This window comes from Bradyrhizobium sp. AUGA SZCCT0431, assembly GCF_018131065.1.
In the GTDB taxonomy this organism is placed as follows: Bacteria; Pseudomonadota; Alphaproteobacteria; order Rhizobiales; family Xanthobacteraceae; genus Bradyrhizobium.
Genome location: NZ_JAFCLR010000053.1, coordinates 1 through 51993 on the forward strand (window position 1 = coordinate 1; position 51993 = coordinate 51993).

46 protein-coding genes are annotated in these 51993 nt (G+C 63.7%); 28 read left to right on the forward strand and 18 right to left on the reverse strand.

Annotated elements, in window-relative coordinates; genetic code table 11:
- Positions 1 to 576: 576 nt before the first annotated feature.
- The 3 genes from JQ567_RS33755 to JQ567_RS33765 all read right to left on the reverse strand — a co-directional run bounded on the left by JQ567_RS33755 (position 577) and on the right by JQ567_RS33765 (position 2653).
- On the reverse strand, positions 577 to 1017 hold the full coding sequence (locus JQ567_RS33755) for a hypothetical protein (RefSeq protein ID WP_212442824.1): 441 nt from the start codon (positions 1015 to 1017) through the stop codon (positions 577 to 579).
- Positions 1018 to 1150: 133 nt separating this feature from the next.
- Positions 1151 to 1519: a YqjD family protein gene (locus JQ567_RS33760; protein WP_212442825.1), complete on the reverse strand. Its 369-nt coding sequence runs from the start codon at positions 1517 to 1519 to the stop codon at positions 1151 to 1153.
- Between the two features lie 81 nt (positions 1520 to 1600).
- Entirely contained in the window at positions 1601 to 2653 is a 1053-nt protein-coding gene (locus tag JQ567_RS33765; protein WP_212442859.1) for an AI-2E family transporter, read from the reverse strand.
- 526 nt (positions 2654 to 3179) lie between these two features.
- Here JQ567_RS33765 and JQ567_RS33770 point away from each other — a divergent pair.
- Positions 3180 to 3941, forward strand: a complete 762-nt coding sequence (locus tag JQ567_RS33770) for a L,D-transpeptidase (protein WP_212442826.1) — start codon at positions 3180 to 3182, stop codon at positions 3939 to 3941.
- Positions 3942 to 3967: 26 nt separating this feature from the next.
- Positions 3968 to 4603 carry a DUF2865 domain-containing protein gene (locus JQ567_RS33775; protein WP_212442827.1) on the forward strand — a complete coding sequence of 212 codons (636 nt, stop codon included), beginning with the start codon at positions 3968 to 3970 and terminating at the stop codon, positions 4601 to 4603.
- 155 nt (positions 4604 to 4758) lie between these two features.
- Here JQ567_RS33775 and JQ567_RS33780 read toward each other — a convergent pair whose 3' ends face one another.
- Positions 4759 to 6852 (reverse strand): methyl-accepting chemotaxis protein, encoded by a 2094-nt coding sequence (locus JQ567_RS33780; RefSeq protein WP_212442828.1) that lies wholly within the window; start codon positions 6850 to 6852, stop codon positions 4759 to 4761.
- Between the two features lie 195 nt (positions 6853 to 7047).
- Here JQ567_RS33780 and JQ567_RS33785 point away from each other — a divergent pair, with 195 nt between their 5' ends.
- The gene (locus JQ567_RS33785) at positions 7048 to 7203 is read left to right on the forward strand and encodes a Thivi_2564 family membrane protein (RefSeq protein ID WP_211999735.1); all 156 of its coding nucleotides are present in this window, start codon (positions 7048 to 7050) and stop codon (positions 7201 to 7203) included.
- 54 nt (positions 7204 to 7257) lie between these two features.
- Here JQ567_RS33785 and JQ567_RS33790 read toward each other — a convergent pair whose 3' ends face one another.
- Complete coding sequence (locus JQ567_RS33790) at positions 7258 to 7458, reverse strand: CsbD family protein (protein ID WP_212442829.1); 201 nt, start codon at positions 7456 to 7458, stop codon at positions 7258 to 7260.
- 266 nt (positions 7459 to 7724) lie between these two features.
- Here JQ567_RS33790 and JQ567_RS33795 point away from each other — a divergent pair, with 266 nt between their 5' ends.
- Positions 7725 to 9413, forward strand: a complete 1689-nt coding sequence (locus JQ567_RS33795) for a methyl-accepting chemotaxis protein (protein ID WP_212442830.1) — start codon at positions 7725 to 7727, stop codon at positions 9411 to 9413.
- A gap of 27 nt (positions 9414 to 9440) precedes the next feature.
- Here the strand turns inward: JQ567_RS33795 and JQ567_RS33800 are convergent, their stop codons facing one another.
- The 3 genes from JQ567_RS33800 to cysD all read right to left on the reverse strand — a co-directional run bounded on the left by JQ567_RS33800 (position 9441) and on the right by cysD (position 14469).
- Complete coding sequence (locus JQ567_RS33800; RefSeq protein WP_212442831.1) at positions 9441 to 11603, reverse strand: malate synthase G; 2163 nt, start codon at positions 11601 to 11603, stop codon at positions 9441 to 9443.
- Between the two features lie 133 nt (positions 11604 to 11736).
- A complete protein-coding gene (cysC, locus tag JQ567_RS33805) occupies positions 11737 to 13653 on the reverse strand; it encodes an adenylyl-sulfate kinase (RefSeq protein WP_212442832.1) in 1917 nt (638 codons plus the stop codon).
- A gap of 21 nt (positions 13654 to 13674) precedes the next feature.
- On the reverse strand, positions 13675 to 14469 hold the full coding sequence (cysD, locus tag JQ567_RS33810; protein ID WP_212270115.1) for a sulfate adenylyltransferase subunit CysD: 795 nt from the start codon (positions 14467 to 14469) through the stop codon (positions 13675 to 13677).
- Positions 14470 to 14723: 254 nt separating this feature from the next.
- Between cysD and cysG the strand changes: the two genes are divergently transcribed.
- The 12 genes from cysG (at position 14724) to JQ567_RS33870 (ending at position 26145) form a co-directional block, all read left to right on the forward strand.
- A complete protein-coding gene (gene cysG, locus JQ567_RS33815) occupies positions 14724 to 16175 on the forward strand; it encodes a siroheme synthase CysG (RefSeq protein ID WP_212442833.1) in 1452 nt (483 codons plus the stop codon).
- Positions 16172 to 16489, forward strand: a complete 318-nt coding sequence (locus JQ567_RS33820; protein ID WP_192737192.1) for a DUF2849 domain-containing protein — start codon at positions 16172 to 16174, stop codon at positions 16487 to 16489. The genes cysG and JQ567_RS33820 overlap by 4 nt, the downstream gene beginning before the upstream one ends.
- Before the next feature lie 12 nt (positions 16490 to 16501).
- Positions 16502 to 18157, forward strand: a complete 1656-nt coding sequence (locus JQ567_RS33825; RefSeq protein ID WP_211999726.1) for a nitrite/sulfite reductase — start codon at positions 16502 to 16504, stop codon at positions 18155 to 18157.
- Positions 18144 to 18659, forward strand: coding sequence for a DUF934 domain-containing protein (locus JQ567_RS33830; RefSeq protein ID WP_212442834.1), 516 nt, complete (start codon positions 18144 to 18146; stop codon positions 18657 to 18659). Before JQ567_RS33825 ends, JQ567_RS33830 begins: the two co-directional genes overlap by 14 nt.
- A 35-nt stretch (positions 18660 to 18694) precedes the next feature.
- Positions 18695 to 19387 carry a phosphoadenylyl-sulfate reductase gene (locus JQ567_RS33835; RefSeq protein WP_249165903.1) on the forward strand — a complete coding sequence of 231 codons (693 nt, stop codon included), beginning with the start codon at positions 18695 to 18697 and terminating at the stop codon, positions 19385 to 19387.
- 110 nt (positions 19388 to 19497) lie between these two features.
- Complete coding sequence (locus JQ567_RS33840) at positions 19498 to 20499, forward strand: sulfate ABC transporter substrate-binding protein (RefSeq protein ID WP_212442836.1); 1002 nt, start codon at positions 19498 to 19500, stop codon at positions 20497 to 20499.
- 64 nt (positions 20500 to 20563) lie between these two features.
- Positions 20564 to 21370, forward strand: coding sequence for a sulfate ABC transporter permease subunit CysT (gene cysT / locus JQ567_RS33845; RefSeq protein WP_283813791.1), 807 nt, complete (start codon positions 20564 to 20566; stop codon positions 21368 to 21370).
- 7 nt (positions 21371 to 21377) lie between these two features.
- Positions 21378 to 22340 carry a sulfate ABC transporter permease subunit CysW gene (cysW, locus tag JQ567_RS33850; protein WP_212442837.1) on the forward strand — a complete coding sequence of 321 codons (963 nt, stop codon included), beginning with the start codon at positions 21378 to 21380 and terminating at the stop codon, positions 22338 to 22340.
- Complete coding sequence (locus JQ567_RS33855) at positions 22330 to 23379, forward strand: sulfate/molybdate ABC transporter ATP-binding protein (protein ID WP_212442838.1); 1050 nt, start codon at positions 22330 to 22332, stop codon at positions 23377 to 23379. Before cysW ends, JQ567_RS33855 begins: the two co-directional genes overlap by 11 nt.
- A gap of 191 nt (positions 23380 to 23570) precedes the next feature.
- Entirely contained in the window at positions 23571 to 24068 is a 498-nt protein-coding gene (locus JQ567_RS33860; protein WP_212442839.1) for a CAP domain-containing protein, read from the forward strand.
- A gap of 104 nt (positions 24069 to 24172) precedes the next feature.
- The gene (locus JQ567_RS33865) at positions 24173 to 25351 is read left to right on the forward strand and encodes a DUF3734 domain-containing protein (protein ID WP_212442840.1); all 1179 of its coding nucleotides are present in this window, start codon (positions 24173 to 24175) and stop codon (positions 25349 to 25351) included.
- Between the two features lie 5 nt (positions 25352 to 25356).
- Positions 25357 to 26145, forward strand: a complete 789-nt coding sequence (locus JQ567_RS33870; protein ID WP_212442841.1) for a 3-hydroxybutyrate dehydrogenase — start codon at positions 25357 to 25359, stop codon at positions 26143 to 26145.
- A gap of 123 nt (positions 26146 to 26268) precedes the next feature.
- Here the strand turns inward: JQ567_RS33870 and JQ567_RS33875 are convergent, their stop codons facing one another.
- Positions 26269 to 27642 carry a polysaccharide biosynthesis C-terminal domain-containing protein gene (locus tag JQ567_RS33875; RefSeq protein WP_212442860.1) on the reverse strand — a complete coding sequence of 458 codons (1374 nt, stop codon included), beginning with the start codon at positions 27640 to 27642 and terminating at the stop codon, positions 26269 to 26271.
- Between the two features lie 246 nt (positions 27643 to 27888).
- Positions 27889 to 28728: a protein-disulfide reductase DsbD domain-containing protein gene (locus JQ567_RS33880; RefSeq protein ID WP_212442842.1), complete on the reverse strand. Its 840-nt coding sequence runs from the start codon at positions 28726 to 28728 to the stop codon at positions 27889 to 27891.
- Positions 28729 to 28890: 162 nt separating this feature from the next.
- Here JQ567_RS33880 and JQ567_RS33885 point away from each other — a divergent pair, with 162 nt between their 5' ends.
- From JQ567_RS33885 to JQ567_RS33895, 3 genes are all read left to right on the forward strand, one after another.
- Positions 28891 to 29526, forward strand: a complete 636-nt coding sequence (locus JQ567_RS33885) for a YqgE/AlgH family protein (RefSeq protein ID WP_409363650.1) — start codon at positions 28891 to 28893, stop codon at positions 29524 to 29526.
- A 257-nt stretch (positions 29527 to 29783) separates the two neighbouring features.
- Positions 29784 to 31274: an amidohydrolase family protein gene (locus JQ567_RS33890; protein WP_212442844.1), complete on the forward strand. Its 1491-nt coding sequence runs from the start codon at positions 29784 to 29786 to the stop codon at positions 31272 to 31274.
- A 1-nt stretch (position 31275) separates the two neighbouring features.
- Complete coding sequence (locus tag JQ567_RS33895; protein ID WP_212442845.1) at positions 31276 to 32211, forward strand: GTP-binding protein; 936 nt, start codon at positions 31276 to 31278, stop codon at positions 32209 to 32211.
- 143 nt (positions 32212 to 32354) lie between these two features.
- Here the strand turns inward: JQ567_RS33895 and JQ567_RS33900 are convergent, their stop codons facing one another.
- Positions 32355 to 33242, reverse strand: coding sequence for a TauD/TfdA family dioxygenase (locus JQ567_RS33900; RefSeq protein ID WP_212442846.1), 888 nt, complete (start codon positions 33240 to 33242; stop codon positions 32355 to 32357).
- A 96-nt stretch (positions 33243 to 33338) separates the two neighbouring features.
- A complete protein-coding gene (locus JQ567_RS33905) occupies positions 33339 to 34118 on the reverse strand; it encodes an SDR family NAD(P)-dependent oxidoreductase (RefSeq protein ID WP_212442847.1) in 780 nt (259 codons plus the stop codon).
- Positions 34119 to 34227: 109 nt separating this feature from the next.
- Between JQ567_RS33905 and JQ567_RS33910 the strand changes: the two genes are divergently transcribed.
- The 3 genes from JQ567_RS33910 to JQ567_RS33920 all read left to right on the forward strand — a co-directional run bounded on the left by JQ567_RS33910 (position 34228) and on the right by JQ567_RS33920 (position 35969).
- Positions 34228 to 34761, forward strand: coding sequence for a GNAT family N-acetyltransferase (locus tag JQ567_RS33910; protein WP_312017510.1), 534 nt, complete (start codon positions 34228 to 34230; stop codon positions 34759 to 34761).
- The gene (locus tag JQ567_RS33915) at positions 34758 to 35492 is read left to right on the forward strand and encodes an SDR family NAD(P)-dependent oxidoreductase (RefSeq protein ID WP_212265517.1); all 735 of its coding nucleotides are present in this window, start codon (positions 34758 to 34760) and stop codon (positions 35490 to 35492) included. Before JQ567_RS33910 ends, JQ567_RS33915 begins: the two co-directional genes overlap by 4 nt.
- A gap of 78 nt (positions 35493 to 35570) precedes the next feature.
- On the forward strand, positions 35571 to 35969 hold the full coding sequence (locus tag JQ567_RS33920) for a CsbD family protein (protein WP_212442848.1): 399 nt from the start codon (positions 35571 to 35573) through the stop codon (positions 35967 to 35969).
- A gap of 222 nt (positions 35970 to 36191) precedes the next feature.
- Here the strand turns inward: JQ567_RS33920 and JQ567_RS33925 are convergent, their stop codons facing one another.
- Both JQ567_RS33925 and JQ567_RS33930 read right to left on the reverse strand, forming a co-directional pair.
- Positions 36192 to 37889: an SGNH family hydrolase gene (locus JQ567_RS33925; RefSeq protein WP_212442849.1), complete on the reverse strand. Its 1698-nt coding sequence runs from the start codon at positions 37887 to 37889 to the stop codon at positions 36192 to 36194.
- Positions 37890 to 38047: 158 nt separating this feature from the next.
- Positions 38048 to 39472 carry a lytic murein transglycosylase gene (locus JQ567_RS33930; protein ID WP_212442850.1) on the reverse strand — a complete coding sequence of 475 codons (1425 nt, stop codon included), beginning with the start codon at positions 39470 to 39472 and terminating at the stop codon, positions 38048 to 38050.
- 223 nt (positions 39473 to 39695) lie between these two features.
- Here JQ567_RS33930 and JQ567_RS33935 point away from each other — a divergent pair, with 223 nt between their 5' ends.
- A complete protein-coding gene (locus JQ567_RS33935; protein WP_212442851.1) occupies positions 39696 to 40574 on the forward strand; it encodes a UTP--glucose-1-phosphate uridylyltransferase in 879 nt (292 codons plus the stop codon).
- Positions 40575 to 40848: 274 nt separating this feature from the next.
- Here the strand turns inward: JQ567_RS33935 and JQ567_RS33940 are convergent, their stop codons facing one another.
- Positions 40849 to 42357 (reverse strand): diguanylate cyclase, encoded by a 1509-nt coding sequence (locus tag JQ567_RS33940; RefSeq protein WP_212442852.1) that lies wholly within the window; start codon positions 42355 to 42357, stop codon positions 40849 to 40851.
- Between the two features lie 129 nt (positions 42358 to 42486).
- Here JQ567_RS33940 and JQ567_RS33945 point away from each other — a divergent pair, with 129 nt between their 5' ends.
- The 5 genes from JQ567_RS33945 (at position 42487) to JQ567_RS33965 (ending at position 46813) form a co-directional block, all read left to right on the forward strand.
- Entirely contained in the window at positions 42487 to 42744 is a 258-nt protein-coding gene (locus JQ567_RS33945) for a hypothetical protein (protein ID WP_212442853.1), read from the forward strand.
- A 371-nt stretch (positions 42745 to 43115) separates the two neighbouring features.
- A complete protein-coding gene (locus JQ567_RS33950) occupies positions 43116 to 43610 on the forward strand; it encodes a copper chaperone PCu(A)C (RefSeq protein ID WP_212442854.1) in 495 nt (164 codons plus the stop codon).
- Positions 43611 to 43794: 184 nt separating this feature from the next.
- On the forward strand, positions 43795 to 45555 hold the full coding sequence (locus JQ567_RS33955; RefSeq protein WP_212442855.1) for a PQQ-dependent dehydrogenase, methanol/ethanol family: 1761 nt from the start codon (positions 43795 to 43797) through the stop codon (positions 45553 to 45555).
- A 92-nt stretch (positions 45556 to 45647) separates the two neighbouring features.
- Positions 45648 to 46166 (forward strand): c-type cytochrome, encoded by a 519-nt coding sequence (locus JQ567_RS33960; protein WP_212442862.1) that lies wholly within the window; start codon positions 45648 to 45650, stop codon positions 46164 to 46166.
- Positions 46166 to 46813 (forward strand): hypothetical protein, encoded by a 648-nt coding sequence (locus JQ567_RS33965; protein WP_249165908.1) that lies wholly within the window; start codon positions 46166 to 46168, stop codon positions 46811 to 46813. Before JQ567_RS33960 ends, JQ567_RS33965 begins: the two co-directional genes overlap by 1 nt.
- Before the next feature lie 155 nt (positions 46814 to 46968).
- Here the strand turns inward: JQ567_RS33965 and JQ567_RS33970 are convergent, their stop codons facing one another.
- From JQ567_RS33970 to JQ567_RS33980, 3 genes are all read right to left on the reverse strand, one after another.
- On the reverse strand, positions 46969 to 48474 hold the full coding sequence (locus JQ567_RS33970) for a L,D-transpeptidase family protein (RefSeq protein WP_212442856.1): 1506 nt from the start codon (positions 48472 to 48474) through the stop codon (positions 46969 to 46971).
- Positions 48471 to 49127, reverse strand: a complete 657-nt coding sequence (locus JQ567_RS33975; RefSeq protein ID WP_212442857.1) for a L,D-transpeptidase — start codon at positions 49125 to 49127, stop codon at positions 48471 to 48473. The genes JQ567_RS33970 and JQ567_RS33975 overlap by 4 nt, the downstream gene beginning before the upstream one ends.
- 264 nt (positions 49128 to 49391) lie before the next feature.
- Positions 49392 to 51233 (reverse strand): tetratricopeptide repeat protein, encoded by a 1842-nt coding sequence (locus JQ567_RS33980; RefSeq protein ID WP_212442858.1) that lies wholly within the window; start codon positions 51231 to 51233, stop codon positions 49392 to 49394.
- Between the last annotated feature and the right edge of the window lie 760 nt (positions 51234 to 51993).

The following is a 51993-nucleotide window of genomic DNA, read 5'->3' on the forward strand; positions in this document are numbered from 1 at the left end:
TTTGGCCATCCCGTCCCACTCAGAGGGCGTCGGCCGTCGTCACGGACGTTGGGCGGGTTGCGGTGGACGCTGATGTCGCGACGACGAACGTGGCGGAAGCGTACGGCGAAGTCGTGTGGTCCTGGCGCCCCGTTGCTGGCGTCACGTTCGTGAGGAGCCAAACGCTTCTTGCGGGCAATGGTGGCAAGAAAGCCCGTTCACCAGGGAGAGCACGATATAAGCCGTAAAGCCATTGCGCAGGGAAGGCCGGGTGTTCTCCGCTGCCCTGTATGCTCGTGTGCACCTTGTTTTGTGCAAATCGCACACGGGACCGCGGGTGCAGCGCGCACCCGGTCTTCCCTGTGCCCTCATTTTCGAGGGCAAGGAGATTTCTGGCAAAGCTCGGGCGCAATGCGTCGCGAGAACGCGAAGGCGCGTTTGCGATGACCCATCCACGTCGTCCCGGCCTTGAGCCGGGACCCATACGCCGCGACCCATCGATTAGAGCGCTGGCGTTAGAGATCTTCTGCAAACAACAGCCGCCGCGGCGTATGGGTCCCGGCGTTCGCCGGGACGACATGCGGAGAGAGTGCGAACCTACTCCGCCGGCGCCTCGCCACCGGCCTGGCTCTGGCCGCGGCTGGCCAAAAATCCGAGCGCGAGGCCGCCGATCGCGAGAATCGGAATCAGTTTCTTGATGCCGATCGCGCGCACCACCTGGATGCCGGCGGCGACCAGCATCGGGTCGGCCAGCATGGTTTGAGCGGCGGATTTTGTCGTCTCCTTGACGCGCGTCTCGATCTGTTTCTTGCGCACCATGTAGGAGATCGCCGCGATCATCGTCACCACGAAGAAGATGCCGGCGCCGGTCAGGCAAGCATAAACGGGGCCGTACTTCTCCAGCACGAAGATGAAGGCGGCCGCGCACAGGAACGATGTGGTGACGAGCAAGGCAACCGCGGCTGCTGCCGCCAGCGAGGTCAGCCGGAGCGCAGTGCCGGTCGAATCCTTGAAGTCATCGATCAGTCGCTGAAACATGGGCCGGCCTCGATCTGAAAAGAACATCAATAAACGAAACGACCTCGCGCCAGCGCCGCCATCGGGAGATGAAGGCTGGCTTTCCGGCGCGGGTCATCATTGCCATCATCGCCGGATTACCGGCATCGCCGGATTACCGGCGCCACATTGCGCCGAGCAGGAAGCCCACGCCGAGTGCGAGGCCGACGGTTGCCAGCGGCCGCTGCGTGATGACGTCTTCCAGCGATTCCTCGATCGAGGAGGCCGCATCCTGAGCCGCGTCCATCATGGCGCTGCCGCGCTCGGACATGTCGTCCACCGCCTGTTCCGCATTGGCGCGCGCCTGCCTGTAGCCGCGGCGCGCCTGCTTGCCCGCGGTGCCGGCAAAACTGTTGAGCGCATCGGTGATCTGGTCGGTGAGGGCTGCGATATCGTTTTTCACGGCGGTTACATCCTTTTCCAGGCGTTCGTAGGTCGCTTTATCCGTCAGGTTCTTTGCGGCGTCGCCATTCGTCATCGACATCAAAAGCTCCCGGGTACTAAATTTGCGTATCGGGGAAACGTCCGCCCGAAGCGGAAGTTCCTGCTGCGAAACCCTTTGATTCTAGGGCAACTGCGGCGAATTGACCGGCATCAGATGCTCCTTGAGGATCAGCGCGACGATCAGGATAGGCGACGCCAGGAACGCGCCCATCGGTCCCCACAGCCAGGTCCAGAACGCCAGCGCGATGAATACCGCCAGCGCGTTGAGCTCGAGCCTGCGGCCGACAATCGTCGGCGTGACGAAATGGCCCTCGAGGAAGGTCATCGCGGCGAACAGCAGCGGCGCGAGCAGCCCCGCACTGATCGTCGGGAAGGCAACAAGGCCGACCACGACCAGCACGACGAACATCGCGACCGGTCCGATGATCGGAATGTAGTTCAATGTCGCGGCCAGCGCGCCAAGCCCCGCCGGATTGGGCATGCCCGTGACTGCGCAGATGATGCCGGTTGCGATGCCGACGCCGACATTGATCATCGTCACCATGATCAGATAGCTGCCCAGGTGCTCCTCGATCGCGTTGAGGATCCGCAGCGTTCGCAACCGTACCGGCCGGTCACCGAAATTCATCACCATGGCCCGGCGCAGATCCTTCCAGCTCGCGATGAACAGGATCAGGGTGGCGACGAACAGCAGGAACTCGGCGAAGGTCGGTGACAGGAATTCGAGCGTCGGCTGCACCCATTCGAATTTCGGCATGTGGAAGGTTGCCAGCGTGTCGGAGCTGCCGAGCATGCCTTGCAGCTGCTGCCACAGCGCCAGCGGCCGGTCGAAGACGTGCATTTTTTCCTTCAGCTCCGCCCCCAATTCCGGAAGCTTGCTGCTCCATTCCATCACCGGCGATGCAATCAGGCCGACCATGAAGGCTGCGCCGGTGACGACGGCGGCCACGATCAGGACGGCGCCCAGCGCACGGGGGATGCGATAGCGCTCGAGGAAGCTCGCCGCCGGCGACAGCATCGTACCGACGATGAACGCCATCGTGATCGGCAGGAAGAACGCTTTCGCGACGTAGAGCACGGCGACGATGCAGATGATCAGCAGCGATACCAGCGAAAAGGCGACGATTTCGGCGCGGCTGATCAGCGGGGGCAGTTCGACATTGCTGTCGGGCAGCGGCTTGCCTTCTGACGCATTGGCTTTCTGGCGGTCGCCCGGCGAAGCCCTTTGGTCGGAGGTCTTGCGATCGGAGGACTTGTTGTCAGAGGACTTGTTGTCAGAGGACGTGTTGTCAGAGGACGTGTTGTCAGAGGACTTGTTGTCAGAAGGCTTGCGGTCGGATGGCTTGCGTTCCGTCGGCTTGCTTTCATTGGACGGTGCCTTGCGATCTTCAGGCGCCCTGCGTTCTTCAGGCAAAGGCTTGAGAGGCGAAGGCTTGAGAGGTGAAGGCTTGGGGGGCAATACGCGCACAACGATTCTCCCCCGCGCGAGGCGGTGTTCACATGGCAGCCGCGACGTCGCCCCGCGAACCGAATTCTCAACCGCCCCAACAAGCGCCGGGAGCAGAAGTTCCATCGCGGAAGCGTGAACACCGGCGCGCTTGACAGCAGGCCTGTCAATTTGAGCCGCAGGGAACTGTGCCGCCCCGGTCGCGTTGCCAATTCAGAGCATCACACGATGCGTATCCAACCGGGGCAGTCCCATGACACAGTCCTCTCATCGCCGGCGTCAGTCGCGCGTAACGCACGCGCTTGTCTTCATCAGCACCATGGTGCTGGCCCCCTCGGTATTCTCCACCGCGGCAAGCGCGCAGATGCTGGGTTATGCGTCCACCCAGCCAAACTCGTTTCCCGCCGATGAGGTGATGGTTGAGCCGGCAACGCCCGACGCGGGCGTTGTGCCGGAGCGGTTGCGCCGCGCCGTCGTCGCTTTCAACACGTCGGAGGCGCCCGGCACCATCGTGATCGATACCGGCAACACCGCGCTGTATTACGTGCTCGGCCAGGGCCGCGCCGTTCGCTACGGCGTCGGTGTCGGCCGCGAAGGCTTTACCTGGTCCGGCGTACAGACCATCAGCCGCAAGGCGGAGTGGCCGGATTGGCATCCGCCGGCGGAGATGATCGCGCGCCAGCCCTATCTGCCGCGTTTCATGGCCGGAGGCCCCGGCAATCCGCTCGGCGCCCGGGCGATGTATCTCGGCTCCAGCCAGTACCGCATCCACGGCACCAACGATCCCTCGACGATCGGCAAGTTCGTTTCCTCAGGCTGCATCCGCCTGACCAACGAGGACGTCAGCGATCTGTTCAGCCGGGTCGATGTCGGCACCAGGGTCGTGGTGCTGCCGAAGAACGCGCCGCGCATGGAAACGCGCACCACCATCAGCGTGCGGCCGGTGCGTCCGGCGCTGACGACGCCGCCCTCGGGGCGGCAGGCAATGAATTTGACGGCGTCGCAGCTCAACTGAGCGGCCGAACGTAATGGGAGACGTGAATGGCCGTGAGTAGAATGGCAATCCTGGGCGCGGCGGCTTTGGCAGGCGCTTCCACGCTGGCGCCTGCGGCGGATGCCCAGGACTTCTTCTCGGCCCTGTTCGGCGGCATGGGCCGGGCGAGGGGACCTAATATTTCGTTGCCGTTTGTGAACGACGGCGGACCGATGCCGGTTCAGCGCGGCGAGACGCGGCGTTATGGCGGCGGTGGTCAGGCGTTTTGCGTGCGTACCTGCGACGGGCGCTATTTCCCCGTGACGGCCTCCGACAATGCCAGCCGTGCGGCGTCCTGCGACAGCTTCTGCCCGGCCAGCGAGACCAAAGTGTTCTATGGCAGCAACATCGACAATGCCGCCGCCGAGAACGGAAAGCCCTATTCGGAACTGCCGAACGCGTTCCGCTATCGCAATGAGCTCGTGGCCGGGTGCACCTGCAACGGCAAGGATCAGATCGGGCTCGCGCCGGTCAGGATCGAGGCCGATCCAACCTTGCGCAAGGGCGACATCGTCGCCGGCGAAAACGGTTTGCTGGTGGCCGGCCGCAGCGCCGACAAGCGCGGCGCCGAACTGAACTTCTCACCCGCCTCGGACAAGCTGCGCGCGAAGTACGAACGCGTGCCGGTGGTGGCGCGGGAGTGATGGAAGCTCTATCCGTCATTGCCGGGCATAGCCGTCCGAAGGACGGCGTCGCTTCCGCTCGCCTATGCCCGGCAATCCATCCCCCTCGCAGGGCTCTTGTGAAGATGAATGGATGCCCGGGTCAAGCCCGGGCATGACGGCTTCCATTGAAATAATCAGGCCGCGCGGATATTGCCGAGGAACTGAGTGACCTGAGTACCCAATTGCTTGCTCTGCGTTTCCAGCGTCTCGGAGGCGTGCTTGACGTCGTCGGCGGCGGCAGCTGCCGCATCGGCGTCGGTCTTCACGCCCGAGATGTTGTCGGAGACGTTCTTGGTGCCCTGGGCGGCGAATTGCGTGCTGCGCGTGATCTCCTGCGTCGCGGCGCCCTGTTCCTGCACGGCGGCCGCAATCGCGGTCGCGACCTCGTTGACCTCGCCGATGATGCCGCCGATGCCCTTGATGGCCTCGATCGCCTCATTCGCGACCTTCTGAATGTCGGAGATCTGCTCCGAGATTTCCTCGGTCGCCTTCGCGGTCTGGCTCGCCAGCGATTTGACTTCGGAAGCCACCACCGCAAAGCCGCGGCCGGCTTCACCGGCGCGGGCGGCCTCGATGGTCGCATTCAGCGCCAAGAGGTTGGTCTGGGCGGCGATCGAATTGATCAGCCCGACGACTTCGCCGATCCGGCCGGCGGATGCGGCAAGGCCCTGCACGGTGCCGTCGGTCTCACGCGCCTGGCTCACCGCGCGGCTGGCAATGCCGGCGGCGTGCGCGGCCTGCTGGCTGATGTCGTTGATCGAGGCGCTCAGTTCTTCCGACGCGGCCGCGACCGTCTCGACGCTCATCGAGGCTTCGCTGGAGGCCTTTTCGGCAACCTCAACCCGCGCGTTGGTCTGGCGGGAAACCGCGGACAGGCCGTCCGAGGTGGTCCGCATCTGGCCGGACGCGTCGCCCAGCTGGTCGAGCGTCCGGCGCACCAGGCTCTCGAATTCGCCGACATAGCTTTCGATCGCCTGCTGCCGCGCTGTGGCGCCGGCATTGCGTTCACGCTCCTGCGCCTCGATCCGGACCTTGTCTTCGGCCTGCTGCTTGAACGTCTCCAGCGCGCCGGCGAGCGCACCGATTTCATCCTTGCGCACCGCATAGCCGGTGTCGACCGTGAGGTCGCCAGCAGCGACTTTCAGCATGGCGTCGCGCATATTGTGCAGCGGCTTGATGACGCGGCGGGTGACGAGAATCAACGCGGCGAACGTCAACATCAACGCACCGATGAGCAGCACCAGTTGCACCACCAGCGCGCGGCGGGCCGAGGAATATTGCATCACGGTGTGGTCCCGGGCGGCGTCGAGCGCCGTTTCGGCGACCTTGACCGCGCTGCCGAGGCGCCCGACCGTAATCGGCGTCCACTGGTTTGCGGTCAGTTCGGGCTTCCCGCCGGCGACCATCGTCGTCATCAGGCGATCGCGCAAAGCGATATAGTCCGGTTCGAAATAGGCGGTCTTGGTCGCGGCTATCGCGGCGGCAAGCGCCGGCGGCAACTGCATTCCCGAGGACGTCAATTCCAGCGCGTTCCATGCGGTCTCGGTGCCGCCGGAGTATTTCAGGTATTTGAGCTGTGCTTCCGGCGCCGCCTTTCCCGTGGAGAGCCCGTTGGAAACCAGCAGCGATGCTTCGCCTGCGGTATTGCGGAGCAGCCAGGCGATCTGCTTGATCGCCAGCAATTGGTCAATCATCGGGTCCTGATGGTTGACCACGGTGGAAAGCGCTGCGGACAATTTGTCCAGCGTCTCCAGCAGCGCGGTCGCCGTCTCCATGTATTCCTTGCCTAGCGTCGGACGACGGGAGGCCTTCGGCTTGCTCACCTCGTCCCAGAACTCCTTCTGCTGCGTGCTCAGCTTCTTGAACAGACGATCGAGCTCAGGGACCAGAGCGGGGGCTTGTGCGAATTCAATCGACGGGAGCAACGTCAGCGCGTTGCTCAAGGCGGGCATTTGCGTATCGCGAATGTTGCGCAGATATTTTTCGATATCGCTGTCCATCGGCGCATCGGTATTCAACAGCCGGTTGGTCGTGGAGCGGTCGGTGCGCAGATTATGCATCGCCTTGAACATATTGGCGGATGCGTCGGTGACCACCGAGATGCGGTTTGCCACCTGCAGGCGGCCCCAGGCATCCCAGGCGTTGAGCGAGAACCCCACCACGATGCAGAAGGCGGTGGCCAGGATGACGGTCTTCAGCAGCGTGGATACGGTCAGACGGTTCAACATGATGCTTCCCCCAAAGCCGCGGTCATTTGGGGGGAAAAGGGTAAATACTTAGACAGCGCCGGCGTAGTAGAACTACGGAACCATTGAAATGGTTGAAGTTTTTATGTTTGCACGCAGGTTCCCCGTCCGGAACCCAATGTGACCTGACACGTTAACAAAATACCAACAGCGCTATTCCAGCCCGAGGGGGGCCGCATGCTCGTCAGCGTACTCGTCACGTTTCTCGTCGTTATCCTCGTTCTCTATCTCATCAACCTGCTGCCGCTTGATGGCCGCGCCAAACAGATCGCGCGAGTCGTCGTGATCATCCTCGGCGTGATCTCGCTGTTGAAATACATCGCGGTGATCTAACGGCCACCGCAACAAAAAGCCCCGGCACTGCCGGGGCTTTTCATCTTGGAGTGATTATCTCAGGGTCTTGAACCAATCGTCCACGTCCTTGTGGATCTGGTCCTTGGCGAAGCCATAGCGTTGCTGCAGCTTGCCTTCGAGTTGCTCACGGCGGCCTTCGATCACATTGAGATCGTCGTCGGTGAGCTTGCCCCATTTCTCCTTGGCGGCGCCCTTGAACTGTTTCCAGTTTCCTTCAACCCGGTTCCAATCCATCGTCATCTCTCCCTGTGAGTTGAGATGAATTCTCAACGGGCGCACGATCCAATCGTTCCTGCAGTCCGGCAAAGCGGCACCAGCCCTGCGACAGATCGCGCGCCGCCTCCCGTATTTAAACGGGGCGTTCGACCGGCTGCGGAACCGCGGTTGCATGCGAAGACAAACTGAACGTTAACGCGAGTAGTGAATAGTTCTCGCGTTTCAAGGGAATTTAAGTTCGGCCCGTAGAGCGGAACCACATCAATTTTGAGGATACGCCGGCAATGAAGCTTCGTTTGACGATCACGCGCGCCATAGTCCTGTTCGGCCTTGTCACGGCAATCGGTCTGGGGGCCGTGGTCTTCACCGGCCTCTTCGCGCTCAGCGAGGTCAAGGTCGGCGGCCCCCTCTACAACAAGCTCAAGCTCGGCAACGATCTGATCGCCGACATCCTGCCGCCGCCGGAATACGTCATCGAGTCGTATCTCGAAGCCACCCTTGCCTTGAACAATCCGTCCGAACTCGCCAACCGTCGCGAGCGGCTGAAGCAATTGAAAAAGGAATATGACGAGCGCCACGAGTTCTGGGTGAGGTCGGACCTCGAGCCTGTGGTCAAGGCAAAGTTCGTTGTGGATTCGCATCGCGAGGTGCAGCGCTTCTGGACCGCCATCGAGCAGGCGTTCCTGCCGGCCCTGGCCAAGGCAGACGCCGCCGCCGCGGCAAAGGCGTATTCGGAAATCTCCGCCGCCTATCTCGCGCACCGCGCCCTGATCGACGAAATCGTCAAGAAGACCACTGACGACAACGCGGCCATTGAGAGTGCCGCGACCCAGCGTGTCGGCACGTTCAACGTTATTCTGTGGGGCATCTCGGGCCTGGTGTTCCTGATCATCGGCGGCGGCCTCGTCGGCGTCGGCCTCGGTGTGATCCGGCCGATGACCCGCATGACCGGCGTGATGGCACGGCTCGCCGGCGGCGGATTGGATATTGAAATACCGTCCCTCAAACGAACGGATGAAGTCGGCGCCATTGCCCGCGCCGTCCAGGTGTTCAGGGAGAACGCGCTGCGCGTTCAGGCCATGGAATCCGAGCAGGCCGGCCTCAAGCTCAGGGCGGAGGAAGAACGCAAGCTGGCGATGAGCCAGGTCGCTGACGGCTTCGAGCAGGCGATCGGCAAGATCATCGAGGCCGTCTCATCGGCCTCTTCCGAAATCGAACTCGCCGCCGGCAGCTTGACCAGGACGGCCGAAACCAGCCACAAGCATACGGCAGAGGCGGCATCCGCATCCGACCGTTCCTCGGCCAATGCGCAATCGGCGGCTGCCGCTTCGGAGCAGATGGCTTCCTCGGTGACCGAAATCGGCCGCCAGGTGAAGCAATCGGAAGACATCACCCATGCAGCCGTGCGTCAGGCCGAGCAGACCAATGAGCGGATCGCGGAACTGTCGCGGGCGGCCGGCCGCATCGGCGAAGTCGTCAAGCTGATCGCGGCGGTGGCCGAGCAGACCAATCTTCTGGCGCTCAATGCGACGATCGAAGCGGCGCGCGCCGGCGAGGCGGGCCGCGGCTTTGCGGTGGTGGCTTCCGAGGTCAAAGCGCTTGCCGCCCAAACCGCCAAGGCGACCGAGGAAATCGGCGCCCAGATCACCCAGATGCAGTCGGCAACGGAGCAGTCGGTGTCCGCGATCAAGGCGATCGGCGGCACGATCGGGCAGATCTCCGAAATTTCAACGGCGATCGCCGCGGCTGTCGAACAGCAGGGCACCGCGACGCAGGAGATCGCGCGCAACGTCCAGCAGGCGGCCGAGGGCGCCATCGAGGTCGGCGGCTGCCTCGCCGATGTCAGCCGTGGTTCGGTCGACACCCAGGCGGCGGCCGAACAGGTCCATGGTTCTGCCCGTTCGCTCGTGCAGGAAGGCAATTCCCTCAAACTCGAAGTCGGCAAATTCCTGCAGACGATACGCGCGGCCTGATATCCGAACGGAACTCAGGCCGGCCGGTCAGCCGGCCGCCTTGGCTTCGCGGCGGCGGGCGGTGAGGATGTATTCGGTGTAGCCGTTCGGCTGCTCGCGGCCCTTGAACACCAGGTCGCACGCCGCCTTGAAGGCGATGCCGTCGAAGCCAGGGGCCATCGGCCGGTACAGCGCATCACCCTTGTTCTGACCGTCGACCACGACCGCCATGCGCTTCAGCGACTCCATCACCTGATCCTTGGTGATGACACCCTGATGCAGCCAGTTCGCCAGATGCTGGCTGGAAATGCGCAAGGTAGCGCGGTCTTCCATCAGGCCGACGTCATGGATGTCGGGCACCTTGGAGCACCCGACGCCCTGGTCGATCCAGCGCACGACGTAGCCCAAAATGCCCTGGCAGTTGTTGTCGATCTCCTGCTTCACGTCGTCGGGGGCCCAGTTCGACTGCGACACTGGAATGGTGAGGATGTCGGAAAGTTTCGCGCGCTGGCCGCCTTTGGCGAGTTCCTGCTGGCGCGCCTGCACGTTGATCTGATGATAATGCAGCGCGTGCAGCGTGGCGGCGGTCGGTGACGGCACCCAGGCGGTGGTGGCGCCGGCCTGCGGATGGCCGAGCTTCTGCGTCAGCATGTCGGCCATCTTGTCGGGGGCTGCCCACATGCCCTTGCCGATCTGGGCATGGCCGGGCAGGCCATCGATCAGGCCCATGTCGACGTTCCAGTCTTCATAGGCCTTGATCCAGGGCTGCGCCTTCATGTCGTTCTTGCGGATCATCGGACCCGCTTCCATCGAGGTGTGGATCTCGTCGCCGGTGCGGTCGAGGAAGCCGGTGTTGATGAAGCAGATGCGCTTCGAGGCGTTCTGGATGCAGGCCTTGAGGTTGACCGTGGTGCGGCGCTCCTCGTCCATGATGCCGACCTTCATGGTGTTCTCCGGCAGCGACAGCATCTTCTCGACCTCGCCGAACAGCTCACAGGTCAGCGCGACCTCGTCGGGGCCGTGCATCTTCGGCTTGACGATATAGACCGAGCCGGTGCGGCTGTTCTTCGTCTTCGAAGAGCCCTTGAGATCGTGGATCGCGAGCAGGCCGGCCACCGCGGCGTCCAGCAGGCCTTCCGGAATCTCCTCCCCCTTTGAGTCCAGCACGGCGTCGGTGAACATGTGATGGCCGACATTGCGCATCAATAGCAGGCTGCGGCCGTGCAAGGTCAGGTCCTTGCCGTCGGGCGTCTTGTAAACGCGGTCAGGGTTGAGCGAACGCTTGAGCGTCTTGCCGCCCTTGTCGAAATCCGCCGACAGCGTGCCGTCCATCAGGCCGAGCGTGTTGCGATAGACCAGCACCTTGTCCTCGGCATCGACGGCGGCGACGCTGTCTTCCATGTCGAGGATGGTCGAGACCGCCGATTCCAGGATCATGTCGGCGACGCCGGCCGGATCGTCCTTGCCGATGGTGCTGCTGCGGTCGATTTTGACCTCGACATGCATGCCGTTATTGACCAGCAGGATCGCGGTCGGCGCGTCAGGGGCGCCGAGGTAGCCGGCGAACTGCTCGGCAGACTTCAGCGCGGTGGCGTTGCCGCTCTTCAGTTTGACCGCGAGCTGGCCCGCGATCACGCTGTAGGACGTCACGTCGGTGTGGCTGCCGGTCGCGAGCGGCGCGGCGGCGTCGAGGAACGCCTTGGCCTTGGCGATCACCTTGTCGCCGCGCGCCTTGTTGTAGCCCTTGCCGCTCTCGCTCGCCTCGTGCGGGATCGCATCGGTGCCATAGAAAGCATCATACAGGCTGCCCCAGCGGGCATTCGCCGCGTTCAAGGCATAGCGGGCGTTGGTCAGCGGAACGACGAGCTGCGGTCCGCAGATCTTGCCGATTTCCTCGTCGACGTCAGATGTTTCGACCTTTTGGGTCGCGGGCTCCGGCAAGAGGTAGCCGATCTCCTTGAGGAAGGCGGTATAGGCGTTCATGTCGAACGCCTTGCCCTTGTTGGCGCGGTGCCAGGCGTCGATCTTGGCCTGCAGCGCGTCGCGGACCGCGAGCAGCTCGCGGTTTTTCGGTCCCAATTTGGCGATGATGGCGGCAAGCCCGGCCCAGAATGCGTCGGGGGAAATCCCGGTTTTGGGGGTCGCCTCCTTGGCGATGAAATCGAACAGTTCAGGGGCGATCTTCAATCCGTGGGCATCGACACGATTCATGATGGGCTTTCTCGGGCAGAAACGGCGTTGATGGGTGGCTTTCAGGGATGAAAGCAGCAAAAAGCGCGCCAAAGGGCAGTTTTCAACTGCCTTTTAGCGCTAAAGCCGGGTCGATGAGAAGGCCCCAAAAAGCCTAGATATTGGCCGCCAGATCCACCAATTCGTCGAACAGAACGCCGGTCTCGGCCAGCATCTGTTCGATCGCGTCGGTGGCGTCCGCCACCGATCGGGTCGAAGTGTCGATCCGCAGCTCGCTCTGGGTCGGCGGCTGATAGTCTTTGCCGATCCCGGTGAAGGATTGCAGCGTGCCTGCGCGTGCCTTGGCGTAATGACCCTTGGGGTCGCGGCTCTCGCAGACTTCGGCCGGTGTCGCGACATAGATTTCGCGGAATGCGGCGTCCGCAATGCGGCGCGCCGCGGCACGATCCTCAGAGGAAGGTGATACGGCGGCGACGATGGCGATGTGGCCGTTGCGAGCCAGATGGGTCGCGACTTCGGCGAGCCTTCGGATATTTTCGGTGCGATCCTGCGCCGAAAAACCGAGATCGCCATTGAGGCCGGCGCGCAGCGTGTCGCCGTCGAGCAGGATGGGCGAACCGCCATTGCCGAACAGCCGCCGCTCCAGTGCGCGGGCCAGCGTCGATTTGCCCGAACCGGGCAATCCGGTCAGCCAGATCACCGCGCCGTTGTGGCGATAGCGCGCCGAGCGTTCCTCGGGACGCAGCGCGGATTCCACCGGAACGATGTCGATGGGAACGGCGCGTTGTCCGGCGTCGACCGACAGCACGAGACCGCCGCCGGCAATGCGGCCATTGACTTCGATCACCAGCCGTCCGGTGCGCGGATTGTCCTGATAGGGATCAGCCGCGACCGGCTGCGCCAGCGAAATGTCGATTTCGCCGACGTGATTGCGCGCGATCGACTTGGTCTCCTCATTGGAGAGTTCGCCGGGATCCACCGCCTTCTCGATCGCGACCACATGAGCGCGGCTTTCGCGGGTGCCGAGGCGGATCAGGATCTGCTCGCCCTTGGCGAGCGGCTTGTCGTGCAGCCAGAAAATCCGGGCGCGAATCCGCCGCGTATCGCGCGGGATCGCGCCGGCATGGGCGATCACATCGCCGCGTTCGATGAACAATTCACGGTCGAGCGTGATGCCGACCGACCGGCCGGCGCCGTGGCTGCCGTTGACCGGGGTCATCGGCCAGCTCTCAACGGTCTTGATCTTCGCGATCTTGCCGGCGGGCATGATGACGATCTCATCGCCGGCGCTGAGACTGCCGGATTCGATGCGGCCGGCGACGATGCGGCGATCGTCGAATTTGTAGATCGCCTGCACCGGCAGCCGCAGCGCCAGCTGCTCCAGCGGCCGTGCCGGTTCGAGCGCATCGAGCGCCTCGACGACGCTCGGCCCCTGGTACCAAGAGATCCGCGGCGTGCGTTCGGCAACGCCGTCGCCGTCGCGCGCGGATATCGGAATCACCGCCGACGGCGTCACGCCGAGGCCGATCAGATGCGAAGAAATCTCATCGCTGATCTCCTTGAAACGTTCCGCGCTGAAGTCGACGCGATCCATCTTGTTGACGACGACGGCAACCTGCTTGATGCCGAGCAGATGCAGCAGATAGCCGTGCCGCCGGGTCTGGTCGCGCACGCCTTCCAGCGCGTCGATGATCAGCACCGCACCGTCGGCCTGCGAGGCGCCGGTGATCATGTTGCGCAGGAATTCGGCGTGGCCGGGCGCATCGATCAGCACCACGTCGCGCGAGCGGGTGCGGAAGCGGATCTGCGTGGTGTCGATGGTGATGCCCTGGTCGCGCTCGGTCTGCAGCGCGTCGAGCAGGAACGACCATTCGAACGGCATGCCGCGCCGCGCGCTGACGGCTTTGAGCATTTCCAGCTTGCCCTCGGGCAGGCTGCCGGTTTCATGCAGCAGGCGGCCGACGAGGGTGGATTTGCCGTGGTCGACATGGCCGACGATGACGATGCGAATCTGCGGCCGCGTCGTGCCGTTGGGTGTCGCCAATACGCTTGAGGGGAGGATCATGTTCATCGCAGCACTCACACCTAATCGTCAGAGATAACCGGCGACACGCAGCCGCTCGAATGCATCTTCGGTTTCGTGATCGAGCGCGCGGCCCGCACGTTCCGGCACCTTGGTGCCGTCGAGTTCGGTCAGGATCTCATCGATGCTGGAAGCGGTCGACGCCACCGGATTGGTGATGTCCTGATCTCCCAGCGAGCGATAGCGCTTGCCGTCCTTCGACAGATACAGCGGGATGATCGGAATGTTCTCGCGCTTGGTGTAGGCCCAGATGTCGGCCTCGGTCCAATGCAGGATCGGGTGGATGCGCAAATGCGCGCCTTGCGGCGGCGAGGCGTTGAAATGGTCCCAGAATTCCGGGGGCTGATCGCGCACGTCCCAGCCGCCTTCGAGGCCGCGCGGCGAGAACACGCGCTCCTTGGCACGGGTGGCTTCCTCGTCGCGGCGAATGCCGGCGATCAATCCGTCAAAACCGTATTTGGTCAGCGCCCATTTGAGGCCTTCGGTCTTGCGGGCGGCGGAACGCGCGGCCGGGGGCAGTGTCGGATCGACGGCGTCGATCGACGGGCAGGGCTCGATCTTGAGATCGAGTTCCCATTCCTTGCCGAAGCGATCGCGGAACGCATACATCTCGGCAAATTTCTTGCCGGTGTCGACATGCAAGGCCGGGAACGGCACGCGGCCGAAGAAGGCCTTGCGCGCCAGCCAGATCATGACGTTGGAATCCTTGCCCAGCGACCACAGCAGCGCCAGCTTCTTCAAACGCGCGAACGCCTCGCGCAGGATGTAGATGCTCTGCGCCTCGAGCTCGTCGAGATGGTCCATCGAGGGCGGCGGCAGCTGCCCATGGGCCAGAATTTTGGGCGCGGATGAGGCCTGGTTGAAGGCCGCGGGCTGCAACCCGTGTCCGCCGGATTCCTTGTTGAGAAGATGCATCTCTTGGCCTTGGACTTGAGAGTGGAAAAATTCTAAAGTTGCACCGCAATAGAGAAGAAATAATTTTCTCTTTGCAGGCCTTGATCGAGAGATAAATAGAAAATAATTTCAGTCAACCCCCAAGTTGGGGAAGCGAGTATCTGATGCGCTATCTGCCTGTGTTTTTGGATCTGCAAAGCGGCAAGGTGCTGCTCGTTGGAGCGGGCGACCTCGCACGCGCCAAATTGCGCTTGCTCGCCGCTGCCGGTGCGCAGGTCCGCTGGTTCGCGACCGACGGCGATCAGGACCTCTCCGGCCTTGCCGCTGAGGACGTGGCGCGGATCGAGCCTGATGCCGGTGATCCGCTCACCGCCGATCTGGCTGGTGTGATCGCGATCCTCTGCGCCGGTGCCGGCGACATTGGCGTGGCGATGTCGGTACGCGCCAAGGCGGTCGGACTGCCCGTCAATGTGATGGACGACCTCGTCCATTCGACTTTCATCTTTCCCGCCATTGTCGATCGCGGCGACGTCGTCGTTGCCGTCGGCACCGGCGGCACTTCGCCGGTCGTGGCGCGCCGCGTGCGAGAGTCTATCGAGGCTGTCCTGCCGGCGCGGATCGGCGACCTCGCCAACTTCATCGGCGGCTTTCGCAAAGCGATGCATGCGCGGATCCCCGAATTTTCGTTGCGCCGGCGTTTCTGGGAACGCGTGATCGACGGCCCGATCGGCGCGCTGGTGCTGGCCGGGCGCAAGGACGAAGCCGAGAAGGAACTGCAGGCGATCGCTGACCCCTCGTCATTCGCCGGTGCCAATGATCAGGGCAGGGCCGAGGGCCGGGTGACGCTGGTCGGTGCCGGCCCGGGCGATCCGGATCTGCTCACCATCAAGGCGCTGCGCGCGCTGCAGGATGCCGACGTCGTGTTCTACGACGAACTGGTATCGCCGGAGATTCTCGATCGCGTGCGCCGCGATGCCTCGCGCATTCCGGTCGGCCGCCGCGTCGGCAAGCCCGGCATCGGCCAGGATGCGATCAACAAACTGCTGATCGAGGCAGCCAGATCAGGCCAGCGCGCGGTGCGGCTGAAGGGCGGCGATCCCTTCATCTTCGGCCGCGGCGGCGAGGAAATCGAAGTGTTGCGTGCGGCAGGCGTCGCCTATTCGGTGGTGCCGGGCATCACCGCTGGATTGGGCGCCGCCGCGCAATTCGAGGCGCCGCTGACCTATCGCCACGAGGCGCTGCGCATCACCTTCCTCACCGCCCACAAGGCGAGGGACGCCGAAACCGTCGACTGGTCGGTGCTGACAGACAAGAAGATGACCATCGTGGTCTATATGGGCATGACCGCGGCACCCGCGATCCGTGCGGGCCTGCTCGCCGCCGGACGCTTGCCGCAAACGCCGGTCGGCGTGTTCGCGCGGGTGACGCGGCCGGACGCCCAGGCGGTGGTCGGCACGCTCGAACATTTGCCGGCGCTGGTCGAGCAAATCGACGGCGGTCCCGCCGTCCTCATCATCGGTGACGTGGTCGCGCATTCCGCGCCGTGGCGCCTTGCTAGTTCAAACCTTGCCGATCTCGATCAAGTGATCTCCGAATTGAGGGATGCTGCAGAATGACTTCTCCGTTACAACAAAAGATCAAGATCACGGGGCCTTCGATGGTCACCGCCAATCGCACCTGGGATGGCGTCGTGATCTATCGCACCGCGCAGCAAGGCTGGTCGGCGAATCTGTCGGACGCCGCGATCGTGCGCACCTCGGATGAGGCGCGAACACTGCTTGGTGAAGCCACCGCCGATGACGTCGGCGCGATCGGCCCCTATATCGCGCCGGTCGAACTCAAGGACGGCGGCGAGATCAAGCCCGGCAATCTCCGCGAACATATCCGGTCGGAAGGCCTCACCATCGATCTGCTTCCGGTTCCGGCGTAAGGCGCATCCATCATGTACGCATATGACGAACTCGATCGCACGCTGATCAACGAACGCGTGTCTGAATTCCGCGACCAGGTGAAGCGCCGCCTCTCCGGCGAGCTCACCGAGGACGAATTCAAGATGCTGCGCCTGCAGAACGGCGTCTATCTGCAACTGCACGCCTACATGTTCCGCGTCGCGATCCCCTACGGCACGCTGTCGTCCAAGCAGTTGCGCGCGCTGGCCCGTGTCGGACGCCGCTACGACCGCGGCTATGGCCATTTCACCACAAGGCAGAACATCCAGTTCAACTGGATCAAGCTCGCCGAATTGCCGGACGCGCTCGCGGACCTTGCCGAGGTCGGCATCCATGCGATGCAGACGTCCGGCAACAACATGCGCAACGTGACCTCGGACCAGTGGGCCGGCGTCGCGCCGGGCGAGGTCGAGGATCCCCGCATCTGGTCGGAGATCCTGCGCCAGCACACCACGCTGCATCCGGAATTTTCGTTCCTGCCGCGCAAGTTCAAAATCGCCATCACGGCATCCGAGCACGACCGCGCGGCGATCAAGGTGCATGACATCGGGCTGCGCCTGTACAAGAATGCGGAAGGCGAAACCGGCTTTGAGGTGCTGGTCGGCGGCGGTCTCGGCCGCACGCCGTTCATCGGCAAGACCATCAAGCCGTTCGTGCATGGCCGCGACATCCTGAGCTATGTCGAGGCGATCCTGCGGGTCTACAACCAGTACGGCCGCCGCGACAACATCTACAAGGCACGCATCAAGATCCTGGTGCACGAGCTCGGCATCGAGAAGTTCGCGCGCGAGGTCGACGAGGAATGGAAGCAGATGGGCGACGTCGGATTGACGCTCGACCATTCCGTCATCGAGGAGGTGCGTTCGCGCTTCTCCTATCCGGCCTATGAAAAGCTGCCGCACATGCCGGACGAGCTGAAACAGGCCGCGCATGATCCGCTGTTCGAACGCTGGCGCAGGAACTCGGTGTTCCCGCACAAGGTGCAGGGCTATTCGATCGTGACGCTGTCGCTGAAGCCGGTGGGCGCACCGCCCGGCGACGCCACCTCCGACCAGATGGACGCGGTCGCCGATCTCGCCGACCGCTACTCCTTCGGTGAAATCCGCGTCGGCCACGAACAGAATCTGTGCCTGCCGCATGTCGCCAAGCGCGACCTGCCGCAGCTATGGAAGGCGCTCGACCGGATCGGGCTCGCGACGCCGAACGTCAATCTGGTCACCGACATCATCGCCTGCCCAGGGCTGGACTATTGCTCGCTGGCCAATGCGCGATCGATCCCGATCGCGCAGGAGCTGACGCGTCGCTTCGCCAATCACGATACGGCCGAACTGATCGGGCGGCTGCACATCAACATCTCGGGCTGCATCAACGCCTGCGGCCATCACCACGTCGGCCATATCGGCATTCTCGGCGTCGAGAAGAACGGCGAGGAATTCTACCAGATCACCATCGGCGGCCGCGCCGACGAGGGCGCGCAGATGGGTACGCTGATCGGCCCGGCGATTCCCTATGCGGAAGTCGCCGATGTGATCGAGGATATCGTCGAAGCCTATCTGGCACTGCGCGACCGCCCCGAGGAGTTGTTCGTGGATGCGGTGAAGCGCCTGGGTGTCGAGCCATTCAAGGAGCGGGTCTATGCCACTCGTTAAGCAGGGTAGAATCACCACCGATCTGTTCGTCCATGTTGCCGACGGCGCCGAGTTGCCCGGCGATGGCGCGATCCTGGTTCCGGCGGCGCGGTTCCTTGAGGATCCGGAAGCCTTTCTGAAGCGCGCCGGCAAGGTCGGCGTGATCTGGCCGAACAACCGCGACCTCGACGATCTCGTGCCGTATCTCGGCCGGCTGGCCGCGGTGGCGCTGGTGTTTCCCTCGTTTCGCGACGGCCGCGCCTACAGCCAGGCGCGCCTGCTGCGCGAACGTCACGGCTTCGACGGCGAATTGCGTGCCACCGGTCAGGTGTTGCGTGATCAGTTCGTGTTCATGTTGCGCGCCGGCTTCGACACGTTCGAAGTGAAGAAGGACAGCGACGCCGAGGCGTTTGCCTCTACCGCAAAAAGCTATTCGGTGTTCTACCAGCCGACCGGCGACGGCCGCCTCACCGCGCTGCATCGGCGGATGCAGCTGCGTCATTCGGAGAGTGCCGGCCAGTGAACGCGCTCGTACCCCAGGCAGTGATAGAGAAAGCTTTGGACCTGTCGCCGGCGCAGGCGCTCGATCGCGCGCTCCGCAGTGCCTCGCCCGCGGAAGTCATTGAAGCGGCGTTGAAGACCGTCGGCCGCGAGAAGTTGGCGGTGGTCTCGTCGTTCGGTACCGAATCGGCGGCACTGCTCAAGGTGATGGCAGACGTCGATCCGGCGATTCCCGTGATCTTCCTCGACACCGGCTGGCTGTTCGAGGAGACGCTGGCCTATCGTGACACGTTGATTGCAACGCTCGGCCTGCGCGACGTCCGCTCGATCAAGCCGCTGGAAGAAACCTTGTCGCGCGAGGATCCGGACCGCGAATTGTGGTTCTCCGATCCCGACGCCTGCTGCCGTATTCGCAAAGTCGAGCCGCTGGCGCGGGCGTTGGCGCCGTTCTCGGCCTGGATCAACGGCCGCAAGCGCTTCCAGGGCGGCCTGCGCGCCGAGATGGCGGTCGTCGAAGACGACGGCGCCAGGCTGAAATTCAACCCGTTCGCCAATGTCGCGCGCGAAGAGATCGAGGCGATCTACCAGCTTTCGAAATTGCCGCCGCATCCGCTGATGGCGTCGGGCTACCTGTCGGTCGGATGCATGCCGTGCAGCAGCCGGACCTCGCCTGATGAGGACGCGCGTGCCGGTCGCTGGCGCGGAAGAGCCAAGACAGAATGCGGCATCCACACGATCAAGACTTCATAGGACAATGACGCTGCACCGCCGCAAACAATGAAAAGCGGTTTCGTTGACTAAAGGCCACTTCACCGTGAGTTATGTCCCGCGTGTTCCGGTGATATCCTTCATCAGGCCGAATGGAGATTGAGATGTTCCGTCGTATTCTGCCCCTCGTCGCGGGACTGCTCTGGGCAGGTTCTGCGCTCGCCGCCGATGTGTCGCTGCTCAACGTGTCGTACGATCCAACGCGCGAGCTCTATGCTGATTTCAACAAGGCGTTCATTGCTGCTTACAGTAAGGAAACCGGCAAGAGCGTCGAGATCAAGCAGTCGCATGGCGGCTCCGGCTCGCAGGCGCGTTCTGTGATCGACGGATTGCAGGCGGACGTGGTCACGCTGGCGCTGGCCTATGATATCGATGCGATCGCCGGCAAGGGCCTGGTGGCGCCGGATTGGCAAAAGCGCCTGCCGCTCAACGCCTCGCCCTACACGTCGACGATCGTGTTTCTGGTGCGCAAGGGCAATCCCAAGGCCATCAAGGATTGGGACGATTTGATTAAACCCGGCGTCAGCGTCATCACGCCGAACCCGAAAACATCAGGCGGTGCGCGCTGGAACTATCTGGCGGCATGGGGCTATGCCGAGAAAAAATTCGGTTCGTCCGACAAGGCCAAAAAATTCGTCGGCGACCTCTTCAGGAACGTGCCGGTGCTCGATACCGGCGCGCGGGGCTCGACCGTGACCTTCGTCGAGCGCGGTGTCGGCGACGTGCTGCTGGCGTGGGAGAACGAGGCGTTCCTGGCGCAGCGCGAATTCGGCAAGGACAAGTTCGAGATCGTCTCGCCGCCGCTGTCGATCCTGGCCGAGCCGCCGGTCTCCGTGGTCGACAAGGTGGCCGACAAGAAAGGCACCCGCGCGGCGGCTGAAGCCTACCTGAAATACTGGTATACCAAGGAAGGTCAGGAAATCGCCGCACGCAATTCCTACCGTCCGCGCGATTCGGAGATCGCCAAGGAATACGAAAAATCTTTCGCCAAGGTCGAACTTTTCACGATCGACGACGTTTTCGGTGGTTGGGCAAAGGCGCAGAAGGAACATTTCGCGGAAGGCGGTATTTTCGACCAGATCTACAAGAACTGATCTGGGGCGATTTACCGAGCAATCAGGGGGACTTGTGAGCATAGCGGTGGCACGGCGGAGCAGCTTGCCGGGGTTTGGTCTCACCATGGGACTGACCCTGACATGGCTCTCCATTATTATCCTGTTGCCGCTGGCCGGCCTGTTCCTCAAGACGTTCGAGCTCAGCCTCGATCAGTTCTGGGGCATCATCACCAGCCGCCGCACGCTCAATGCGCTGAAGATTTCGTTCGGGCTTTCGTTTCTCGCCGCCCTGGTCAATCTGGTGATGGGGACCATCATCGTCTGGGCGCTGGTGCGTTATCGCTTTCCCGGCCGCCGGCTGTTCGACGCCATCGTCGATATCCCGTTTGCGCTGCCGACCGCGGTCGCCGGCGTCGCACTCACGCAGCTGTTTGCGCAAAAAGGCTGGCTCGGTGCGCCGCTGGCCGAACTCGGCATCAAGGTCGCGTTCACGCCGATCGGGATCTTCATCGCGATGGTGTTCATCGGCATCCCCTTCGTGGTGCGGACGGTTCAGCCCGTCCTGATCGATCTCGACGTCGAAATCGAGGAGGCGGCGGCAAGCCTCGGGGCCAACCGCTGGCACACCGTGTTCAGGGTGATCCTGCCGAGTTTGATCCCGGCGCTATTGACCGGATTTGCGCTGGCGTTCGCGCGCGCGGTCGGCGAATACGGCTCCGTCATCTTCATTGCCGGCAATCTGCCGAACGTGTCGGAAATCGCGCCTCTCCTGATCGTGATCCGGCTCTCCGAGTTCCGCTACGCCGATGCGACCGCGATTGCGGTTGTCATGCTGCTGGCGTCGTTCCTGATCATCTTCGCGGTCAATCGCCTGCAGCGCTGGGCCCAAACCCGTATTCCGGCGCATTGAGGGACCGATGTCGACGCAATCGAGTGTGGTGACGTCAGCGACCGAGTTGCGGGCCTATGCCCCGACGGCGGACCTCACCGTTTCCCCGCCGCCCTCCCGCATCGAGCGCGCGGGCCCGCGCACCGGGACATCGCCGGACAATCTGCGTACCGAGCCGGGGCCGGTCCGTTTCATCATCATCACCCTCGCGGTCACCTTCCTGTCGGTGTTCGTCGTGCTGCCGCTGGTCGTGGTGTTCGCAAGCGCCTTTTCCAAGGGCATCGGCGCCTATCTGGCGGCGCTGGCCGAGCCGGAGGCGCTGGCGGCGATCAAGCTGACGCTGCTGGTGGCGGCGATCTCCGTCACCCTCAATCTGGTGTTCGGCGTGATCGCGGCCTGGGCGATCGCCAAGTTCGATTTCACCGGCAAGACCTTCCTGATCACGCTGATCGATCTGCCTTTCTCGGTCAGCCCCGTGATCTCGGGTCTCGTTTTCGTGCTGCTGTTCGGTGCGCAGGGCTTTTTCGGCACATGGCTGCAGGCGCATGACGTTCACATCCTGTTCGCCGTGCCCGGCATCGCGCTCGCCACCATCTTCGTGACGTTTCCATTCGTGGCGCGGGCGCTGATCCCACTGATGCAGGAACAGGGCACCCAGGAGGAAGAGGCGGCGATCTCGCTCGGTGCGTCAGGTCTGCAGACCTTCTTCCGCGTCACCCTGCCCAATATCAAATGGGGCCTGCTCTATGGCGTATTGCTGTGCAATGCGCGCGCCATGGGCGAGTTCGGCGCGGTGTCTGTCGTGTCCGGCCATATCCGCGGCGAGACCAACACCATGCCGCTGCTGGTCGAAATCCTCTATAATGAATATCAATTCGTGGCGTCGTTCGCGATCGCGTCGCTGCTGGCAATGCTGGCGTTGATCACGCTGGTCGTGAAGACCGTTCTCGAGCGACGTCTGGACGAAGGACAGGAACCGCGTGACCATTGAAGTCAAAAACATCGTCAAGAAGTTCGGCAGCTTCGCTGCGCTCGATAATGTCGACCTGAAAGTCGACCAGGGCGAATTGCTGGCGCTGCTCGGTCCCTCCGGCTCGGGCAAGACCACGCTGCTGCGGATCATCGCCGGGCTCGACTGGCCGGATGCCGGCGAGGTGTTGATCGACGGCGAGAACGCGCTGGCGCGCGGCGCGAGCGAGCGCCACGTCGGTTTCGTGTTCCAGCATTATGCGCTGTTCCGCCACATGACGGTGTTCGAAAACGTCGCCTTTGGCCTGCGGGTACAGCCGCGCGCCATTCGCAAGGACGAGGCCACCATCCGCGCCCGCGTCAAGGAATTGCTGGATCTGGTGCAACTCGACTGGCTGTCCGACCGCTACCCCAGCCAGTTGTCCGGCGGCCAGCGCCAGCGCATCGCGCTCGCGCGTGCACTTGCGATCGAGCCGCGCATCCTGCTGCTCGACGAGCCGTTCGGCGCGCTCGATGCCAAGGTGCGCAAGGAGCTGCGGCAATGGCTGCGCTCGCTGCATTCGGAAATCCACGTCACCTCGATCTTCGTCACCCACGACCAGGAAGAGGCGCTCGAAGTCGCCAACCGCGTCGTCGTCATGGACAAGGGCCGCATCGAGCAGATCGGCACGCCCGGCGAGGTCTATGATCATCCGGCGACCGCGTTCGTGCATGGCTTCATCGGCGAATCGATCGTGCTGCCGGTGGATGTCAGCGGCGGCTCGGTGCGGCTCGGCGGCCGGCCGCTCAATATCGCCGCCAATGGCGCGGCTTCCGGGGCCTCGAAACTGTTCGTGCGGCGTCATGACATGCAGATCGGGCCCGCCGGGTCCGGTTCGCTGGAGGGCGCCGTGCGCCATGTCCGTTCGTTCGGTCCGATCCAGCGGGCCGAGGTGGCGCTGTCAGCCGGCGAGGGCAAGACCATCATCGAGATCGACGCCCCCCGCGACCGGGAACTCCAGGCCGGCGAAATCGTCAGCCTGCAGCCCCGCCGCTACCGTATTTTTGCGGCCCAGGATTAAAGGCTGTCGTAGCCCGGATGGAGCGTAGTGCAATCCGGGGTCGTCGGTAACGGATCGAGCGACCCCGGATTTCGCTGCGCTACATCCGGGCTACGAGGTCACGCCGCGGAATGGCCGCAAAATTAGCCCCACGTTCACCATTCAGCCACGGTTGGTATGCAACAACTGCGTGACATCACGGGGGTTGATTCATGCGCGCCGCGGCCGCGATAGCTGGACTTTTGTTGCTGGGCGGCTGCATGGCCGACACCGCCAGGGCGCCGGACCAGCCGACCATGTATCTCAGCATGGCCAATGGCGGCGCCACGCTGGATCCGCAAGCCGCGGCCTCGATGATTTCGCTCTACCGCCAGAACAACGGCCTTGCCGCCGTGGCTGTTGACCCTGACTTGATGAAACTCGCCGAAGCGCAATCGCAGGCGATGGCCAGGCGCAACAAGCTCGATCATGACGTCAAGGGCCCGCTGGAAAAGCGCCTCGGCGCTTCCGGATATCCGGCCAAGCTCGCGGTTGAAAATGTGTCGGCCGGCTATCACACGCTGGCGGAAGCGTTTTCGGGCTGGCGTGACTCGCCGCCGCACAAGGCCAACATGCTCAAGAACGGTGTCACAAAATTGGGCATCGCGGCGATTTATGCTCCCAACACCAAATACAAGGTGTTCTGGACGCTCATTCTTGCGTCAACCTAGGGCCTGATAAATTAGGCGTGATCTTTGCTTAGGTCTCGCCGATTGACGCCGTCGCGAACTGCCGCCACGGTACCAACGCTATTGCCCTCTAGTTGACGGTCACGATGGACAGTTCCGGCTCCGCGCCCGCAACGACGCCCGCCAAAGCGCAACGCGTGCTGGTGCTGCAAGGCGGCGGTGCGCTCGGCTCCTACCAGGCCGGCGCCTTTCAGGCGCTGTGCCGTTCCGGCTTCGAGCCGGAATGGGTGGCGGGCATTTCGATCGGCGCGATCAATGCCGCGATCATTGCCGGCAACGACCCGGCGACACGCGTCGACCGCCTGAAGGAATTCTGGGACATGGTGTCGTCGCCGGTGTCGTGGAATCCGATTACGCCGGGTGACCGCGCGCGGTCGCTGTTCAACGAGACCAGCGCCGCTTTGATCGCGACCTTCGGCGTGCCCGGATTTTTCACGCCGCGGCTTCCGCCGGCGCCACTGTGGCCGCAGGGCAGCCCGCAATCGCTGAGCTATTACGACACTGCACCGCTGAAGAAGACGCTGGAACACCTGGTCGACTTCGACCGCATCAACGATCTGAAGATGCGGCTCAGCGTCGGCGCCGTCGGCGTGACCTCGGGCAATTTCAAATATTTCGACAATGTGGAATTCAAGAAGCTCGGCAAGAAGATCGGGCCGGAGCACATCATGGCGTCCGGCGCGCTGCCGCCGGGTTTTCCGTCCATCCTCATCGATGGCGAACATTACTGGGACGGCGGCATCGCCTCCAACACGCCGCTCGATTTCGTGCTGGATGAGGAAAGCGACCGCGATCTGCTGATCTTCCAGGTCGACCTGTTCAGCGCGCGCGGCGATCTGCCGGCCACGCTGCTGGAGGCCGCCGAGCGCGAGAAAGACATCCGCTTTTCCAGCCGTACCCGGATGAACACCGACAAGAACAAGCAGGTGCACAACACACGCAAGGCGCTCCGTGAATTGATCGCCAAATTGCCCGATGATCTCAAGAGCGATCCGTCGGTGGCGATACTGTGCAATGCGGTCAAGGAAAACACCGTCACGGTGGTGCACCTGATCTACCGCAGCAAGAACTACGAATCCTCGTCCAAGGATTACGATTTCTCGCATGTCGGGGTGGTCGAGCACTGGAACGCGGGTGCCCGCGACGTGCATTTGTCGATGCGTCACAAAGAATGGCTAGAACGGCCGCAGTCCGGGGAGACCATGGTGACCTACGATCTCACGAGGGACGTTTCCAGCGCCCCCGAAGGCAAGAAAAAGGAGTGACCAGAATGGGTATTTTGAAGGGCAAGACCGCCGTTGTGACCGGCTCGACCAGCGGCATCGGATTGGCTTACGCGCGCGCTTTCGCCGCCGCCGGCGCCAATATCGTTCTCAACGGCATGGGCGTGCCGTCCGATATCGAGAAGGAGCGTTCCGGCATCGAGACCGATTTCAAGGTCCGGGCCGTGCATTCGCCCGCCGACATGACCAAGCCCGCCGAGATCGCCGAGATGATCGCGCTCGGCGAGAAGACGTTCGGTTCGGTCGATATCCTCGTCAACAACGCCGGCATCCAGTTCGTATCGCCGATCGAGGAGTTTCCGCCCGAGAAATGGGAAGCGATCATCGCGATCAATTTGTCGTCGGCGTTCTATGCCATCCGCGCCGCGGTGCCCGGCATGAAGAAGCGTGGCTGGGGCCGTATCATCAACACCGCCTCGGCGCATTCGCTGGTGGCTTCGCCGTTCAAGTCGGCCTACGTCTCGGCCAAGCACGGCATTGCCGGCCTCACCAAGACGGTGGCGCTGGAGCTGGCGACCCACAAGATCACCTGCAACTGCATCAGCCCCGGCTATGTCTGGACGCCGCTGGTCGAGAAGCAGATTCCCGACACCATGAAGGCGCGCAACCTCACCAAGGAGCAGGTCATCCACGACGTGCTGCTGGAAGCGCAGCCGACCAAGGAATTCGTGACCTCCGAGCAGGTCGCGGCCCTGGCGCTGTTCCTGTGCGGCGACGATGCCGCCCAGATCACCGGCGCCAACCTCTCGATCGACGGCGGCTGGACCGCGGAGTAGGCGTCTTTGGGTCCTGACGTTAGCACTTGTCATTGCCGGGCTTGACCCGGCAATCCATCAAGTCGAAAAATTCTTGCGAAGGTGATGGATGCCCGGGTCCAGCCCGGGCATGACGCGGAGGGATTAGCCCCGCTTCCCGAATGCCAGCACGTGCAGGCCGAGCCGCTGCCGGACGATCCAGAACAGCAGCACGGTCTCGAACGCGAGCGAGGTCGTGGTTGCGGCCGCGGCGCCGTGGCCGCCGTAGCGCGGCACCAGCAGCAGGCACAGCACCACGTTCATGACAAAGGCGAGCGCATAGGCCAGCGCGCAGATGTGCTGGTGGCCGAGCATATTGAGCAGCCGCTCGACCGGGCCGATCGCCGAACGCACCACGAGGCCGATAGCGGCGATGAACATGATGTCGTAGCCGACCACGAATTGCGGCCCGAACAGCCAGAGCAGCGGCTTGCCCAGCGCGAGCAGCGCGATGGTGGCCGCGAGCGAGGGCCAGAACGTCCATTGGATCGCGTGCGCCACATAGGCCGACAGCCGGGCCTTGTCGCCGAGCGCATGGTACTCCGCGAAGCGGTGCGCTGTGGTTGCCGACATCGCGTAGTGAATGAAGGAAACCAGCGCCAGCGTCTTCACGACCGCGAAATAGACGCCGACTTCCTCCGAGGAACGGAATTGCTGCAGCATCAGCACGTCGGTGTAGGAGAGCAGCAGATAGAAGCTCTCGACCAGCAGGATCGGCAGCGAGACCGCGAGCCAGCCGCGGAAGTCATAGGCCTTGGCGCCGGGTTCGATGTGGCCGGTGAGCCTTCGGTTCAGCACCACCATCTGGCCGATCATCGCGAGCCACACCGCGGCGGCGCTGGCCAGCATCGCCACCGTGGCGCCGAGATTGAAACCGAGCGCAAAGGCGCCGGCGGTGAGGCCGATGATCAGCGACTGGCGCACGATGAATTGCGGCATCAGGCCCAGCCGCATCCAGTCATGCGAGCGCGCGATGCCGTCCTGGGTGTTGGCGACGACGAAGGCCGGTAGGGTCAGGCAGCCGATATAGAGCGGCAGAACCGTGTTGGGCTCCATCCACGGCGACAGTGTTTTCACCACGCCCGCCAGCGCCAGCGAGATCAGCGACGACACCGCGAACGTCATCCAGCGGCTGCCGGAGAGGAAGCCGCGCAGCAGCGCGTGCTGGCCGCTGGTGCGGTATTCCGGAATGATCTTTTGCGCGGACGCCGAGATGCCGAAATCCATCATGCTGCCGAGCAGCAGCACCCAGGTCCAGACATAGACATAGACGCCGTAATCCGAGCCGCCCATCCAGCGCGCCAGCAGGATCTGCGAGAAATAGGCGAGCGCGGCGCTGACGACGCGGATGATGAAGATCGTGCCGGCCAGCCGTTTTGTCAGCGAAGCTTCGCCCGAACCACCAAAGAGACCGCGAAGCAGCGATCGCAGGCGCGCGATCGGGCCGGCAGGCGAAGCGGAGGCGGATTCGGTGTCCATCACGGCCACAGCAAGGCATCCTCGAAAGGCCGCGAGGCGGCGGCGATGCTCCGATGTATCAACGATTCGTTAAGATTCGGTTGGGTGATCCAATCTCCGCGTCGTCCCGGCGAAGGCCGGGACCCATAACCACAGGGCGTAGTTGCATGAAAAAAGCGTCTACCCGCGGCACTTAAAAACATCCGCCGCGGCGTATGGGCCCCCCGATGCGCAATTGCGCATCTGAGCTCAAGGCCGGGGCGACAACTAATTCAAATTCACATTGAACTCATAGGCCCGGTCGCCGCCGACCAGCGTCAGTTTCAGCGCGGCGCCGTCGGCGCTCGCGCCCGGCGGCAGGCCGTCGAGCTCGAAGGCAAAGCGTTTGACGCCGGGCGGACCGCCCTCGATCAGCTTCGGAATCGGCAACGCCCAGTCCGGCGTCGGCCCCTCGACGAACAGGCTGACCTCCTTGCCGCCGGGCGCGGTGACGTCGACCAGCACGTTGGCCTTGCCCTCGCGCTTGACGTCGCGAATGGTGAGGGGATTGGGGTCGCCGACATTGGCCGGCTTCGGCACCGCGTTGAGCGCATCGGACAGATTGCCGTCCTCGGTGCTTGCCACACTGGCAAAGGCCAGCTCCGCCTTGGCATCGACCGGGATGCAGAGCTTGTCGCAGACCGCGTAGTTGATGTCGGCGCGCAGCGTCACCGGCTTGTCGGTGTTCTTGGCGACGATCCGCAGCGGCAGCACGACCTGCTGCTTGTAGCCGAGCGAGACGCCGCCCGCGCCGTCATCGAACTTCATCGGCGCCGGCCACAACACCGTCACCGCTTCGACATTGTCCGACTTGGAGAAATCGAAGCGGGGCGGAACACCGGAATCGCCGGGCGTCCGCCAATAGGTTTTCCACCCCGGCTGCAGCTGGATGGAGATACCGCCGAGCAGCACCGCGCCGCTGCGCGATCCCGCCAGCAGCCGGATCGCGGAATGGGTGTCGCGCTGCCAGGGCGAGGCATCCTCGGCGCGAACCTCGATGGCCGTGCATGCGACAGCCAGAGTGGCGGCAATGCCGAGCGCGGCCCGCATGGGAACTATCACGGTCATCAGACGTCTTTACAGGCAAGTTTGGCCGCAAACCATTGAATTGCTTGTGATCCGCGGTCGAATACGACGCCCGGCTTGATTGACAGAACCGCCACCCGATATCAGGATATGAATCAGCAAGAGAGGCCTTTGCGGATGAGCCCTGAAGGCAAGACACCGAAGATGGCACCGAAGGCCGCGCGCCGCAAAGCCGCCGGCGTAGGCGACAATTCGTCCGGTGAAGGCTATCTGGACGGCCAGCTGCTGATCGCCATGCCGGTCATGGGCGATCCGCGCTTCGAGCGCTCGGTCATTTACATGTGCGCCCATTCGTCCGAGGGGGCGATGGGCATTATCGTCAACCGCCCGGCCGGCAGCATCGATTTCCCGGGGCTCCTGGTGCAGCTCGATATCATCAAGACATCGGACCAGATCACGCTGCCGGAAAATGCCGAGACCATGAAGGTGCTCAAGGGAGGTCCGGTCGATACCGGCCGCGGCTTCGTGCTGCATTCCAGCGATTTCTTCATCAAGGATGCCACGCTCAATATCGACGACGGCATCTGCCTGACCGCGACCGTCGATATCCTGAAAGCGATCGCCAAGGGCTCGGGACCCAAGCACGCGATCCTGGCGCTGGGCTATGCCGGCTGGGCGCCGGGGCAGCTCGAGGACGAAATCCAGCACAATGGCTGGCTGCATTGCGCCGCCGACGCGGACCTGATCTTCGGCGACGACGTCGACGAGAAATACCAGCGTGCGCTGCGCAAGATCGGCATCGATCTGGCGATGCTGTCGAACGAAGCCGGGCACGCCTGACTGTCATTGCCCCCGACTGTCATTGCCGGGCTTGACCCGGCAATCCATCCCCTAAGAAAAGCATTTTGCGCAGTTGATGGATACGCGGGTCAAGCCCGCGTATGACGAGTAGTGTTTGAAGCGCGGGTCTACTCTGTCGAAGACGTGCCCTCCTGCCGGCAGAGGTTGTTGCCTGTCCGAAAATCTGCCTCTATGGGGCGCCATCGAAGCTGAGCGGCTTCGCAGGGAACAGGTATTCAGTGCGCGGGAGTGACGAGATGGCGGGTTTGGTAATCACGGGTGGCCGGGTGGTGGATCCGGCCAGCGGGATGGACGCCATCGGCGATGTGGCGGTGCTTGATGGCAAGATCGCCGCCGTCGGCACCGGGCTTGGCAGCGCCGAGCGCACCATCGACGCCACCGGCCTGGTCGTGGCCCCCGGCTTCATCGATTTGCACGCGCACGGCCAGTCGATACCGGCCGACCGCATGCAGGCCTTCGACGGCGTCACGACGTCGCTCGACCTCGAGGCGGGCGTCTTGCCGGTCGCATCCTGGTATCAGCGCCAGGCCGCGAAGGGCCGCGTGCTGAACTACGGCGCCGCGGTCAACTGGGCATTCGCACGTATCGGTGCGATGACCGGCTCCAACGCGGAAAGCTCGCTGGAGGCGTTCGGCAATGCGATGCGCGACCGCCGCTGGATCGACAACGTCGCCAGCGATACCGAAGTGGCCGGCATCCTCGAGCGAATCGCGGGCGGGCTGAGCGAGGGTGGCATCGGCATCGGCATCCTCAACGCCTATGCCCCGGGCGCCGGCGTGCAGGAGCTGACCGCCGTGTGCCAGTTGGCGGCGGCGCGCGAGGTGCCGACCTTCACCCACGTCGCCTACATGTCGCGCATCGATCCGGAGAGCGCTGCGGAAGCCTATATCCGCCTGATCGGCTATGCCGGCGCCACCGGCGCGCACATGCACATCTGCCATTTCAATTCTTCCAGCAAGACGGACATCGAGCGTTGCGTCGCGCTGGTCGCCAAGGCGCAGGCGCAGGGGCTGCCCATCACGGTCGAAGCCTATCCCTATGGCACAGGCTCGACGGTGCTGGCGGCGGCGTTCTTCAGCGACCCCGAATTCGAGGCGCGCAACGGCCTCGGCTATGATTCCGTGCAGCGGGTGACCGACGGGCATCGCTTCCGCGACCGGCAGGAACTGCTGGCGGCACAGGCCGCCGAACCTTCCACGCTGGTTCTGTGGCACGTTCTGGATATCGACAATAACGCGCATCATCGCGACCTCCTCGACATGGCGGTGCTCTATCCCGGCGGCGCGATCGCCTCCGACGCCATGCCCTGGACGCTGACGGACGGCCGCGCCTACACCGGCGACGCCTGGCCGCTGCCTGATGACGCGACCTCGCATCCGCGCTCGGCGGGTTGCTTCACGCGCTTCATCCGCGAGTGGGTGCGCGAGCGCCGCAAAGTGTCGCTGCTCGAAGGCATCCGAAAATGCGCACTGATCCCCGCGGAAATTCTTAGCGCCTCTACGCCGGCGATGCACGCGAAAGGCAGGCTGCAGGCGGGTGCGGATGCCGACATCGTCGTGTTCGATTACGAAACGCTGAGCGACCGGGCGACGTTCTCGGCGATGAATCGCCCGTCGGAAGGCGTGCGCCATCTGGTGGTCAGCGGCCAGCCGCTGATATCGGATGGCGTGCTCGATGTGGCGGCGCGGCCCGGCCAGCCGGTGCGCCGGCCCGTTACCGGAGGCTGAGGTGCCGGTCCCGGTCGTGCTCGTGGCCGGCTTCCTCGGGGCGGGCAAGACCACGGTCGTGAACCATCTGCTGGCGCATGCCGGGGGCAGGCGGATTGCCGCCGTCGTCAACGATTTCGGCGCGATCAATATCGATGCGGAGCTGATCACCGGCGCCGCCGACGGCGTGGTGAGCCTGAGCAATGGCTGCATCTGTTGCTCGCTCGAAGGCGACCTCTTGCGCACGCTGGCTGGCTTGTTGCGGCGTGATCCGCGTCCGGAATTCATCGTGATCGAAACCAGCGGCGTCGCCGATCCGATCGACATCGTGCGCAATCTGATGGATCCGGTGATCTGGCGCGAGGCGCCGCTGGAAACGGTGCTGTGCGTCGTGGACGCCACGACTTCGGTCGCCAGGTTCGACGACGCCCTGCTGCGGTCCCAGATACGGGCGGCCGATGTGATCGCGCTGAGCAAGGTGGACCTCGTGGACGCGGCCAGCCACACGCCGGTCCGCGATGCGATCCGCGCGATACGTCCGGCTGCGGTGCTGGTCGATGCGCCGCACGGCGAGGTTCCGATGGCGCTGCTCTTCCCTTCGGATCCGGATCGAGCGCCGATGCCACGCCAGCCGGGGCAGCGACGGCCAGCGACGGATCGCTTCGAGGCGCTGAGCTGGACGTCGGAACGGCCGCTGTCGTTGTCCCGATTGCAGGCGGCGATCAATCGGCTCGCGCCGAAGCTGGCGCGGGCGAAGGGGCTGTTCGAATCCGTGGAGCAGCCCGGCAGGTTGATGTTGCTTCAGTTCGCCGGCGGACGCGCGACGCTGGCGCCGGGCGGGCCGCTGCCAGCGGGAATGCCCCGGACCCGGATGGTGTTCGTTGCCGAGATCGGCGTTCTCTCGCGCGCCGAGATCGATGGGATCATGGAAGGCTGCGTTGAGGCTGGAGACGCTTAGTACACCAACGGTGTCGTCCCGGCCTTGAGCCGGGACCCATACGCCGCGGCCACCATTGTTGAAAAAGAAAAATAACGGCTACCGCGCCAACCAATTGCCGCCGGTGGCTATGGGTCCCGGCTCAAGGCCGGGACGACAGCAATCTACTCCGCCGCCTGTTGCGCCACCGTCGGTGCCGTTCCTGCCACCGTGGCGCGGCGCATGTCGCGGGGCTGCGACTGGTCGTAGCGCCGCACGCGATGCATGGTCTGGCGATTGTCCCACATCACGAGGTCATGCAGCGTCCATTTGTGGACGTAGACGAATTCGGGCTGCGTGGCGTGCTCGTTGAGGTCGCGCAGCAACAGCCGCGCTTCCGGCATCGTCATGCCCTTGATGGCGCCGGCATGCGACGAGAGGTACAGCGACTTGCGGCCATGGACCGGATGGGTGCGCACCAGCCGCTGCAGCACCGGCTTGAACAACTGCTTCTCTTCATCGGTGTAGTCGAGAAAGCCGAGCGATCCCCGCGAATACATCAGCGAATGCTCGCAGATCATGTCCTCGATCTCGGCCTTGGTCTCGTCGTCGAGCGCGTCATAGGCCGCGCGCATGTCGGCGAATTCGGTGTTGCCGCCCTTCGGGTTCACCACCCGCGCCGACAGCAGCGAGAACTTCGCCGGAATCGGGCGGAACGATGAGTCGGAATGCCACAGGCAATTGCCAAGGTTGAACAGGTTGATGCGGCTGTCGCGCGGCAGCGGCTTGCCGTCCTTGTCGAGGTTGGAGACGTCGTTGAGCCCGGTCTGCAGCCGCGAATCCTCCGGCTTGACGACACTGCCGCCGCGCGGATTTTCCCGCTCGCCGAAATTCAGCGCGAACGCCATCTGCTGCTCGTCGGTAATGTTCTGGTCGCGAAACAGCAGCACGGCGTATTTGTCCATGCCGGCTTCGATATCGGCGGCCTCCTGCGGCGTCAGGGGCTTACGCAGATCGACGCCGGAAACCTCGCCGAAAAAATGCTTGCCGAGCTGCCGGATCGTGACCGTCATGGCGTTTCTCCGTAAAGCGGCGGGCGGTTGTCCCGCTTTGTTTGGTAAAAAACTACTCCCTGACGGGACCAAGTCAACGTTTCGGCTGCATGCCCGCTACGCGTTTCGCGCCATCAACCCGCCGTCCACCGGAATAACCACGCCGGTCAGGTATGAAGCGGCCGGCAGGCACAGGCTCAACGTCATATGGGCGACTTCCTCGGGATCGCCGTAGCGGCCGAGTGCGGTGCGGCGTTTGGCGAAGATGGTCTTGTGCTCCTCCGCAATCCGCTCGGTGATCCCGGTCCGGATCGGTCCCGGGCAGATACAGTTGACCGTAATGCCCTCGCGGCCGAGTTCCACGGCGAGCGCGCGGGTCAGGCCGGTGACGCCGGCTTTGGCGGCCGCGTACGGGCTGTTCGTTGCGGTGGCGCCGAGCGCTTCGGTGGAGGCGATGTTGACGATGCGCGGGCACTTGGATTGGCGCAAATGCGGCAGCGCGGCACGAATGATGCGCGGATGCGCTGATAGCATGACCGCCAGCGCCTTGGTCCACGCCTCGTCATAGCCGTCCGCGTCGATCGCGGCGCGCAGCGACAGGCCGGCATTGTTGATCAGGATGTCGAGGCCGCCGAAATGCGCCGCGATCCCGCCGACGACTTTGATGATGTCATCGGCCTTGGCGACGTCGAGCGTCCAGGCCTTTGCGCTACCGCCTCTTTCTTTGATTTCATCGGCGACCGCCTGCGTGGCCTCGGCGTTGATGTCAGTGACGGCAACGTTGGCGCCTTCGGCGGCGAACACCAGCGCGGTGGCGCGGCCCATGCCGCTCGCGGCGCCGGTGACGAGAACGGTCAGGCCCTTGACCGAACGGCTGAGCTCTCTGAAATCTGACATGGCGGAATCTGACCTAAAATGCCCGCGGGATTTGTGCATTGCGTTGCAGGATTGACAAGGCTGGCACCGATCCGCAGACAGGTCAAACCAGGCAGTAACAGGTGCAACGGTGGACAATATTCCCGGACTGCAAATTCGCCGCCTGCAGGTTTCGGACGCCGCGCTTTACCGGGACATCCGGCTGGAGGCGCTGCAGAAAAATCCTGAAGCCTTCGGCAGCATGTTCGAGAAAGAAAGCGCAGAGCCGCTGTCGTGGTTCGAGGCGAGGCTTGGCACTGCGGATATTTTCGCTGCGTTCCTCGATAGGACGCTCGTCGGAATAGCCGGATATTCCGCACAGGAAAATTTGAAGCAGGCGCACAAGGGGCGCCTCTGGACCATGTATGTCCGGGCGGCGGTGCGGAACATGGGGCTCGGAAAAAGCCTGGTTGCGGCGGTGCTCGACCATGCGCGCGGGCGCGTGGAGCTGGTGCAACTGACTGTGGTGAGCGAGAATGAAAGCGCGCGAAAACTTTATCGCGCGATGGGTTTCGTCGAATACGGCTATGAAAAGAAAGCCCTCAAGCACAACGGGCGATATTACGACGAGGTTCTCATGGTCAACTTCCTCGATCCACAACAACAAAAGGAAACGCACCGATGAACGAACTCGATTTCAGCGGCAAGCAGGTGCTGGTGGTCGGCGGCTCCAGCGGGATCGGCAACGGCATCGCGCAGGCATTCCGCGCCAAGGGCGCGCGCGTCGCGGTCTGCGGCACCCGCGCCAAGGCGGCGGATTACTTCGCCGGCGAAGGATCGGACCTTCAAGGTCTCGAATATGCGCAGCTCGACGTCAGCAACGCGCAGGCGATCGAGCAATTCAAGCCGTCGTTCGACGGCCTCGACGTGCTGGTGCTGGCGCAGGGCGCGGTGATCTACCGGCGCGGCGAATTCGAAATGGATGGCTTTCGCAAGGTGCTCGAGGTCAACCTGATGAGCCTGATGGCCTGCGCGACGAAATTTCACGCGATGCTGAGCGCCAGCAAGGGATCACTGATCATCGTGAGTTCGACCGCGGCCTATCATTCGACCATGGGCAATCCGGCCTACAATGCCTCGAAGACCGGCGCGGTCGGCTTGACGCGCACGCTCGGCGAGGCATGGGCCGAGAACGGCATCCGCGTCAACGGCATCGCGCCGGGCCTGGTCGACACCAAGATGACCAAGGCGACGACATCAAATCCGAAGCGGCTTGAAGGCGCGCTCGAACGGATTCCGCTGAAGCGTCTCGGCACCCCCGCCGACATGGCCGGCGCCGCGCTGTTCCTGGCATCACCGCTGGCGTCCTACGTCATCGGCCAGACCATTGTGGTCGATGGCGGGCTTATCCTATAGACCGGGCTCATCCAATAGACGCAGGAACTTGCAAGGGTCTCGTCGGTTACTTCCTCTGAAAAACAGGGAGTGATCGTGATGGACAAGGATCGAATTGCAGGTTCGGCCAAGGATTTCGCCGGTAAGGTCGAAGGCGCTGTCGGTAGTATGACGGGCGATGCCAAAACGCAGGCCGAAAGCCGCGCGCGCGAGGCGGCAGGCACGGTGCAGAATCTGTACGGCCAGGCCAAGGACGCCGCGCGCGACGCCACCGATGCTGCGGCCAACTACGCCAAGGATGCTGTGGACACCGTCAAGGACGCCTACGACAACAGCGGCGACACCATCCGCGACGGCCAGAAGGCGATGGCGAAAACCGTGCAGGACAATCCGCTCGGCGCGCTCCTAGTCGCAGGCGGAATCGGATTCGCACTGGCGCTGCTGATGACCCGACAGCCGCGCCGCCCGCCGCCATCGCGCTGGCGGTATTACGGCTGAGCCTCGCTTGTCATTCCCCGGTGCGCAATTGCGCACCTGAAGGCACGCGAAGCGTGAACCCGGAATCCAGAGATTGTTGCGCGAGATTCCCCGATGCGCACTCGCGCATCTGAGGTTCGATGCGAAAGCATCGCCCCCGGAATCTCGCGCGATACCTTCGCGATAACTTCCAGATTCCGGGCTCGCGCTTTCAGCGCGCCCCGGAATGTCTCATGCTTATCGTTATCGCGTGAACGCGCCTGCCGGGGCTTCTGCTGCTCGCCCGACGTTAGCCGGCGGGCGCGGCACGCCAGGCGCGATGGGTCCAGGCGCGCGCGGCGGCGCTGGCGCAATCTGGCGCGGCGGCGGCGCACCGAAGCCGCCGAAGAAATCGCGCAATGCCGGCTGTTCGGTCTGCGCGGGACGGAATTGCCGCTTCGGCGCAGGGGGTTTCGGCGGCGCGGCGGGCGCGGCTGCCGGGACCGTACCGTCAGGTGCGGTGGCAGCGACCGGCGATTCACCCTTGGCTTGATCCTTGCCCGGTTCCTTGGCCTGTTCGCGGCCGATCTCGCGGCGCGGCCAGGCGAAATCATCGGCGCGGCCGGCCGGTGGCGCCAGCGGCTCGCCCTTCACCAGCGTTCGTGCGGCAAGCGCATCGACCGCGGCGGGACGCGTGCCCGGTCCGCCGAGCAATTGATCGGTACCGACGGAGGAGGCCACCAGCGGCAAGATAGGCCCGGCCAGCGGCCGCGGCGCCGGTTGGCCCGGCACGGCGTTGGCGTCGGGCGTCGCCGGTTCGACCGGCAGTGCGATCGGTCCGGAGCGGGAGGCCAAGAGGCGGGTGACTTCACGCTCGACATAATGCGCGAGCTTGCGCGCGCCGGGCTTGGTGAAATACACGCCGTCATAGGAACGCAGCTGGCGGATCTGGCCTTCGAAGTCGGGGCCCTTCTGCAGGAAGCGGCCGGCCTCGTCGACAAAGCCATCCCAGACATCGACATAGGTGATGCCGGCCTTGGCCGATGCGTCGCGATAGAGCGCATTGAGGAACAGCGAGTCGGACGTGCCCTTGACGCCGCGCACCGCGGGTAGCCCGACCCACAGCACCGGCACGCCCTTGGATTTCAGGATGCCGATCATCTCTTCGATTTTCTTGGCGTAGAGTTCGACCCAGCGATCGTCGCGGAACTCGTAGAGCCCGCCCGCCGAGCGCGAACTCTTCTCGGGTGCGGCCTGCGGCGTATCGCTGTCGGCATCGTCGGCGGCTTCGGCATCGGCCGGCTTGTCATCCGGCTTGGCGGCGGTATCCGCCGAGCCTTCCGGTTTCGCGCCGGGTTTGGCTTCGGGTTTGGTGTCGGCCGGCTTGGCGGTTTTCTTGTCGTCTTTCTTTGATTTATCGACCGCGGGCTCGCGCATCGCGACGCGGTCGTTGAGGCCGAGCATGATGACGATGGCGTCCGGTTTCTCGTTGGCGAGGATGCTGCGCGCAGCGGCGGCCCAATCGGACGGCTCACCCCTGGGCTGATATTTGATCAGGCCGGATACGGTCCGATGCTTGCGGATCACGCCCATGTCGGGCTGTTCGGAGTAGGCGTCTTCGAGACCGTAGGCGAGCCAGTCCGCCATCGCATCGCCGAGCACCAGCACGTTCCGTTCGGGCGCGGTGTCGCGCTTGGCGGGCGCCGGCGCCCTGGAGAAATCCTGGCGCGGCGCTTGTTGCGGGGCCTGCTGCTGGAACGGTGTAAAGAAGTCGCCGCCGAACCAGCCGCCATTGTTGTTGCGCGGCGCCTGCCGCTGCTGCGGACCGCCGAAGCCGCCGAAATTGAAGAACTGCGCGGACGCAGGTCCCGCGATCCCGATCAACAGCGCGATCGCCACCGCCACCGCAGTCAGCGGACCGGTTTCGGTGAACACGCGGAAAAAGGACTTTGGCTTTTGCATCCGGCTCGGTCGCAATGGGTTGTGAAGGTGCAGTTATAATAGCGGAATCAGGCCGCAAGCGGGCATATTCCTTGCCATAAATCGGGCAACGGCCGCAGCCGTCAAGGGCGGCCCGAAAATGTGGGCTACAGAGTTACTTTTGGGGCCAAACCGCCGGTTCAGCGCCCCCGCAGCCGCTCCAGCACGTCGGAGGAGGCGAATCCGTCCGCAGGGGCCCCGATCGAGGCCTGGAAGCCGCGCAGCGCCTCGCGGGTCATGCCGCCGAACTGGCCGTCCGGGGTGCCCCGGTAGAAGCCGCGCTGGGCCAGGAGCTGCTGTAGTTCCAGCCGTTCGGCCCGCGACAGCACCCGTTCCTGCCGCGGCCAGGGCTGCACGAACGGCGCGCCGCCGCGCAGGCGGTCGGCGAAATGCCCGATCGCCAGCGCATAGGCCTCGGCCGGGTTGTATTTCATGATCACCCGGAAATTCTGCAGCATCAGGAAGCCTGGCCCGTCAGCGCCGGCCGGCGCCAGCAGATAGGCCTTCTCGGTCGGATTCGGGAATGGCTTGCCGCCGGCGCGCTGCAGGCCCTGCTGTTCCCACTGCGCAACCGTCATCGCCTTGGCCTTGTCGGCCAGCATGAAGTTGAAACCCTTGGGCAGCACGACCTCATAGCCCCAGCTCTGCCCGGTTTGCCAGCCGTCCTTCCTGAGGTTGTTGGCGGTCGAGGCGATCAGGTCGGCCGGATTGTCGACGACGTCGCGGCGGCCGTCGCCATCGGCATCGACGGCGTAGCGCTTGAAGGCGGTCGGCATGAATTGCGTCGGCCCGAACGCGCCGGCCCACGAGCCGCGCATCTGTTCGGGACGCAGATCGCCGCGGTTCAGGATCTCCAGCGCGGTCAGGAACTCGTCCTTGAAATAGCCCTGGCGGCGGCCGATGCAGGCCAGCGTCGCGGTCGAATTGAGCACGTTGCGATCGCCCATCTGCGTCGAGTAGTTCGATTCGATGCCCCAGATCGACGCGATCGCGTAGCGGTCGACGCCATAGGCTTTTTCCACCGCGTCGAATTGCGGTTTGTACTTGGCGAGGATCTCGCGGCCCTTGGCGAGCCGGTTGTCATTCACGAGGATGTCGAGATAGTCCCAGATCGCCTTGGTGAATTCGGGCTGTGAATCCATCAGGTCCATGATGCGCAGGTCGGGCGCAAGGTCCGCGGTGAAGCGCTCGAAATTCGCTTGCGTCACGTGACGCCGTGCGGCATCGGGCCACATCGCGGCGACGCAATTGGGAAAATTCGCCGCCGCCTGCCGGATTGCAGCTGCGGTCATCAGCGGATGGCCCGAACCGCCGTCTTCGCCGCTCCAGGGCGGCGGTGCGGATGGTGCTGATGGCGCGGAGGGGGCGCCTTCCGGGGCAGGCGCTGCCTGCGCCTGCGGCGAGGTGGCTGATTTCTGGCCGAAGATGTTGCCGAAGAAGTTCGAGACGCCGTTGTTGCCGGATGATTGGGCAAAAGCCTGGGTGTAAAAAACAGCATGCAGCAGCGTCACCGCAATGATGATCGCGGCGGTCCGGTAGGTCACCGCGGTTCCCGTCCAACGCATGTCGTCTCCGCCCTCTAAGGTCCCGTTTCACAAGGCCCTGTCACGGTTTCCAACAGCTTAACAAAGGCCGGAATTTGTTTCTTCCCCTTTTCCGCCGCAAGGGGGCGCAAAGCGGGACGCGGACTTTGCCGCACCACACATCCGCCTTTGTTCCCGGCTGCAAACGGGCTACCAACATGCCAACACGCATACTCCTCACGCTTAAGGGACTACCGATATTCCCATGAAAATCCGCAAAGCCGTCTTCCCGGTCGCCGGTCTCGGCACCCGCGTCCTGCCCGCCACCAAGGCGATGCCGAAGGAAATGCTGACCATCGTCGACAAGCCGCTGATCCAATACGTCTATGACGAGGCCAAGGAAGCCGGCATCGAGCATTTCATCTTCGTCACCGGGCGCAACAAGGGCGTGATCGAGGACCATTTCGACCGCATGTTCGAGCTCGACACCACGCTCGCCGCGCGCGGCAACAAGAAGGCCGAGCAGGACATCCTGGCGCGCGACCAGCCCGCCGCCGGCGCCACCAGTTTCACCCGGCAGCAGGCGCCGCTGGGTCTTGGCCATGCGGTCTGGTGCGCGCGCGACATCGTCGGCGACGAACCGTTCGCGGTGGTGCTGCCGGATGAACTGGTGCTGAACACGCCGGGCTGTCTTGCGCAGATGATCGAGGCCGCGAACAAGCTCGGTGAGAAATCCAACGTGCTCGCGGTCGAGGCTGTCCCCGAAGACATGACCCATCAATACGGCATCTGCGGCGTCGGCAAGCGCACCGGCAAGATGTTCGAGGTCGACGGCATGGTGGAGAAGCCGGCGAAAGGCACCGCGCCGTCAAATCTGTCGATCACCGGGCGCTACATCCTGCAGCCGGAAATCTTCAAGATTCTCGAGACCCAGGAGCGCGGCGCTGGCGGCGAGATCCAGCTCACCGACGCGATGCGAGCGCTTGCCAAGACGCAGAAATTCTACGGCCTGGAGTTCGAGGGCGAGCGGCACGATTGCGGCTCCAAGCCCGGCTTCCTGCGCGCCAACATCGCCTACGGCATGGCCCGCGCCGATCTGCGCGACGGCCTGCGCGCCGAGATGAAGAAGTATCTGGAGAAATGACTTTAAAAGCGCACGCGCTTTTAAAGTCATCCCGGGGCGATGCGAAGCATCGAACCTCAGATGTGCAATTGCACATCGGGGGATCTCGAGCTTCCCCGGTGCGCAATTGCGCACCTGAGGTCTGGTCCTGCGGACCATCCCGGAATGACGAGCTCTCAAGTTACGACCGTCATTGCGAGGAGCGCAAGCGACGAAGCAATCCATTCTTTCTTGCTGGGGCGAGATGGATTGCTTCGCTGCGCTCGCAATGACGGTGGTTGCCGCCTGCTTTAGCTCAAGCCACCATCGCCAATTGCGGAAGGTTGGCGACCACGGTCTGGTTGCGGCCATTGGCCTTGGCGGCATAGAGCGCCTTGTCGGCGGCCGCGATCAGGTCGGTCCAGTCCAGCCCCGCTGATGGCATCATGCTGGCGACGCCGATGCTGACGGTCGTGACTTCCGGCTCCTCCGACCAGTGCGCGACCTTGTGCCGGATGTTTTCGGCGACCGCGAGCGCCTCAGTGACCGAGATCCCCGGCAACAGCACCGCGAATTCCTCGCCGCCGAACCGCGCCACGCAATCGCCGGCGCGCCTGACCGAGTCGGAGATGCAGATCGCAATGCCGACCAGCACCTGGTCGCCGGCCTGGTGGCCATAATTGTCGTTGTAGGATTTGAAATGATCGGCATCGATCATCAATAGCGCGACCGGCGTCCTGCTGCGCACCGCGCGCCGCCACTCCGTATCGATCTCGAGATCGAACTTGCGCCGGTTCTTCAGGCCGGTGAGCGCGTCGGTGGTGGCGAGTTCCTCGAGCTTGTCCTCGGCCTGGGCGCGGCGGCCGATCTCGCGACCGAGGAAGAAGGTGGTGCCGAGCACGAACAGGATCAGCGCGGTCATGATGGCGCCGATCCGGATCATTTCCCGTTGCCAAAGCCGGAAGATGGCTTCGAGCGGCTTTCCGACCACGACATAGAGCGGACCGCTGCTGTCGCGCCGGACATAGAGCCGGGGTGTCGCATCGACGGGGCCTTGCCCGGCATAGGACCCGCTGGGCTTCAGATTGTTCGCGCTCCAGGTTCGCACGGTCGCGAGGCTCTTGCCGATGATGTCGAGGTTGAACGGCTTGCGCATGATGACGGTGCGGTCGCGGCGCAGCACGGTGATCGTATCGTCGGGACTGAGATTCAGGCGGTCGAACAGCTCGTGGAAGTAGCTGAACCGGATCGAGCCGGCGGCCACGCCGAGAAAGCGGCCTTCGGCGTCGGCGATGCGCCGGCTCAGCACGATCGAATAGGCGCCGCGATGCAGCATCGGGCGGCTGACGAACAGCCCCTCGTCCGGATTGCTGCGATGGACCGTAAAATATTCCTCATCGGCGCGGTTCTCCGGCCGCGGGTCGAGTGAGGAAGCATCGATCCACAATCGTCCTGACGCGTCAAATACCTGGATCGCGCCGAAATGCTTGGCCGAGGCGGCGCGGTCGAACAGGATCAGATGGCGGATTTCCTTGCTGACGTCCTTGAGCTCCGGCATCACCAGATTGCTGGCGACCGCGCGCAGCGACTGGTCGTAGAGCTCGATGTTGCGTCCGATGTCGGCGTCGATGCCGGCGGCGAGGTTTTCGAGCATCTGGCGGGCCAACTCTTCCTCGCCGCGCCGCATGTCGAGCATGACGTTGGCGCAGATCGCGGAGAAGCCGATCACGGTCGCCACAGAGGAGGCGATCAGCAACTTGGCCGACAGCCGCCAGGGCCGATGGGCCCGTTTTTTGGCCAAGTCTATGCGCCGTCCGAACAACATCGTCCGCTCCCAGCCTTCCTGAATGCACCGGAAACCTTGTCGCGGCCTTAAATGGCGACAACGATGCGCCGATCGGTTAACGCTTGGTTGCCGGGATCGGCGGCATTGCGCAAAACGACGGGGACACGGGTGAACGATTACGATTTGCTGCGGGACTATCTGAAGAAGCAGAAGCTGCCCGAATTCGTGCTGACCTTCGAACAGATCGAGGAGATCATCGATGCCGCTCTGCCGCGCGCGGCGCACCGGGCCTCGTGGTGGGAAACCGAGCGCAGCCCGCAGGAGAAGATGCCGCAGCGCGAAGCCTGCCTCGAGGCCGGCTACATCGCGACACGGCAGGCGGACGGCAAGAGCGTGAAGTTCAAGAAGGTGAAGGTGAGGAGATAGGTTGGCCGCATTTTCCGTCGTCCCGGCGAAGGCGGGGACCCATAACCACCAGCGGCAATTGTTTTGCGGGTTGGTTATTGTCTTTCTTTTCCAACAATTCCGGCCGCGGCGTATGGGTCCCGGCCTGCGTGCGCAATTGCGCACTAGGCCGGGACGACGAGAGAAGTTAGCTCGCCGCCCGCATTCTCGTGATGATCTATCGGCTGAAGGGATCATCACAACGATTGGTATGAAATACGCCACGAGAGCGAGTTGTCGGAATCATTTTCCACACGCGGCCCTATCGCCGCCCCAATTTAGGAAGAATTGGAATACCCAAGGGCGTACTCTAAACGCAAGAAACAAGAAAAGATCGTGGGAGGATGGCGCCGATGAATCGGACGGCCTGTTCCTTTGGACATCCCTCGCCTGCAAGTCCCCGCTGGCCGCTGCTGGCGCTTGGACTTGCTGCCGGGCTTGGGCTGAAACTTGCGCTGACGCCCGGCTTCGCCGCTGCCGGTGATGCGCTGCAGGTGACCAACGCCTGGGTGTCCGCGTCCGACGAGATTGGCATCAATCTTCCGCTGCTGATGACGATCAAAAACGATGCGGCCGAAGCCGACGCCCTGCTGCGCGTCCGTTGCCCGTTTGCGAATTTCTCCGAAAAGCACACCGTCGATCGCGGCGAAGGCGCGCCCGCGAAGCGCGAGATCAAGTCGATACCAATTCCGCAAGGCAAGACGATCGAACTCAAGCCGGACGGTTATCACGTCATGCTGCTGCAGACGCGGCAGAAGCTCGTCGCCGGCGAGGCCTTCACATGCACCGTCGTATTCCAGAAGGCCGGCACCAAAGAAACGGAGGTGCAGATTTCGCGAACGCCCTGATCGCGACAGCAGACTGGTGAAGCTGTGAACAGGGCCCGTCGGCGGGACGCCCGGACAAGCCGGACGTTCATCCAACAAGAACTGCCAACAAGAACTGCCAACAAGAATGCCAACATGAACTGCCAACAACAACCCGCCAACAAGGAAGGCATTAATCATGGAGCGATCTTCAGGTCACACGAAAATGTCAGCGCGAGCCTGTTTGCTTGCCGTTGCATTGGCAGCCGCAAGCGCTGCGGGCGTGCTGCCCGTCTCTGCCGCGGACGAGGTCAATCAGGAACGGCTGCTCAACGTCGACAAGGAAGCCGGCAACTGGCTTCATCATCATCAGAATTATGCGGGTCACCGGTTCTCCGCGCTGAAGGAGATCAACCGCGATACCGTAAAGAACCTGAAGGTCGCCTGGACGATGCACCTTGGCGGCATCGAACCCGGTGGCATCTGGAGCCATGGCGGCCTGGAAGGCACGCCGATTGCCGAGAACGGCTTTCTCTACGTCACCGATGGATGGGGCTCGGTCTACAAGATCGATGCGCATGGCGGCCGCGGCGCGCTGGTCTGGAAGATGGATCCCAAGACCGACCGTGACTGGGCGGGTGCCGTCGCCTGCTGCGGCGTCGATAATCGCGGCGTCGCATTGTGGGGCGATCTTGTGATTTCCCACACGCTGGACGGCCGGCTGATCGCAACCAAGAAGGACTCCGGCCAGGTCGCCTGGCAGCGCTCCGTGGCCGATCCGGACAAGGGCGAGGTGATCACCGGCGCGCCGCTGATCGTCAAGAACATGGCGATCACAGGCGTGGCCGGCGCGGAATACGGTATCCGCGGCTGGATCGCCGCCACCGATCTTTCGACCCAGAAGGAAGTCTGGCGCACCTATACGATCCCCGGCAAGGGCGAGCCCGGCAGCGAGACCTGGAAGGACAGCAACAACGCGGCGGCCGCCGGCGGCGGCTCGACCTGGGTGACCGGCACCTACGATCCCGCGACCGACACCATCATCTGGGGCGTCGGCAATCCCGGGCCGGATTGGGATAACGCGTACCGGCCGGGCGACAACCTCTACACCGACAGTTCGCTGGCGCTTGACGCCAATACCGGCAAGATCAAGTGGCACTATCAGCACACGCCGAACGATCCCTACGACTACGACAGCGTGGCGGAAAACGTGCTGGTCGATATCCCCGGGCCGAGCGGTCCGCGCAAGCTCGCGCTCGAAGCGGACCGCAACGGCTTCGCCTATGCGATCGATCGAACGAATGGAAAATTCGTTTGGGGCCTGCCGTTCGTCAAGAAGGTTACATGGACCAAGGGGCTCGACCCGGAGAGCGGCAAGCCGATCGAGTATGACCCGAACAAGGCCGTGCAGACCTATGTTGCGTCGGTGACGCCAAGCCGCACCAATATGGAAACCGACATCTGCCCCGGCAACATGGGCGGCAAGAACTGGCCCCCGACGGCCTACAATCCGGATCTCAAGCTCTGGTACATCCCGGTGATCGAAAGCTGCAACCGCATCAAGGTTGAGGTGATGACGCCGGACAAGCTGAAGCCCCGGGAGTTCTGGACCGGCGGTGGCCCGAGCCAGCCATTCAGGATCACTGGCAGCGTCACGGCGATCGACGTCACCACCGGCAAGATCGCCGGCAAACTGGAAACGCCGTTCCCGAATCTGGGAGGGATGCTGGCGACATCCGATCTCGTCTTCACCGGCCAGCCATCCGGCGAAGTGATGGCGCTTGATGCCAAGTCGTTGCAGAAGCTCTGGGAGTTCAACACCGGCGGCGGCGTCAACGCACCGCCGATGACGTTCTCGGTCGACGGCAAACAATATCTTGCCATCCTGGTCGGCCTCGGCGGCGCCTGGGACAAGTGGTTCATCGATTCGACGCCCGAACTGAAGAAGATTCAGCCGGGATCGATGCTCTACGTCTTCGCGCTCTGACATTTCCGAAGGAGGGCCCGCCACAAGCGGGCCCTCCCGCTTCCCCGACAAGAGACGCCATGATGATGTCAAACAAACTGCCGGCGGCGGGCATGCTGCTCGTGAGCGTCGTCGCGCTGAATTTTTCTGCCTATGGTCAGTCGGCGCAGGTTTCGGATCCGACCAGCGCCGGCAAGGCGGTGTTCGGCCGCGCCAACTGCATGGGCTGCCACAAATGGCACGGCAATGGCGGCGGCGGCTACGGCGGCGATGCGCTGTCGCTGCGCAAGACCGAGCTGACGCGCGAACAGATCATCGAAACCGTCGGCTGCGGACGGCCGGGCACGGGGATGCCGTTCTTCGTGCGCGGCGCCTACGATGAGGTGAAATGCTTTGACCTGAACCGCCAGGATGCGGGGCCACAGATGCCGCCCGAGGGCGGAACGTTTCTGCGGCCAAAGGATATCGAAGCCGTCGCCGATTACGTGATCGCCCATATCAAGGGAGCGGGCGAGCCCACTTACGCCGAATGCGTCGCCTTCTTCTCAAGCTCGTCGCGGGTCTGCGACGTTTACAAGACCGAGGCGCCGAAACCGGATCATGCCACCGCCAACACGGGGAAGAGCCAGTGATGAACAGATTGACGCTATCGGGTGTTGTTGCCGCGGGCCTGCTGGTCTGGCAGGCGGTCGCACTGGCGCACTCTCCGGCACGGACGGAAGAATTCGGCGGTAACGATCTGCGTGACATCAGCCTCGGAATGGCCGCGAGCGATCTGACCGAAACCGGCTACGTCGATTTTGCTTGCGCCGATGATCCAAAGAGATCTCTGGCCGGCTGGAAGAACTGGCGCGACTGTCCTGCCGACGCGAAGGCCATGCGGGCGATCCGGTTCGGCTACGACCCATTCACCAGCCGCGACGGCACGATGGTGGCGGGCCATCCCGCGATCCTGACCCTGCTGATCGACGACACCGGCCATGTCGCCGGCTTGCAGATCGAGACCGATCCGAAGGCGCGGCTCTATATCCGGAAGAAGGCGTTCCTGCTCGGGATCCAGGCCAAGTCACGCTACGGCCCGGAGGGGTGGACCTGCAGCGAAGGTCAGCCCGAGGCGGGAGACCAGCCGGTCGGCGGCGTCTATCTGAAGGAGCGCTGCACCAAGACGGTCAGCGGCCGTTCGCTCATCGTCGAACGCAATCTGTTCCGCCGGCCCGATCAGGACGTCAAGAATTTCGTCGACGAAACGCGGATCAGCATCGTGCGAGCGAAGGATTAGCGAAGGATCGACGCCGCGGCGGGCTGTATCAGCTCGCCGCTTCCAGCGCCTCTTCCGTCAACAGCCGCATCGCGGCGCGAGAATACTCGCTGTCGTCCCGGACAAGTGAGCGCAGCGAACGCGATCTCAGATGCGCAATTGCGCGTTGGCTGACGTCACCAGGCAGAAAAGCTGTTTCCGAACGGCGAGCCCCAAAAAGGCGAGCTGCGTGGGCGCGCGTAGCGAAAATCGGTCCCTGGACTGCGTCGCCGTTTCTTGATGCCGCCTTGCGGCTCGCCGCTCAACAGCACCACGAACTCCGTACCCTTGCCGGTTTCCGTGCTCAACGCCTCGTCCGTGACGATCAGGGAAGATCGCGGCGTAATGTTGCCGATGCGATCCAATGCGTCCTGCGGAATGCTGATGCGGTCGAGCGCGGCCTTTGCGGTGCCGGGGTCCGTCGGCACCGGCTCAGCGTCGCGACCACGCTTCGCACGCGCCCGGTCATCCGGCTCAAGCGTGGCGCCGGGCGGACGACCGCCGCCCATTGAGACGGCGCTCCACCGCAACTTGGTATCGTCGCCCGAGCGCTCGACGGCGGTGAAGACATGCGTGCCGATGGGACGATCGGGATCCGCGATCGTCACCGCACTTTCAAGGATGGGCTTGAATGCCTGACGGACGTAAAGCCGCTGGGTCTTGCGGCTGATCAACACCGATATCGGCTGCAGTTCGCGTTCGGCCTGGCGGGCCGCCTCGGCTGCCGCGGCCCGCGCCGTCTCCGCCGCGGCGGCAGCTTCACGCGCAGACGTGACCGCATCGAGCCTCGATTGCAGATCCGCGCTGGCGGCGTCCGATTGCAGCTGTAGCTCCGCGACCTTGACGGCGGCCTTTGCCTTGTCATCCTCAGCCTGCTCCTTTGCCTCCGCCGAGCCGGGAGCACCAAGTCTGGTCTCGGCAGCCGCCAATTGCACCTCGGCTCTGCGCTTCAGATTTTCCGCCGCGCGAACCGGCTCCCTGGCGCGCGATGCCTCCCGGAACGCCGTCTCCGCGGCGAGCCTCGCCTGGGCCGCTTTCCTCGCCGCCTCCTGTGCCTCAGCGGTGCGGGCGGCGGCCATGGCGCCGGCACCCGGTTTGGGTTGGAACAGCAGCGGATGGGCAAGCTCAACGGGCGCTACATCGGTTGGCGCCACGATCACACGCATGCCCATCTTGGTCGCGTCGAACAGGCGTTCGGCGAATTCGAATGGCAACCGGATACAGCCATGGGACGCCGGACGCCCCGGCAGGACACCGCCATGGAGTGCGATGCCCGACCAGGTGATGCGTTGCATGTGCGGCATGTAGGCATCGTCATACAGGTTCGAGTAATGCTCCTCGACTTTCTGGATGACGCTGAAGATCCCGGCGGGCGTCTCGCGTCCCTTCGAGCCGCTCGACACCGGCGCCCGCAGGATCCACCCCTTGGCATCGTAGACGGTGATCCGCTGGTCGCGGAGCGAAACGATGGCTATGAGCGGCTCGCTGGCACTGCGCGTCTCGATGGATTCGATCAGGCGTTCGCCGCTTCTGGCACGCGCATCGTCCCCTGCCGCGATCAGCACGGCCAGACCCGCAACGGCAAGCAACACGGGCCGCAGCCGCGTCCGCCTGTGCTTCGGATTCACACAACGAGACGTCATGCGCGTCCCGCGACAGGGCCCATCCACGCTGTCCGCCCGGGCGGGAGGACGACGACGATCGCGCCTGCCTGCACCCGATTCACGAGATCGATGACATCCTCGTTGGTCATGCGGATGCAGCCGGACGAGATGGCATGGCCGATATATTCCGGCTGGTTGGTGCCGTGGATACGGTACAGGGTGTCCTTGTTGCCCTCGTAGAGGTAGATAGCCCTCGCGCCCAGGGGATTGGCCGGACCGCCGGGAACGCGCTTGGGGTAGGGGCCGAGCCTGGCCTGGATCTCGGCCGTCGGGATCCAGTCCGGCCATTCAGCCACACGGCCAACCGTTGCGACGCCGGACCAGGCCAGCGCTTCCTCTCCCACCGTCACGCCATAGCGGATCGCCTTGCCTCCCGGCAGAACGTAATACAGAAAGCGCGCGCTGGTATCGACCAGGATCGTGCCCGGCTGCTCTTTGCGCATGTAATCGACAATATGCCGGCGATAGGTCTCGGGAATGCTGGCCTGCGCATAAGGAGTGTGGGCCAGCAACTGCCGATCCCTTGGAGTCAAACCGGCATTCGACGACGGCGCGAGCGTCGATTGCATGCAGCCGCCGAGCACAAACCCAAGCAACCCCAAAAGCAACAACGCCAGCCCGGACCTCGGCATGGCCTGTCCTCCAAAGCGTTACATTGGCCATCTGCTTCTCAAAAAGTGCAGAAATCAAGGCGTCGCTGGAAAGTAACCGCGCAATAACGAGATCAGGTGCCTGTCCATGGAATCGCGCTCAGTTCGGCGCGTGCGTGCACTTGCGGACCGTGAAGCCGAGTTCTTCCAGACTCTCTTCAAAAACTTTCGAATGCTCCGCTAGAAGATCGGCAATGTTCGGGGACACCTCATTCGATCACCTCATCGGCACGAGTCAGGCGCGCTTCAGAGATTTGAAATCTGCAACAGCTTGCGGTCGCCGATCCAGGTTCTGGCAAGGTTGGCCTCGGCCTTGCGGGCTGCGGAGCCATCACCGCGTGCCTTGTGCAGTTCCGCCAGCCCGTAATACGACCAGCCATTGGCGGGCGCCCGGCTGAGCGCGCGCTGGAATTGCCGCTCCGCCTCGGCGTAACGGCCGGCCTGCAGCAGGGCGGCGGCAAGCGACTGCCGGATCGGATAATACCAATAGGGCGGCTCGGTGTAGGCCAGGTTGTCCTGCAATGCCGCCGCCCGTTCGAACCGGATGATGGCGGTGCGGTAGTCGCCCCTGGCCTGGGCTACGCGTGCGAGGATCACCGTGCGCGCGATGCGGAGCACCTCCTGCGCCGGGATGCCTGAATCCTTCAGCAGCTTGAAGTCCGCGGTGCGCTCGATCGTCTCGATGTCGCTCGCTGCGGCAGTCGCGCCCGCGAAGTCACGGTTCGCCACCAGCGCGACGCCGCGCACGTAGAGCCACATCGCCTTGACATAGGGAATCGCATCGCCGGGATCCTGCAGCGCCAAAATGGTCTCCGGCGTGCTGAACTGCGCGTGCGCGAAGTATGGCGCCGCCTTGACCGGCTGCACCATCGCAATGCCCTTGGCTGCCTCGCTGGGAATGAGCTGGCCGAGCTTCTCCGCAGCCGCAATCACGGTCGGGCCGTCGCCGGCCATCTGCGCCGACGCCATCACGAAGTGCACGTTGTGCGGATAATAGCCGAGCCTGTAGACGCCCATCGGCGCGTTGGTCTCGGTCAGGTATTTTTCATCGACCTTGACCGCGGTCTTGTTGTCTTCCAGCGCGTCGAGATAGCGGCCGACCCGATAATAGATGTGGCTCGGCATGTGCACGAGATGACCTGCACCGGGAACTGCGCCGCGCAACTTGTCGGCATAGGGCTCGGCGCGCTTGGGCCGGTCCGACGCCTCGACGGCATGAATATAAAGGTGAATAGCGCCGGCATGATTGGGATTACGCGCCAGCACGCGCTCAAGCGTCGGCACGATCGGCACGCTTTGTGGCTTGGCGTCGCGGCCGCCCGGCTTCCAATAGTCCCAGGGGCTGAGATCCATCACTGCCTCGGCATAGAGCGTGGCAATCTCGTCGTCCTCGGCAAACTGTTTTGCTGCCTTCGCCATTTCGGCCGCATAGGCCGCGTCGAGTGGCGCGCGAGCGGCCTTGGGATCGCTGCCGTAGCGCACTGCGATGGCGCCGATCAGCGCCTGCTCACGCGGGCTCGCTTTGCCGGCCAGCGCCTTCGCCTTCTGCGCGGCGGCATAGGCTGGCGCGACCGCGTCCTCCGGCATCGGGAGATTGATGTTGGGACCGAGCACCAGCGCCTCCCCCCAGAAACACATGGCGCAGTCAGGGTCGAGTTTTTGCGCCATGCGAAACGCGCGTCGCGCCTCATCGTGATTGAAGGCGTAGGCGAGACGCAGGCCCTGATCGAAATAAGCCTGCGCGCGCTCGTTCGCGGTCGTGATCTTCCAGGTGGTGGAGCCGATGCCGGTCCACAGCGGCGGCTCGGTGTCCGCGAATGCCGGGGCGGGACTGGCTGCGCTCATCCCGGCGCGCGGCACTTCCGTCTGCACCAGGCGAAACATCATGTTCGGCCCGGCGGTTGCCGTCGGGGGGCCGCAGGTCGGAATATCGCCGTCGGCGATCGGCAGCGATGCATCCACGGCGGTTGCCCGTGCGTCCGCGAGAATAAAACCGCCCCCGGCCAGCAGCGTCGCCAGTGCCGTGCCGCCCAGTGCAGCAAGACTTACGGAAACCAGCAGGCTTTGCGATCGCGTGAATGTCGCCATGGGTGGGCTCCAAAATCGGGCGGAGAGAAAACATCTGCCGGATCCGGGGCTTCAGCGGGTCGTCGGAACTGGATCCAAAGAGGCCCTGAAACGAATTTTCAGACGTTTCCGTCCTTTCTGCAAGACGACTGCAATGTCTGTAGCTGCGACACGTTAGCGTCGGCGAACGGCTCGCCGCAATGGGTCAGCGGTGCTGCTCTTCCGCTTCGGGCGCGGAACAAGTTCGAGAAGGCAGCCGCAAGAAGCTGCCGACTGCAATTCGCTAAGTGAGCACCAAAGCCATAAGGCCTGAGCACAGCAGGACGATACCTGCAGCGGTCACAGCAAGAAACGCGTATGAGGCAAATTCGTCGCGCATAGTGCACCTGTAAAACAGTCATGCCGTCGAACTTTGGAGGAACAGCTGATGCACAAGTTGCCAGGAAATCGTGTTGAGCAGATTTCGAGCTGGCGACAAAATGACTTCAGGACAGTTTCGTGGATCGTTACCGATGAAGTTTAACGACGCAAATGCAGGAGTGGATGGCGTCGCTTCTTCGACATGGAGCGCAGCGCACACGATCTCAGATGCGCAACTGCGCGTCGGGGGACCGATACGCCGCTGCCGACGTTCTTGAGAAAGGAAGATAACGACCTGCGTGCAAGAGCAATTCTCGCTGGTGGTCATGCGTCCCGGCGAACGCCCTAGGGCATGCACACATCTAGTTTATTGGGGATTCCCGAATCGGCATTTTGTGTGATTCATATTGCGACACTTCGG

What these genes read in the sequence shown, in the direction of transcription:
- JQ567_RS33755 (WP_212442824.1), bottom strand. Translation starts at nt 1,017, where the DNA reads ATGTTTCAGCGACTGATCGATGACTTCAAGGATTCGACCGGCACTGCG.
- JQ567_RS33760 (WP_212442825.1), bottom strand. Translation starts at nt 1,519, where the DNA reads ATGTCGATGACGAATGGCGACGCCGCAAAGAACCTGACGGATAAAGCG.
- JQ567_RS33770 (WP_212442826.1), top strand. Translation starts at nt 3,180, where the DNA reads ATGACACAGTCCTCTCATCGCCGGCGTCAGTCGCGCGTAACGCACGCG.
- JQ567_RS33775 (WP_212442827.1), top strand. Translation starts at nt 3,968, where the DNA reads ATGGCCGTGAGTAGAATGGCAATCCTGGGCGCGGCGGCTTTGGCAGGC.
- JQ567_RS33780 (WP_212442828.1), bottom strand. Translation starts at nt 6,852, where the DNA reads ATGTTGAACCGTCTGACCGTATCCACGCTGCTGAAGACCGTCATCCTG.
- JQ567_RS33785 (WP_211999735.1), top strand. Translation starts at nt 7,048, where the DNA reads ATGCTCGTCAGCGTACTCGTCACGTTTCTCGTCGTTATCCTCGTTCTC.
- JQ567_RS33790 (WP_212442829.1), bottom strand. Translation starts at nt 7,458, where the DNA reads ATGGATTGGAACCGGGTTGAAGGAAACTGGAAACAGTTCAAGGGCGCC.
- JQ567_RS33795 (WP_212442830.1), top strand. Translation starts at nt 7,725, where the DNA reads ATGAAGCTTCGTTTGACGATCACGCGCGCCATAGTCCTGTTCGGCCTT.
- JQ567_RS33800 (WP_212442831.1), bottom strand. Translation starts at nt 11,603, where the DNA reads ATGAATCGTGTCGATGCCCACGGATTGAAGATCGCCCCTGAACTGTTC.
- cysC (WP_212442832.1), bottom strand. Translation starts at nt 13,653, where the DNA reads ATGAACATGATCCTCCCCTCAAGCGTATTGGCGACACCCAACGGCACG.
- cysD (WP_212270115.1), bottom strand. Translation starts at nt 14,469, where the DNA reads ATGGACCATCTCGACGAGCTCGAGGCGCAGAGCATCTACATCCTGCGC.
- cysG (WP_212442833.1), top strand. Translation starts at nt 14,724, where the DNA reads ATGCGCTATCTGCCTGTGTTTTTGGATCTGCAAAGCGGCAAGGTGCTG.
- JQ567_RS33820 (WP_192737192.1), top strand. Translation starts at nt 16,172, where the DNA reads ATGACTTCTCCGTTACAACAAAAGATCAAGATCACGGGGCCTTCGATG.
- JQ567_RS33825 (WP_211999726.1), top strand. Translation starts at nt 16,502, where the DNA reads ATGTACGCATATGACGAACTCGATCGCACGCTGATCAACGAACGCGTG.
- JQ567_RS33830 (WP_212442834.1), top strand. Translation starts at nt 18,144, where the DNA reads ATGCCACTCGTTAAGCAGGGTAGAATCACCACCGATCTGTTCGTCCAT.
- JQ567_RS33840 (WP_212442836.1), top strand. Translation starts at nt 19,498, where the DNA reads ATGGAGATTGAGATGTTCCGTCGTATTCTGCCCCTCGTCGCGGGACTG.
- cysW (WP_212442837.1), top strand. Translation starts at nt 21,378, where the DNA reads ATGTCGACGCAATCGAGTGTGGTGACGTCAGCGACCGAGTTGCGGGCC.
- JQ567_RS33860 (WP_212442839.1), top strand. Translation starts at nt 23,571, where the DNA reads ATGCGCGCCGCGGCCGCGATAGCTGGACTTTTGTTGCTGGGCGGCTGC.
- JQ567_RS33865 (WP_212442840.1), top strand. Translation starts at nt 24,173, where the DNA reads ATGGACAGTTCCGGCTCCGCGCCCGCAACGACGCCCGCCAAAGCGCAA.
- JQ567_RS33870 (WP_212442841.1), top strand. Translation starts at nt 25,357, where the DNA reads ATGGGTATTTTGAAGGGCAAGACCGCCGTTGTGACCGGCTCGACCAGC.
- JQ567_RS33875 (WP_212442860.1), bottom strand. Translation starts at nt 27,642, where the DNA reads ATGGACACCGAATCCGCCTCCGCTTCGCCTGCCGGCCCGATCGCGCGC.
- JQ567_RS33880 (WP_212442842.1), bottom strand. Translation starts at nt 28,728, where the DNA reads ATGACCGTGATAGTTCCCATGCGGGCCGCGCTCGGCATTGCCGCCACT.
- JQ567_RS33885 (WP_409363650.1), top strand. Translation starts at nt 28,891, where the DNA reads ATGGCACCGAAGGCCGCGCGCCGCAAAGCCGCCGGCGTAGGCGACAAT.
- JQ567_RS33890 (WP_212442844.1), top strand. Translation starts at nt 29,784, where the DNA reads ATGGCGGGTTTGGTAATCACGGGTGGCCGGGTGGTGGATCCGGCCAGC.
- JQ567_RS33900 (WP_212442846.1), bottom strand. Translation starts at nt 33,242, where the DNA reads ATGACGGTCACGATCCGGCAGCTCGGCAAGCATTTTTTCGGCGAGGTT.
- JQ567_RS33905 (WP_212442847.1), bottom strand. Translation starts at nt 34,118, where the DNA reads ATGTCAGATTTCAGAGAGCTCAGCCGTTCGGTCAAGGGCCTGACCGTT.
- JQ567_RS33915 (WP_212265517.1), top strand. Translation starts at nt 34,758, where the DNA reads ATGAACGAACTCGATTTCAGCGGCAAGCAGGTGCTGGTGGTCGGCGGC.
- JQ567_RS33920 (WP_212442848.1), top strand. Translation starts at nt 35,571, where the DNA reads ATGGACAAGGATCGAATTGCAGGTTCGGCCAAGGATTTCGCCGGTAAG.
- JQ567_RS33925 (WP_212442849.1), bottom strand. Translation starts at nt 37,889, where the DNA reads ATGCAAAAGCCAAAGTCCTTTTTCCGCGTGTTCACCGAAACCGGTCCG.
- JQ567_RS33930 (WP_212442850.1), bottom strand. Translation starts at nt 39,472, where the DNA reads ATGCGTTGGACGGGAACCGCGGTGACCTACCGGACCGCCGCGATCATC.
- JQ567_RS33935 (WP_212442851.1), top strand. Translation starts at nt 39,696, where the DNA reads ATGAAAATCCGCAAAGCCGTCTTCCCGGTCGCCGGTCTCGGCACCCGC.
- JQ567_RS33940 (WP_212442852.1), bottom strand. Translation starts at nt 42,357, where the DNA reads ATGTTGTTCGGACGGCGCATAGACTTGGCCAAAAAACGGGCCCATCGG.
- JQ567_RS33950 (WP_212442854.1), top strand. Translation starts at nt 43,116, where the DNA reads ATGAATCGGACGGCCTGTTCCTTTGGACATCCCTCGCCTGCAAGTCCC.
- JQ567_RS33955 (WP_212442855.1), top strand. Translation starts at nt 43,795, where the DNA reads ATGTCAGCGCGAGCCTGTTTGCTTGCCGTTGCATTGGCAGCCGCAAGC.
- JQ567_RS33960 (WP_212442862.1), top strand. Translation starts at nt 45,648, where the DNA reads ATGCTGCTCGTGAGCGTCGTCGCGCTGAATTTTTCTGCCTATGGTCAG.
- JQ567_RS33965 (WP_249165908.1), top strand. Translation starts at nt 46,166, where the DNA reads ATGAACAGATTGACGCTATCGGGTGTTGTTGCCGCGGGCCTGCTGGTC.
- JQ567_RS33970 (WP_212442856.1), bottom strand. Translation starts at nt 48,474, where the DNA reads ATGACGTCTCGTTGTGTGAATCCGAAGCACAGGCGGACGCGGCTGCGG.
- JQ567_RS33975 (WP_212442857.1), bottom strand. Translation starts at nt 49,127, where the DNA reads ATGCCGAGGTCCGGGCTGGCGTTGTTGCTTTTGGGGTTGCTTGGGTTT.
- JQ567_RS33980 (WP_212442858.1), bottom strand. Translation starts at nt 51,233, where the DNA reads ATGGCGACATTCACGCGATCGCAAAGCCTGCTGGTTTCCGTAAGTCTT.